Annotated in this window: 49 protein-coding genes and 1 tRNA gene (2 of these 50 only partly in view); 24 read left to right on the top strand and 26 right to left on the bottom strand. The window is 70.3% G+C overall.

From position 1 onward, the window contains the following. Positions 1-1,206: the 3' portion of a phosphodiester glycosidase family protein gene (locus tag GF068_RS46810; RefSeq protein ID WP_153817421.1), read on the top strand. It extends 12 nt beyond the left edge of the window; the window shows 1,206 of its 1,218 coding nt (coding positions 13-1,218); the start codon falls outside the window, past its left edge; it ends in the stop codon at positions 1,204-1,206. A gap of 66 nt (positions 1,207-1,272) precedes the next feature. Here the strand turns inward: GF068_RS46810 and GF068_RS01015 are convergent, their stop codons facing one another. Further along, the gene (locus GF068_RS01015) at positions 1,273-3,798 is read right to left on the bottom strand and encodes a hypothetical protein (protein WP_153817420.1); all 2,526 of its coding nucleotides are present in this window, start codon (positions 3,796-3,798) and stop codon (positions 1,273-1,275) included. Between the two features lie 207 nt (positions 3,799-4,005). Here GF068_RS01015 and GF068_RS01010 point away from each other — a divergent pair, with 207 nt between their 5' ends. After that, positions 4,006-5,535 (top strand): serine/threonine protein kinase, encoded by a 1,530-nt coding sequence (locus GF068_RS01010; RefSeq protein WP_153817419.1) that lies wholly within the window; start codon positions 4,006-4,008, stop codon positions 5,533-5,535. Between the two features lie 54 nt (positions 5,536-5,589). On the opposite strand, the gene GF068_RS01005 is transcribed toward GF068_RS01010, so the two are convergent. After that, complete coding sequence (locus GF068_RS01005) at positions 5,590-6,621, bottom strand: peptidase associated/transthyretin-like domain-containing protein (protein ID WP_153817418.1); 1,032 nt, start codon at positions 6,619-6,621, stop codon at positions 5,590-5,592. A 125-nt stretch (positions 6,622-6,746) separates the two neighbouring features. Here GF068_RS01005 and GF068_RS01000 point away from each other — a divergent pair, with 125 nt between their 5' ends. The 3 genes from GF068_RS01000 (at position 6,747) to GF068_RS00990 (ending at position 9,067) form a co-directional block, all read left to right on the top strand. Then, positions 6,747-8,195 (top strand): alpha,alpha-trehalose-phosphate synthase (UDP-forming), encoded by a 1,449-nt coding sequence (locus tag GF068_RS01000; RefSeq protein WP_153817417.1) that lies wholly within the window; start codon positions 6,747-6,749, stop codon positions 8,193-8,195. 149 nt (positions 8,196-8,344) lie between these two features. Next, positions 8,345-8,665 carry a hypothetical protein gene (locus GF068_RS00995; RefSeq protein WP_206079374.1) on the top strand — a complete coding sequence of 107 codons (321 nt, stop codon included), beginning with the start codon at positions 8,345-8,347 and terminating at the stop codon, positions 8,663-8,665. 144 nt (positions 8,666-8,809) lie between these two features. Further along, positions 8,810-9,067, top strand: a complete 258-nt coding sequence (locus tag GF068_RS00990; RefSeq protein WP_153817416.1) for a GlsB/YeaQ/YmgE family stress response membrane protein — start codon at positions 8,810-8,812, stop codon at positions 9,065-9,067. A 65-nt stretch (positions 9,068-9,132) separates the two neighbouring features. Here the strand turns inward: GF068_RS00990 and GF068_RS00985 are convergent, their stop codons facing one another. The 3 genes from GF068_RS00985 to GF068_RS00975 form a co-directional block, all read right to left on the bottom strand. Beyond that, the gene (locus tag GF068_RS00985) at positions 9,133-10,548 is read right to left on the bottom strand and encodes a serine/threonine-protein kinase (protein WP_170319239.1); all 1,416 of its coding nucleotides are present in this window, start codon (positions 10,546-10,548) and stop codon (positions 9,133-9,135) included. 265 nt (positions 10,549-10,813) lie between these two features. Further along, positions 10,814-12,223: an oligosaccharide flippase family protein gene (locus GF068_RS00980; protein ID WP_240806558.1), complete on the bottom strand. Its 1,410-nt coding sequence runs from the start codon at positions 12,221-12,223 to the stop codon at positions 10,814-10,816. Between the two features lie 209 nt (positions 12,224-12,432). Then, positions 12,433-12,508, bottom strand: a tRNA-Gly gene (locus tag GF068_RS00975). Between the two features lie 137 nt (positions 12,509-12,645). On the opposite strand from GF068_RS00975, the gene GF068_RS00970 reads away from it, so the two are divergent. After that, the gene (locus tag GF068_RS00970) at positions 12,646-14,001 is read left to right on the top strand and encodes a hypothetical protein (protein WP_153817413.1); all 1,356 of its coding nucleotides are present in this window, start codon (positions 12,646-12,648) and stop codon (positions 13,999-14,001) included. On the opposite strand, the gene GF068_RS00965 is transcribed toward GF068_RS00970, so the two are convergent. Then, positions 13,998-14,465, bottom strand: a complete 468-nt coding sequence (locus GF068_RS00965) for a hypothetical protein (protein WP_153817412.1) — start codon at positions 14,463-14,465, stop codon at positions 13,998-14,000. The two genes, GF068_RS00970 and GF068_RS00965, sit on opposite strands and share 4 nt — an antisense overlap. 179 nt (positions 14,466-14,644) lie before the next feature. Here GF068_RS00965 and GF068_RS00960 point away from each other — a divergent pair, with 179 nt between their 5' ends. Further along, positions 14,645-14,890, top strand: coding sequence for a hypothetical protein (locus GF068_RS00960; protein ID WP_153817411.1), 246 nt, complete (start codon positions 14,645-14,647; stop codon positions 14,888-14,890). Here GF068_RS00960 and GF068_RS00955 read toward each other — a convergent pair. The 6 genes from GF068_RS00955 to GF068_RS00930 all read right to left on the bottom strand — a co-directional run bounded on the left by GF068_RS00955 (position 14,887) and on the right by GF068_RS00930 (position 20,716). Next, a complete protein-coding gene (locus GF068_RS00955) occupies positions 14,887-15,219 on the bottom strand; it encodes a hypothetical protein (RefSeq protein WP_153817410.1) in 333 nt (110 codons plus the stop codon). The two genes, GF068_RS00960 and GF068_RS00955, sit on opposite strands and share 4 nt — an antisense overlap. Positions 15,220-15,285: 66 nt before the next feature. Beyond that, positions 15,286-15,858, bottom strand: a complete 573-nt coding sequence (locus GF068_RS00950; RefSeq protein WP_240806557.1) for a sterol desaturase family protein — start codon at positions 15,856-15,858, stop codon at positions 15,286-15,288. A gap of 159 nt (positions 15,859-16,017) precedes the next feature. After that, positions 16,018-17,160 (bottom strand): iron-containing alcohol dehydrogenase, encoded by a 1,143-nt coding sequence (locus tag GF068_RS00945; protein ID WP_153817408.1) that lies wholly within the window; start codon positions 17,158-17,160, stop codon positions 16,018-16,020. A gap of 22 nt (positions 17,161-17,182) precedes the next feature. Then, the gene (locus GF068_RS00940; RefSeq protein ID WP_153817407.1) at positions 17,183-18,544 is read right to left on the bottom strand and encodes a glutamine synthetase family protein; all 1,362 of its coding nucleotides are present in this window, start codon (positions 18,542-18,544) and stop codon (positions 17,183-17,185) included. A gap of 55 nt (positions 18,545-18,599) precedes the next feature. Then, entirely contained in the window at positions 18,600-19,562 is a 963-nt protein-coding gene (locus GF068_RS00935) for a GGDEF domain-containing protein (protein ID WP_153817406.1), read from the bottom strand. Between the two features lie 56 nt (positions 19,563-19,618). Further along, a complete protein-coding gene (locus tag GF068_RS00930) occupies positions 19,619-20,716 on the bottom strand; it encodes an alpha/beta hydrolase family protein (RefSeq protein WP_153817405.1) in 1,098 nt (365 codons plus the stop codon). A gap of 253 nt (positions 20,717-20,969) precedes the next feature. On the opposite strand from GF068_RS00930, the gene GF068_RS00925 reads away from it, so the two are divergent. Genes GF068_RS00925 through GF068_RS00910 form a run of 4 tightly spaced genes read left to right on the top strand, consistent with a single transcriptional unit; the run spans position 20,970 to position 22,481 of the window. Beyond that, entirely contained in the window at positions 20,970-21,314 is a 345-nt protein-coding gene (locus tag GF068_RS00925) for a basic helix-loop-helix domain-containing protein (protein ID WP_153817404.1), read from the top strand. Further along, positions 21,311-21,634, top strand: a complete 324-nt coding sequence (locus tag GF068_RS00920) for a hypothetical protein (RefSeq protein WP_153817403.1) — start codon at positions 21,311-21,313, stop codon at positions 21,632-21,634. Before GF068_RS00925 ends, GF068_RS00920 begins: the two co-directional genes overlap by 4 nt. Beyond that, positions 21,631-21,897 carry a hypothetical protein gene (locus tag GF068_RS00915; RefSeq protein ID WP_153817402.1) on the top strand — a complete coding sequence of 89 codons (267 nt, stop codon included), beginning with the start codon at positions 21,631-21,633 and terminating at the stop codon, positions 21,895-21,897. Before GF068_RS00920 ends, GF068_RS00915 begins: the two co-directional genes overlap by 4 nt. After that, positions 21,894-22,481, top strand: a complete 588-nt coding sequence (locus GF068_RS00910; RefSeq protein WP_153817401.1) for an RNA polymerase sigma factor — start codon at positions 21,894-21,896, stop codon at positions 22,479-22,481. The genes GF068_RS00915 and GF068_RS00910 overlap by 4 nt, the downstream gene beginning before the upstream one ends. Positions 22,482-23,212: 731 nt before the next feature. Here GF068_RS00910 and GF068_RS00905 read toward each other — a convergent pair. The 3 genes from GF068_RS00905 to GF068_RS00895 all read right to left on the bottom strand — a co-directional run bounded on the left by GF068_RS00905 (position 23,213) and on the right by GF068_RS00895 (position 26,812). Next, positions 23,213-24,337, bottom strand: coding sequence for a transposase (locus tag GF068_RS00905; protein ID WP_153817400.1), 1,125 nt, complete (start codon positions 24,335-24,337; stop codon positions 23,213-23,215). Between the two features lie 633 nt (positions 24,338-24,970). Continuing rightward, on the bottom strand, positions 24,971-25,495 hold the full coding sequence (locus tag GF068_RS00900; protein WP_153817399.1) for a hypothetical protein: 525 nt from the start codon (positions 25,493-25,495) through the stop codon (positions 24,971-24,973). A gap of 3 nt (positions 25,496-25,498) precedes the next feature. After that, positions 25,499-26,812, bottom strand: coding sequence for an AAA family ATPase (locus GF068_RS00895; RefSeq protein WP_153817398.1), 1,314 nt, complete (start codon positions 26,810-26,812; stop codon positions 25,499-25,501). Between the two features lie 125 nt (positions 26,813-26,937). Here GF068_RS00895 and GF068_RS00890 point away from each other — a divergent pair, with 125 nt between their 5' ends. From GF068_RS00890 to GF068_RS00880, 3 genes are all read left to right on the top strand, one after another. Continuing rightward, positions 26,938-27,162: a hypothetical protein gene (locus tag GF068_RS00890; RefSeq protein ID WP_153817397.1), complete on the top strand. Its 225-nt coding sequence runs from the start codon at positions 26,938-26,940 to the stop codon at positions 27,160-27,162. A gap of 122 nt (positions 27,163-27,284) precedes the next feature. Then, complete coding sequence (locus GF068_RS00885; RefSeq protein WP_153817396.1) at positions 27,285-28,850, top strand: serine/threonine-protein kinase; 1,566 nt, start codon at positions 27,285-27,287, stop codon at positions 28,848-28,850. Between the two features lie 34 nt (positions 28,851-28,884). Continuing rightward, complete coding sequence (locus GF068_RS00880) at positions 28,885-29,634, top strand: ABC transporter ATP-binding protein (RefSeq protein ID WP_153817395.1); 750 nt, start codon at positions 28,885-28,887, stop codon at positions 29,632-29,634. Position 29,635: 1 nt separating this feature from the next. On the opposite strand, the gene GF068_RS00875 is transcribed toward GF068_RS00880, so the two are convergent. Then, positions 29,636-30,529, bottom strand: coding sequence for a lysophospholipid acyltransferase family protein (locus tag GF068_RS00875; RefSeq protein ID WP_170319238.1), 894 nt, complete (start codon positions 30,527-30,529; stop codon positions 29,636-29,638). 306 nt (positions 30,530-30,835) lie between these two features. Between GF068_RS00875 and GF068_RS00870 the strand changes: the two genes are divergently transcribed. After that, a complete protein-coding gene (locus GF068_RS00870) occupies positions 30,836-31,471 on the top strand; it encodes a response regulator (protein WP_153817394.1) in 636 nt (211 codons plus the stop codon). Between the two features lie 55 nt (positions 31,472-31,526). On the opposite strand, the gene GF068_RS00865 is transcribed toward GF068_RS00870, so the two are convergent. The 3 genes from GF068_RS00865 to GF068_RS00855 all read right to left on the bottom strand — a co-directional run bounded on the left by GF068_RS00865 (position 31,527) and on the right by GF068_RS00855 (position 36,947). Then, complete coding sequence (locus GF068_RS00865) at positions 31,527-32,693, bottom strand: hypothetical protein (RefSeq protein ID WP_153817393.1); 1,167 nt, start codon at positions 32,691-32,693, stop codon at positions 31,527-31,529. Beyond that, entirely contained in the window at positions 32,690-35,401 is a 2,712-nt protein-coding gene (locus tag GF068_RS00860; RefSeq protein ID WP_153817392.1) for a hypothetical protein, read from the bottom strand. Before GF068_RS00860 ends, GF068_RS00865 begins: the two co-directional genes overlap by 4 nt. A gap of 91 nt (positions 35,402-35,492) precedes the next feature. Further along, a complete protein-coding gene (locus GF068_RS00855; RefSeq protein ID WP_153817391.1) occupies positions 35,493-36,947 on the bottom strand; it encodes an O-antigen ligase family protein in 1,455 nt (484 codons plus the stop codon). Between the two features lie 129 nt (positions 36,948-37,076). Between GF068_RS00855 and GF068_RS00850 the strand changes: the two genes are divergently transcribed. Then, entirely contained in the window at positions 37,077-37,709 is a 633-nt protein-coding gene (locus GF068_RS00850) for a polysaccharide biosynthesis/export family protein (RefSeq protein WP_153817390.1), read from the top strand. Between the two features lie 240 nt (positions 37,710-37,949). Beyond that, entirely contained in the window at positions 37,950-39,785 is a 1,836-nt protein-coding gene (locus GF068_RS00845; RefSeq protein ID WP_153817389.1) for a M4 family metallopeptidase, read from the top strand. 66 nt (positions 39,786-39,851) lie between these two features. On the opposite strand, the gene def is transcribed toward GF068_RS00845, so the two are convergent. Both def and GF068_RS00835 read right to left on the bottom strand, forming a co-directional pair. After that, positions 39,852-40,442 carry a peptide deformylase gene (def, locus tag GF068_RS00840; protein ID WP_153817388.1) on the bottom strand — a complete coding sequence of 197 codons (591 nt, stop codon included), beginning with the start codon at positions 40,440-40,442 and terminating at the stop codon, positions 39,852-39,854. Between the two features lie 20 nt (positions 40,443-40,462). Beyond that, a complete protein-coding gene (locus GF068_RS00835) occupies positions 40,463-41,455 on the bottom strand; it encodes a hypothetical protein (protein ID WP_153817387.1) in 993 nt (330 codons plus the stop codon). Between the two features lie 50 nt (positions 41,456-41,505). Here GF068_RS00835 and GF068_RS00830 point away from each other — a divergent pair, with 50 nt between their 5' ends. Beyond that, positions 41,506-42,585, top strand: coding sequence for an MJ1255/VC2487 family glycosyltransferase (locus GF068_RS00830; protein WP_153817386.1), 1,080 nt, complete (start codon positions 41,506-41,508; stop codon positions 42,583-42,585). Here the strand turns inward: GF068_RS00830 and GF068_RS00825 are convergent, their stop codons facing one another. Continuing rightward, a complete protein-coding gene (locus tag GF068_RS00825) occupies positions 42,586-43,716 on the bottom strand; it encodes a hypothetical protein (RefSeq protein WP_153817385.1) in 1,131 nt (376 codons plus the stop codon). Continuing rightward, on the bottom strand, positions 43,713-43,976 hold the full coding sequence (locus GF068_RS00820) for a hypothetical protein (RefSeq protein ID WP_153817384.1): 264 nt from the start codon (positions 43,974-43,976) through the stop codon (positions 43,713-43,715). The genes GF068_RS00825 and GF068_RS00820 overlap by 4 nt, the downstream gene beginning before the upstream one ends. A gap of 373 nt (positions 43,977-44,349) precedes the next feature. Here GF068_RS00820 and GF068_RS00815 point away from each other — a divergent pair, with 373 nt between their 5' ends. Further along, entirely contained in the window at positions 44,350-46,773 is a 2,424-nt protein-coding gene (locus GF068_RS00815) for a DUF2169 family type VI secretion system accessory protein (protein WP_153817383.1), read from the top strand. A gap of 79 nt (positions 46,774-46,852) precedes the next feature. Beyond that, positions 46,853-47,026, top strand: coding sequence for a hypothetical protein (locus GF068_RS00810; protein WP_153817382.1), 174 nt, complete (start codon positions 46,853-46,855; stop codon positions 47,024-47,026). Here the strand turns inward: GF068_RS00810 and GF068_RS00805 are convergent. Further along, entirely contained in the window at positions 47,023-47,766 is a 744-nt protein-coding gene (locus GF068_RS00805) for a Stp1/IreP family PP2C-type Ser/Thr phosphatase (RefSeq protein ID WP_338046145.1), read from the bottom strand. The two genes, GF068_RS00810 and GF068_RS00805, sit on opposite strands and share 4 nt — an antisense overlap. A gap of 91 nt (positions 47,767-47,857) precedes the next feature. On the opposite strand from GF068_RS00805, the gene GF068_RS00800 reads away from it, so the two are divergent. Then, a complete protein-coding gene (locus GF068_RS00800) occupies positions 47,858-49,240 on the top strand; it encodes an aldehyde dehydrogenase family protein (protein WP_153817380.1) in 1,383 nt (460 codons plus the stop codon). A gap of 21 nt (positions 49,241-49,261) precedes the next feature. Here the strand turns inward: GF068_RS00800 and GF068_RS00795 are convergent, their stop codons facing one another. Together GF068_RS00795 and GF068_RS00790 are read right to left on the bottom strand one after the other, a co-directional pair. Further along, positions 49,262-50,071: a metallophosphoesterase family protein gene (locus GF068_RS00795; RefSeq protein ID WP_153817379.1), complete on the bottom strand. Its 810-nt coding sequence runs from the start codon at positions 50,069-50,071 to the stop codon at positions 49,262-49,264. Between the two features lie 5 nt (positions 50,072-50,076). Further along, a complete protein-coding gene (locus GF068_RS00790; protein WP_338046144.1) occupies positions 50,077-50,400 on the bottom strand; it encodes a BolA family protein in 324 nt (107 codons plus the stop codon). 56 nt (positions 50,401-50,456) lie between these two features. Between GF068_RS00790 and GF068_RS00785 the strand changes: the two genes are divergently transcribed. The 3 genes in view from GF068_RS00785 to malQ are tightly spaced (at most 43 nt apart) and all read left to right on the top strand, a layout consistent with a single transcriptional unit that may run on beyond the window. After that, complete coding sequence (locus GF068_RS00785; RefSeq protein ID WP_153817378.1) at positions 50,457-50,942, top strand: hypothetical protein; 486 nt, start codon at positions 50,457-50,459, stop codon at positions 50,940-50,942. After that, a complete protein-coding gene (locus GF068_RS00780; protein ID WP_153817377.1) occupies positions 50,942-55,237 on the top strand; it encodes a hypothetical protein in 4,296 nt (1,431 codons plus the stop codon). The genes GF068_RS00785 and GF068_RS00780 overlap by 1 nt, the downstream gene beginning before the upstream one ends. A gap of 43 nt (positions 55,238-55,280) precedes the next feature. Beyond that, positions 55,281-56,526 carry the 5' portion of a 4-alpha-glucanotransferase gene (gene malQ / locus GF068_RS00775; RefSeq protein WP_153817376.1) on the top strand. Its footprint extends 281 nt past the window's final position, so the window shows 1,246 of its 1,527 coding nt (coding positions 1-1,246); the start codon lies at positions 55,281-55,283; the stop codon falls past the right edge of the window.

The following is a 56,526-nucleotide window of genomic DNA, read 5'->3' as shown; positions in this document are numbered from 1 at the left end:
GAGACAGACAAGAAAAAGAAGCCGCGACGCTGGCGAAGGCGCCTGGGCATCGGCCTCGGCGTCACGCTCGTCGCAGGGGGCGCGACGTGGTGGGCGATCCACAACGTGCCCGGCTTCGGCCCCGCCCTCGCCGACGGCGTGCGCGCGGTGCTCGGGCCCTCCGTGGTCGCGTGGATCGAGGACACGGCCTACGGCGTCGCGGACCGCGTCAACGTCTGGCGCCACGGCGACGAGGCGCCGACGACGTTCTGGGAGACCCCGGCCGCCCTGCCCGCCGCGCCGGCGCCCGAGCTCGTGCCTGCGAAGGTCGACGGCGCGCCCGACGCGTCCGCGCCCGATGCACCGGGTTTTCCCCCGCCGCGCTTCGATCCGCCCTTCGCCAACGTCGCGGCGAAGGGCGACGGCACGTGGCTCGTGATGGCCGAGGGCAGCCGCGAGGGCGAACCGCCGAGCATGGCCAAGGCCGTGGTCCACCCCGATCGGAAGCGCGGTTTCGCCGCGGTCGCCGTGGTCGCGATGGACCTGCAACGCGTCACGATCCGCCTCGTCGCGGGCACGACCGAGCCCGTCTCGGAAAACGTGCCGCTCTCCGCGCGACCCGGCCTCATCCCGCGCGCCGAGCATCCGGATCTCGTCGCGGCCTTCAACGGCGGGTTCAAGGCGCTGCACGGGCAGTACGGCATGATGATCGAGGGCAAGACCTTCCTGCCCCCGCGCAAATTCGCCTGCACCGTGGGCCTCTACCGCGACGGCTCGGTCCGCATCGGCACCTGGCCCGCGCTCGCGCCGACCGAGCCCGAGATGGCGGCGTACCGGCAGACACCTGCGTGCCTCGTCGAAGGCGGCGAGCTCAACAAGAAGCTCACCGAGTACAACAGGAACTGGGGCGCGACGGTCAGCGGCGAGACGGTGATCCGCAGGTCCGCGATCGGCGTCGACGCGACGGGGCGCACGCTCTTTTACGCGCTCGGCGAGGCCGTCACGGCGCAATCGCTGGCGCGCGCGATAAAGGCCGCCGGCGCGCACGCCGCGGCGCAGCTCGACGTCAACTACGCCTTTCCGCGCTTCCTGCTCTTCGATCACCCGCCCGGCGCCGAGCGCAGCCTCGCCGCGTCGCTCGTGCCGAAGATCGACTACCGCGAGACCGACTACGTGAAGGACCCGTCGCCGCGCGACTTTTTCTACGTTGCGCGGCGCCATCCATAATCGTTGGAACTCCAATGAAAAAGGGTGCGCCCATGACGAGCGCACCCTTCCCTCGAGAGAACGAAGCTACGCCTTGGGCCGGGCGAGGTTCTCCTTCAGATCGATCCACCACACCGGCGCGCCCGCGGCAGGCTCGCCGCCGGGAGGACCGACGCTGACCTCGACGCGGATCGGGCCGACCGCGCGCATGTAGATCCGCTGCCCGACGGCCGTCGCGCCGAGCTTGCAGATCGACACCTCCACGCGCGGATCGTCGGCGGCGACCTCGCCGTCGTCCTCGGCGCGCATGTAGAGCACCTCGACGTTCGGCTTCGTGCACGCGCCGACCTCGCGCCACACGTCGTACTCGACCGCGGGATCGAGCACGTCGGCGAGCTGGCCGTGGCGGTTCCGCCCCACGCGATACTTGAAGGCGTCCCGCTTCTCGGCGCGCACGTTCGCGCCGATGCGCTCGAACTTCATCGCGAGGGCGCCGAGCGCGCACGCCGTCTTCACGGTCGGCGCGCCGAGGTTCAGCCGATCGGGCTCGATGAAGCGGTGAATCTTCACGTTCTTCGGCAAGGTCGCCGTGAGCTTGTCGAGCAGCGCCGGGTGCATGCTCATGCGGCCGCCGAGCATCACGCGCAGACCATCGTACGGATCCGGATCGCGCCCGATCTTCTCGAGCGCCTTCTCCAGGCCCACGCGCACCTCCTCGACCGCCTCGGAGAACCAGCCGTCGATCTCCGCGGCGATCGATTGCCGATCCACCTCGAGCGGGAAATCGAAGAACGGCCCGTCGAGCGTCGCGAGCTTGATCGACTTGGGCATGCGCGCGTCGCCGCCCTCGAGCAGCGGCCGGATCGCGTCCTTCAAGGCCTCGGCGTTCGCGCGCCCCTCCGGGCTCGCGATGAGCAGGTGCTCGAGCGCGCCCACGGGCGTCTCCTCGCTCGGACGATCGAAGGGCACGCGCGCCGCGCCCACGCTCGCCTCCGCGGCCACGTAGAGCCGATACGCGAGCCTGTGCAGGAGCCGCTCGCCGCCGAACCACGGGATGCTCGTCGGGTCGAGGTACTCGATCATCCGCTCGTAGCCGCCCTCCATCTGCTCGTCGGGCTTGGCGTTGCGGAACAGGCCGTAGACCACGCCCGTCTCGCTCGCGCCCGCGTCGATCGCCACGAAGGGCACCGGATCGGGCTTCGGCTGCACGGCGAACGCGCGGAACGCGAAGGCGGCGAAGGGGATCGCCGCGGGGCCCGCGTCGACCACGTTCAGCATGTCCATGTCGTGGAACTCGAGCATGCCGGCGGGCAAGCTGCGGAAGATGCCGCGACGAACGGCGACGAGCGCGCTCTTGCGCCGGTCGTCGCTCCAGCCCGAGGGCATCGCCACGAGGTAACGCGTGTGGATGCCGCGCGTCCTGTGGTTGACGTGCAGGCCGATGTAATAGGCGTAGAGCTCGATCGGATCGAAGGGATCGTGCGCGCCGATCCCGTCCTCGTCGATGATCGGCGGCGCCGGCTTCTTGAGCGTCTCCTGCGTCTCGGGATCACCGCGGCCGCGGAGCGAGATCTTCTCCTTGCGATCCACGCGCTCGCGGAGCATCGGCAGGTGCGTGAGCGTCGCCGCGCTGATCGCGATCGTCTCCTCGCCGCCGCGCTTGCGTGCGGCCCGCGCCGCGTGCCCGATCGAGACCTCGCCCCAGCGCGTCATCGGCAGGATCACGCGATCGCGCCATGCCTTCAGCGTGCGCCCGAGCTGCTCGAACGAGATCTCGCTCGGGTTCTCGTAGTCGGCCGAGACCACGGGCGCGCTCGTCGCGCCGATACGCACGAGCTCCGGCGCGCTGCGATCGCCGCGCAGGGCGACGACCGTCGTGCTCGATCCGAGATCGATCGACACCCACTCCTTGAGCACGTCGAGCTTCGGATCACGCCGCTTGATCTCCGGCGGCACCGCGTCCTTGTCCGTGCGCCCGATCCGCCGGTGGATGCCGACGACCTTGCCCTGGCGCAGGATCGCGATCGCCGTTTGCCCCACGTACCGCGCGCCGTTCCAGAGGCCGGCCGAGGGATCGGTGAGCAGGTGCCCCTTCACGCAGGGCAGGTTCGCCACCACCGTCGGGAACAGATCGGCGAGGTGATCACTCGACGCGGTCCCGTCGTACCGCTCCACCTTGATCGCGGGGCTGTAATAGTCCTGCGCGCCTGCGCCGTAGATGCGCGGCGTCGTCTGGATCAGCTTGAGGTACGGGACGGGCGAGGTGTGTTCGTCGAGCCGGTACTCCTGGTACTGCTTCGTCCACCCGATCTGGTTCTCCATCTCGGGCCCGATGCGGGGCACGCTCGAGTTCATCTCCGTGCCGAAGTAGAGGAACTTCGTCGGCGCGCCGCCCACATACGCGGCGATCCTCACCTCGATGAACTGCTGCGAGGCGGGCAGCGGAGGCAGGGGGATCGTGTAGTCGAGCACCAGCGTGGTGGACCAGGGCTGATCGAACAGGCGCGACTCCCACCGTGTCACCAGCGTCGGAAAGCCCCTCCCCTCGAGCGATGTGAGCCTCTCGGCCTCGCGAAGGTGGGCGTCGTCGATCGACAGCTCGTAGAGCGACATACGGGGGCGACCTTAACACGAACATGCGCGGTCCCGGCAAAGGCGCTTTGTCGACCCGAGGCCCCGGTGAGAGCGGGCCCCGGGGCGCCCCGGGTCGATGCGGCCTTTCGTGCCCGGATCCCCTCGCGCCTCCTGGGCTCGCGCCCGGCACCCGTGGTAAGCTCGATACGTGTTGGATTCCTTCCGCTTCTCGCGAGCGACGGCCAGATGACCCTCACCCCCGGCCAAGTCATCGACGACAAGTACCGCATCGTCCGTCTCCTCGGCACGGGAGGGATGGGCGCGGTCTTCGAGGGCGAGAACACGCGGATCAAGCGCCGCGTCGCCATCAAGGTCCTGCACGCGAGCGTCTCCGGCTCGGGTGAGACCGTCGCGCGCTTCGAACGCGAGGCGCAGGCCGCAGGGAGGATCGGCTCGGAGCACATCTGCGAGGTGCTCGACCTCGGCGTCCTGTCCGACGGGGCGCGTTACATGGTCATGGAGTACCTCGACGGCGAGACCTTGAGCGCCCGGATCAAGCGATCCGGCCGCCTCGCGCCGCCGCAGAGCATCCCGATCATGGCGCAGGTGCTCGACGCGCTCGCCGCCGCGCACGCCGCGGGGATCATCCATCGCGATCTCAAGCCCGACAACATCTTCATCCTGCCGAACAAGGCGGGCCGCGCCGACTTCGTGAAGATCCTCGACTTCGGCGTCTCCAAGTTCTCGCAGCTCAGCGGCGACGGCGAGGAGATGAACGTCACGCGGGCCGGCTCGGTCGTGGGCACACCGTATTACATGTCCCCCGAGCAGGCGCGTGGCATGGCCGTCGTCGACGCGCGCAGCGACATCTACGCGCTCGGCGTCGTGCTCTACCAGGCGACGACGGGCCAGGTCCCCTTCCGCGCCGAGACGTTCAACGAGCTGCTCTTCAAGATCGCGCTCGAGCTGCCGCCGCCCCCGCAGCAGTTCGTCCCGGACCTCGATCCCGAGTTCTGCATGATCATCCAGCGCGCGATGGCGCGCGAGCAGGCGAACCGCTTCCAGTCCTGCGCCGAGTTCAAGGAGGCGCTGTTCGCGTGGCAAGCCGCGCGCGGCGGAGGCCCGCCCATGATCGTCCCCGGCGCGCGTCCTCCCACGATGCCGCCGGGTTTGCTCGTCGCCCCGGGCCCGATGGCGCACACGCCGCTGCCCGGCATGATCCCCGGCGTCGGCATGGCGACACCTCCGCCCGGCGTGATCCCCGGCATGCACGTGACGGGACAAACCGGGCACTCGCTCGACGGCTCGCAAGGCACGGCGAACGCGTGGGGTCACACCTCGGGCGCCGCCGCGCCGAAGCCATCACGCGCGGGCGCCGTCGTGGGTGGGCTCGTCGGGGTCGTCCTGATCGCGGGGCTCGGCGTCGCGGGTTACCTGATGCTCGGCAAAAAAGACTCGGCGCAGGCCGGCGGATCGATCCCGACCGCCACCACGAGCGCCGCTCCGCCCATCGCGACGAGCGTCGCCGCGCCCGTCGAAACGCCCGCAGCCACGCCCCCCACCGCGGAGCCGACCGCGAGCGCCATCGACCTCGACGACCCGACGCCGCCCGAGGCGACGACCACGGATCCCGTCGCGAGCGGGGCGCCGACGACGAGCAGCGCGGCACCACTCGGGACGCCGTCCACCAAGCTCTGGGGCACGCTCCCCAAGCCCTCCGCCACGGCGACGACCAAGCCAAACAAGGGCGGTACGACCGGCGACTTCGGGTATTGACCGGCTCCCTCACCTCATCCCGTCTCTTCCTCGGGATGAGGCGTGAGGCCCACGTCAGAACCGCCCGACGAACCCCAGGCTGTTCGGCGCGACGTACGGCACCACCAGCGCGCTCGCGGGTTTGTCCTGCTTCTTACTCCCGATCAGGAACAACGCGACGCCTGCGCCGGCCAGCGCGGCGCCGGCCGCGAAGCCCACGATCGCGCCCGTCCCGCGCGAGGCCGCGGCGTTGTCGAGCTCGTCGATCTTCGCCTTCTCGGCGTCGGGGCACGGCCTGGGGCAGGCCGCGAACGCTTCGTCCGCCTCGTTCGACTTGCTCACGAACATCGCCGTGAACACGGCGCCCGTGATGATCCCCGCGCCGCCGAGGCCCATCCCGGCGATGCCCACGTACTTGAGCGGGCTCGACTTCTGCGGTTTTTCCGGGCCCGTCGGGCCGACCCCCCCGCCGGTTTGTCCGTCGGGCGGCGCGTTCGCCGCGGGCGCCTCGACCTCGAGCGACACTTCTTTTTTCTCGCCGTCGCCGAGCGTGACCTCCTGCGTGACCGGGCTACGCCCGGCCGCCGTCGCGGTCACCACGTGTTTCCCCGGATCGATCGGGCGGTGCACACCGATGAGCGCGGACGTGACGCCTTGCTCGTCGAGCTTGACCGTCACCTTCGAGGGATCCGCCGCGCCTGGCCCCGTGAGCACGATCCGCAACGAGCCGATGCGGGGCTCGATCGCCGAGAGCTCGGTCTGCGCGTCCTCCTGGGCTCGCTTGAACGCGGCGGGCGCGTTCGCGGGCAGCTCCTCGCGGATGATCTTGAGGAACGTCTCGCGCGCGGCGACCAGCTTGCCGAGACCCACCTGCCCGCGCCCGATCAAGAGCAGGTGCGGCGGCGCGTGGATGATCGCCTCGGCCCGGCTGAGCAGGTCGATCGCCTCGCTGTAGTTCTTGTTCTGCAGGGCTTCGGCGCCTTGCTGCGCCAGGGAGCGCGCGGCCGCCTTCTCCTCGGCCGTCTGCGACGAAGCAGGGCGAGAGGACAGGAGGGCGAGCGCGACGGCGGCGACGGTGGCGATCGGGGCGAAGCGATGCAGGCGCACGGGACGTTGTCTCCTCGATCTCCGACCCTACCACACGAGCAGGCGCGTCGAGCAAATCCCGCGCCGGGCATCCCCTCGTACGCGAGACCGCCCACGACGGCATCGCTTTCGCATGGCCGTCCCCCATGAAGACTCGATCCCCGCGCCGCCTCGTCATCGTGAGCGCGCGCGCGCCGTTCGTGAGCACGCCGAACGGCATCGTCCGCGCGCCGGGCGGCCTCATCTCTGCGCTGTTACCGCTCATGCGGAGGGCGCGCGGCACCTGGATCGCGACGGGCGCCGATCACGACGCTTGCGACACGAGCGAGCTGCCCTTCCGCGTTCGTGCCCTCTCCATCCCTTCGTCCATGCGCGCGGCCTGGTACGCAGGCGCCTCGAACGGCGCGCTCTGGCCGCTCGCGCACGGCTTCGTCGAGGTCTGCCGTTTCCAGGCCGAGCAAACGCGCGCGTATCTCGACGTCTGCCGCGCGGCCGCGGACGCGGCCGCCGAGAACGCCCCGCCGGGCGCGATCGTGTGGATCCACGACTACCAGCTCGCGCTCGTCCCTGCCCTGCTCCGCGCGCGAAGGCCCGACCTCACGATCGGCTTCTTCTGGCACATCCCCTGGCCCGCCGCCGAGAGCCTCCGGGTGTTGCCCTGGGCCTCCGAGCTCATCGAGGGCCTGCTCGGCGCGGACCTCGTGGGCCTGCACGTGCCGCGGTACGTGCGCGCCTTCCGCGACGCGCTCGACGAGCTCGGCATCACGCACACGAGCGACGGAGGATCGATCGTCGTGCCGCGGGGCTCGCGCGCCGCGCGGATCGAGGCGTGGCCGATCGGCATCGACGTCGAGGGGTGGGCGAAGCTCGGGCGCGACGAGGACGTGGCCGCAGAGGCCGCGCGGATCCGGGCCGATCTCGGCGGCGGGCGTGTGCTTCTCGCGGTGGATCGTATGGACTACGCGAAGGGCATCGCCGAGCGGCTCGAGGCCTTCGAGCGCCTGCTCGAGCAGAGCGCCGAGGCCCGCGAGCGCGTCACCTTCGTGCAGATCGGCGTGCCGAGCCGCGAGACGGTGCCGGCGTATCGTGAGCTCCGGCAGCGGATCGAGGCCGCGGTCGGCCGCATCCAGGGCCGCTTCGGCGCGCTGCGCAGGAAGCCCGTGCACCTCTTCGCGCGGAGCTTCGAGTCGACCGAGCTCGCCGCGTATTACCTCGCGGCCGACGCCGCGCTCGTCACGCCCAGGCGCGACGGCATGAACCTCGTCGCCTTCGAGTACGTCGCCACGCGGCCCAGGCCGAACGGTCGGCTCCTGCTCAGCACGACCGCGGGCGCGGCGGACGTGATGCCCGAGGCGCACCTCGTCAACCCCTACGACGACGAGGGGCTCGTCTCGGCGATCGAGCACGTCGCGCTCGCTCCCGAGACGCCCGGCGACGCCGCGCGGATGGACGCGCTGAAGGCCAGGGTCTCCCGGCTCTCCGTGGAAGGCTGGGCCTCGGACTTCCTCGCGCGGCTCTCGCAGGTGACGGACGAGCGGGTCGCTTCCCGAGCGACGCGCCTCGCTGCGTCCGCACGTATCACCGGCACACGGTGACGAGGGATGGCACCGGACGTGCTGAACCTTCAGGCCTCATGTCCAGCACTACACGCAGAGCGATTCCAGGCTCGGAGGGAACGTCCCCCGCGCGAAGCGCCTCGCCTCGATCCGTCGTCGAGGCCGCGGCGAGCCCGACCTCGGGGCAGGTGTTCCGTTGCTCCGAGTGCAGCCGCCTTTTCCTCGTGGTCGCCGCCGAGGGCGCGACGGCGGCGCCGCGATGCGCGTGCGGCGCCGAGCTCGTCGCCGGCACGTTGCCCGCCGGCGCGCACGAGATCCAGATGCGCCCGCACGCCAAGCGCCGAGGTGTCTCGCGCCGCGCGCGCCCACGTGGCGAGGAGCGCGATCAAGGGTACGGCTCGTCGCACGGCTACGGCCCTGGGCATGGCGGACCGACGAGCCCTGGCGACGCGCCCGCGTGTGGCGTCGAGGGCAAACCTCCTTGTCCTGAAGAACAGGAAAAACCGTGACGTTCGTGCTGCCTGGGGGTGCACGCTCTGCCCGGCACGCAGGCTGCATCGACGACATGCGGGCGGACGTCCTCGCGGCGTAACCCCGCCTGCGCGGCACGACGTGTGCGCCGCGCGTGCCGCGCGAGAGGGAGGTTGACGAGCATGTACATTCTGCTCTGGATTCTGTTTGGTCTCGTCGTTGGCGTGATCGCGAAGCTGTTGACGCCGGGACGTGATCCCGGAGGGTTCATCATCACGGTGCTGCTCGGCATCGGCGGCGCGCTGCTCGGCGGCTTCCTCGGACGCGTGCTCGGCATCTACCCGTCGTACCAGTCGACCGGCGGCTTCATCATGTCGATCATCGGCGCGATCCTGATCCTCGCGATCTACAACATCGCGACGAGCCGTCGAACCGCCTAGGACCGCGTCCCGATCGTGGTTCGAAGGCGTGCCCCGCGGCGGGCTGGTCCCGCGCGGGGCGCTTTTTATTTTGAGCTCGAACGGTCCGTCGCGTCGGCGGACGCGTCACGCGCCGGACCGAGGGGCCGCGTGCTGCCGCGCGCGGCGGCCGCGACGAGCACGCCCATCACGAACGCGACCACGAGCGGCACGAAGCGCGGAGAGAAGGTGAAGCGCCTCTGCGGAGGCGGAGCCGCGATCATCGTGTCGGGCTCGTCGACCCGCGGCGGCACGTCCGGCCGCGTCGCGTCGCACCGGACGTTCGTCTCCGCGGCGATCTCCGCGGGCGCGCCCGTCACCACCCGCGCTCGCCGGAACCCTTCGGGCCGCGTGTCCTCCGCCGCGGGATCGTCCGTCGGCGCCGACATTGCGGGCGACGTCGTTCGTCGTGGCGAGTTCGGCTCCGGCCACGTGTCCGGCGCGTGGCCGGCCTCGTGGACCTCGCGCGCGAGCTCCGCGAGCGAGAGGGACCCGCTCTCGTCCGCGAGCTCCGCGTCCACCACGCGGAGCGCCTGCTCCATCGCCGCCGCGCTCTCGAATCGGTCCCGCGGATCTTGCGCCAGCGCGCGCCGCACGACGGCCTCGAGCGTGGCGGGACAGTCCGGCCGGAGCGACGTGAGCGGCGGGATCTCCGCGTCGAGCGCCTGCCGGATCATCTCCTCGTCCCCGCCGCGCCGGAAGAGCGGGCGGCCCGTCAGCATCTCGAAGAGCACCACGCCGAGCGCGTAGACGTCCCCGCGCGCGTCGAGCGGCTGTCCTCGCAGATGTTCCGGCGCGATGTACCCCATTTTCCCCTTCACCAGGCCCGGCACCGTGTCGCGCGGGACGTGCGCGCTCGTCGTCTTCGCCACGCCGAAATCGATGAGCTTGATCTCGCCGTCCACGGACACGAGGATGTTCTGCGGGCTCACGTCGCGGTGGACGAGGCCGATCGGCACGCCGTCGTCGTCCTCGAGCGCGTGGGCGTGCGCGAGCGCGCGCGCGGCCGCGGCGCCGACCTCGATCACCGCGCGGAACGGGAGTGATCGCCCGCTCGCGTGCAGCGCGCGGCAGAGCGTCGCGAGGTCCGGGCCGCGCACGTGCTCGAGCACGAGGTGATCGCGCCCGCGGTGCGAGACGAAGTCGTAGAACCGCGCGATGTTCGGGTGGCAGAGGCGCGCCGAGATCCACGCCTCCCAGGCGAACATCTTCACCACCGACGGCGCGGCGCGGAACTCGTCGCGCAGCCGCTTCACCACCACCATGTGCTCGATGGCGTAGAGCCCTCGCCTTCGCGCGAGGAAGACCTCCGCCATCCCGCCGCAGCCGAGCTGCTCGAGGAGCTCGTAGCCTCCTGCGCCCATCGGCAGACGCTCCGGCAGCGCGCCGCGCGACGCCGGCTTCGATGCGGGGAAGGGCCACCTCGCCGACGTCGCCGTCGCCGTGCGTGATCGCCTGTCCATCGGGCGCGCTCGGCTCGGACCGCGATCGCGCCTCCGCCTTGGTCGCACCTTGAAATCACCCCCCTCCGCCACGAGATCATCATGGCGCAAGCTCCCTCGCTCGCCAGCGTCATTCGTAGGCTCGCTTGCTCGATCCACGCGCGAGAAAGAGGCCGGACGGCGCGTGATGTTCGGGCTGACGAGCGCGCCGTCCGCGTGCCCTCCTCTGCGTTTCGCGGGGCCTCGTTCCGCGCGAACGAACCTCATCCGTCCGCGCCTTCGGGGCTCACGTCACCGCGGCCTCGTGACCCTTCTCCGGCTTGCGTCGCGCGAGCGCGCGGACCTCCGCGAGCGTCACCACGCGCAGCGCGAGCAGCAGCGCCGCGTGCGTGATCGCGCCCGCGAGCACCGCGGCCCAGAGCCCCACCGCGCGTAGCGCCGCGAGCGCCACCAGCGTCATGATCACCGTCGCCAGCGTGGCTCGACCGAGCCGCCCGAGCGGCGCCTCTCGCATGAAGCGCAGCGCGAGCAACCCCGTCGCGACGAACATCCCCGCCGAGGCCACGAGCGCGGCGAACGCGGCGCCGAGCGCGCCGTGCTCCGGCACGAGCCAGATGTCGAGCGCCACGTTCGCGACGAGCGCGGGCGCGAGCACCGCGGCGAGGTGCCTCTCGCGCTTCGACGCGAGCAGCGGCAGCGCGGCCACCTGGAACGCGAACGTCGCCGGCACGTGCCACGCGAGCACCCGCAAGACGTCCGACGTGCCCGCGAAGTCGCGGCCCTCGTACACGAGCGCGACCACGTCCGGCGCCACGAGGCTCACCCCCGCCGCGAGCGGCAGCCCGAGCGCCGCCGCCACCACGAGCGCCGTCCGGAAGAGCTTCACGAAGCCTGGTTGATCGTGCGCGTAGAGCCGCATCCCGGCCGCGAACGCCGCGCCGAGCACGAGATCGGAGATCAGCTCGAGCTGCTCGACCAGCACCCACGCCGCGCTGAACACGCCGACCGCCGCTTCCCCGTCGAGCCAGCGCAGGATCACGCGATCGGCCTGCCGGATGACGCCGAGCAGCGCGCCGATGAGCCCGAGCGGGATGCTCTTCTTCGCGATGGCCACGAGCTCGTCGAGGCCCACCTCGAGCCGCGGCTGATAGAGCCGCTTTCGCAGGAAGTGATACGTGAGCAGGAGCTCGAGCGCGTTGCCGAGCGCGAGCGCTCCTGCGGCCGCGAGCACGCCCAGGCCCGACGCGACGAGCGCGACGGACAGCGCGATGACGAAGAGCCGCGCGCCGAGCTCCACGTACAGGATGTACTGGAAGCGCTCGTGCGCCTCGAAGCTCAGCCACATCGTCGTGTAGAGGATCGTGGCGAGCTGCGACGCGGCCGCGATCACCACGAGCCACGCGCCTTCGCCCGACCGCGTCGCCGCCGTGAACGCCGTCGCGCAGAGCAGCGTCGTCGCGCCCATCGCGCCGCGCACGACGAGCGCCGACCCCAGGTGCCTCGGCCCGAGCTCCGGCGTCACCGCGATCTCGCGCGCCAGATATCCGCGCACCCCGAGGCCCGCGACCACGGCGGCCATCGACGTGATCGCCAGCGACGCCTGCAGCTCCCCCCACGCGGAGACGCCCAGCCGACGCGCCAGGTAGCCCACGTAGACGACGCTCAGGACGGCCATGATGGCCTGCTTTGCGATCATCAAGGCGGCGTTCCACGCCACCCTTTGTCCCTGGTGCATCCTGCGCGCCCCCGCTCCGCGAACGCGGACAGGCGCTTCGATGCTCGAGCCCGCCTCGGCGCGTCGTGACGCTTCCAGGCGGCCTTCGGGAGCACAAAAGCAACGTGGCGGCCGTAGCCGCCACGTTCTCTGCGTGCGCTGCGTTTTCCCGGAACGCGGCGTCTTCTACCTGGAGCGGGACACGAGGCTCGAACTCGCGACCCTCAGCTTGGGAAGCTGATGCTCTACCAACTGAGCTAGTCCCGCGAACTGCGAACGCATGTTTAGCCAATCCCGCGGAGCTTGGCAAGACCCTCGGACACCTCGAATTTCCGCCCCGGCCGACGACGCGGACCCGAGCTCTCTCCCCGCACGTGGCCCGACCTGTATTACCTTCGCTCTCCGTGCCTCCCGCTCGTCCCAGATTTCTCGCGGCAGCGCTCTTCTTCCCTTGCCTCGCCCTCGCGACCGCGACCGCGACCACGAGCGGCTGCGGCGGCGCTCAGACCTCGGCCGGCGGCGCGTCCGCGCAGAGCCCCGAGATCGAGTGCCCGGAGCCGGTCGGCACGATCCCTCGGGAGAGCTGCGCCGAGATCGCCGACGACTTCGGCTCCTTCGACGTGTCGAGCTCCCTCAAGATCGCCGGCGCGAGCCGCGGCGCCGAGCAACGCATCGAGGCGATCCGCGCCGCCGCCGATCTCGCCGCCAAGCTGAAGGGAGAGCGCGTCACGCTCTGCGAGTCCTACAACACGTGCAAGACGAAGCCCGCCGAGCACGCCGCCGAGGATCAGCGCCTCGCGGGCCTCATGAAGGAGCTCATCGATCTCTGGGACGCGCGCAAGTTCGTCGAGGCGCAAGACGTCGCTCGCTTCCGTGAAGGCGTCGCCAAGATCGCCGCCAAGCTCGACGGGGCGAACGCGGCCCCGGGCGCGGACGGCGCGGCCCCGGCGCCGAGCAGGCCCACGAAGAAGAGCAAACGCGGCGAGGCGCTCGCGCGGATCGAAGGCGCGGGCGTCACCGTCACCACGTCCGACGGCAACGTCACCATCAAGTCGACGGCCGCAGGCACGCACGACGCGCTCCGTGTGCCCGCCGAGGAGCTCCGCTCCCTGGGGGGCCGCACGCGCGTGCGTGTCCTCGGCTCGTACACGCCGTCGCCGTCGCCGCTCATCGCCGCCGGCGACGAGCTCACCATTCGTTTCAAGTACCGCGCCGCGCAGGCGGGCGAGCTCCAGGTCGCGCTCCGCTCGATCGAGGACCCGGAGGCCGTCGAGAGCACGGTCGTGTTCCGCGTCGCCGCGGGCGCCGGCACGCAGACGACGACGCTCACGGCCACGCCTGGATCGAGCGGGTTTTACGTGGGGATCGGCGCGCGTGGCGCAGGCACGGTCGAGTTCGACGACGTGGAGGTCGTGCAGAACAACGCCGTGATCCTCGCGGCGCGCGCCGAGGCGGCGAGCGAGCCGCACCTCGCGTCGACCTGCAGCACGAGCAAGACGAAGGCGCTCGCGGGCAAGGCCTCGTTCCGCTGCGAGTCGGGCGAGGGCGACAAACTCGTCCTCGGAAAACCCGCGAGCCACCTCTACCTCGCGCTCCGCGCCGCCGCGGGCGAACGATCGAGGATCCGCACGCTCTCGCTCGAAGGTGGCCGCAGCCTGGATGTGACGGGGAAGGAAGACGTCGAGCTCGTGATCGGCCTCGAAGGGCCGGGCTCGGCGACGATCCGCTTCATCGAGGTCCTGCCGGTCGGCTCGGACTAACGCTCGTTCGCGGCGGGCAGCTCGCGCGGAGGCAACGTCTTCGCGCGACCACGCGTCTGCGAGGCCGCGGGCGCCGCGTCCTTCTGCAGGAACGGGAGCACGCTCGTCGGATCCGCCTCGGGCACGATCCACGGCAGGGCCCGGAGCTCCAGGTCATCGGCCGGCAACCATCGCAGGCTGCGCGTGATCAAGACGACGCGCTGGTTGCGCGCGCAGAGCTCCTTGGCGAGCCTCGCCGCGCCCCGCGGCGCCGGCGGCAAATCCAGACAAACCAGGCAGAGATCGAAGGGACCTCCCCTCGCCCAGGAGCGCGCCGCCTCCACGGAGTACGCCTCGACCAGCTCGACATCCTCGATCAGCGGCTCGAGCCCCTGGACGAGCGCATCACACGTCGAGAGGCGCGAATCCCTGGCCACCAGGATCCGGCGGCCTCGCGCCTCGACGTCCGTTCGTGTTTCGATCATCGCCGCTCGGAACCCCCCACGCGCCCCCATATTCCCTTCCCTCCCGACAAGCGACAGAAGCCAGGGCGAGGTTAACCCCCTTGAGCCTGATCACTCCACGCTTTATAAGCGGCGCGGTCGAATCACCGGCGAAGCCGAGGCCCCGATCGTCCGGGGCGGCTCGCCCATGCGGGAGATCCATGAGCCAGTTCAGCGTGCAGAGCCGATGCGAGTGCCAGGCGATCCTGACTGCCACGCTCGACGAGAAGCATCACGTCGTCTCGGGGACGGCGTCGCGGGGGCGGACGCGTGAGGTCGCGCCCGCGCACAGCATCGGGGCCTCGGACGAGCGCTTCGACATCGGGTGGGCCTGCCCCTTCTGCGGCCGCAACACCCTGCGCACCATCCACGTAGGCGCCCTGCGCCCCGTCCGCGCCGCGTCCTAACGCGCCGCCAGCTCCGCTTCGAGCAGCCGCGCCGTCACCGCCGCGCGTCGCCCCTCCCCGGCTCGTTGCCGCAGCCAGCGCGCGTGTGTCAACGCCATCACCGCCTCGTCGTGGCGACCGTCCTCCGACAAGAGCGCCCCGAGCAACGTGAACGTCCGCGCGCGCCACTCATCCTGCGAGCAAGCCTGCCGCAGCAGCACGATCGCGCCCCGCGTATCCCCTCGCCGACGCAGCTTTCGCGCCCGGTAGATCAACCCCTCGACCTGATCGAGCTCCCCGTCCGGCCGATGAACCGTCCGCACTTCCCGCACGCCAGCATTGGCGCGCACACTCCGCCCACCCTTCCGGCTCATGCCGGGCGCTCAGCAGGGCCCGTTCCAGCCGGCGGGCGCTGTTCAGGACGATTTCATCGTCCGGAACACGTAGTCCCAGAGCGGCGACGAGACGCCCCAGCGCGCGTGCTGGCCCGTATGGTGGTGGATCATGTGGTGGCGCTTGATCCACTTGCCCCAGCGCGAGCTCATCCGGAAGTGGTGAATCGCGTAGTGCGTGCCATCGTAGACGAGATAGCCGAACCCGAAGCCCGCAAAGAGCGGATCCACCAGCACGGGGCCCACGATCGCGCGGAAGAGCAGATAAAACGTGATCCCCAAGGGGATACTCGCGCCGAGCGGGAACACCAGGCGATCGGCATCCTGGGGGAAGTCGTGGTGGACGCCGTGCAGGACGAAATGCACCCGGCGCTGCCAGAGCCGCGGCCCCACATAGTGGAAGACCCAGCGGTGCAGCACGTACTCGGCCAGCGTCCACGCGAAGAGGCCGAGGAACCCAAGCCCGAGGCCAGCCCCGAGCCCCACGCCGTTCTCGTACCCGCGGAACGCGAGGTAGCTGTAGACCGGTATCCAGAACACGAACGGCGTCGCCGGATGGATGCGGGAAAACCGCTCGATGAGCGGAGTTTCGAACATCCGGCAAGTCGCCGGCTTCGACGATTCGACGCGACCCGGAGCCGTGGCAGAAGCCATCGCCCCGACACCTAACGCATTCCGAGGAAATCCGCCAGCAGTCGAAAGGAGCCTCGCGCTGGGGCAAAGCCCCAGCGCAGCGCCTCCCAGAAAAAAAACCGCTCAGAAACAAACCTCGTAGAGCGCGCGGAGGTCATCCCGGGTGCAGAGGCGTGGGTTCGACGCGTGGCAGGCGTCCTGGAAGGCGAGATCGGCGAGCCTCTCGAGGTTCGAGCGCGGCACACCTGCCTGCGTGAGGGTTGGCGGCAAGCCGATCCGATCGCGCAGCCGGCGCAGGGCCTCGACGCAGCCGGAGGGGCTTGGATTGCCGCCGAGCAGGACCGAGATTTCGGCGAGGCGCGCGCCGACGACCTCTCCGTTGAACGCGCAGACTGCGGGCAGGCAGATCGCGTTTGCGAGGCCGTGGTGCGTCCCGTGCTCGCTCGACAAGGGGTGCGCCAGCGAGTGGCACGCGCCGAGCCCCTTCTGGAACGCGACCGCGCCCATCATCGCTGCCTTCATCATGCCGCCGCGCGCCTCGAGGTCGTCGCCGTTCTTCACGGCCCGCTCGAGGCAGCGCCCGACGTGACGGATCCCTTCGAGCGCGATGCCGTCTGCCATCGGGTGATCCCCCTTCGCCACGTACGCCTCCAGGCAATGCGTGAGCGCGTCCATCCCCGTCGCGGCCGTGAGGAACGCTGGCATCGAGCGCGTGAGCTCGGGATCGAGGAGCGCCACGTTCGCGAGCAGGTGCGGCGAGAAGATCACGGTCTTTCGATGCGTGGCGTCGAGCGTCACCACGCCTGATCGACCCACCTCGCTCCCCGTCCCCGCGGTCGTGGGCAGCGCGAGCATCGGCGGCACGTTCGCTGTGATGTGCCGATCGCCGCCGATCGCGTCGTCGTACTCGGCGAGCGGGCGGTTGTGGTGGACGCCGAGGCGCACGAGCTTGCCCACGTCGAGCGGCGATCCACCTCCGACCGCGACCACGAGATCGGCGCCGCATTCACGGAACACGCGCACGCCGTCGTGTACGTTTGCCTCGACGGGGTTGCCGAGCACGCCGTCGAAGACCGTCCACGTGATCCCTGCCTCGCGCAGCGACGCCTCGATCGGCGCGAGCAGCCCCGCACCGACGACCCCCTTGTCCGTCACGACGAGCGCGTGCTTGCACCCGAGCTGCGTGGCCTCGGCGCCCGCCTGCTTCGTGGCCCCTGCCCCGAACACGATACGCGTCGGAAAGCTCCACGTCGAAAGTTGTCCCATGCGTCTCCCCCGCCTTCGTCCTTCAGATGGCCTCGAAATATCGCGCGAGCTCCCAGTCCGTCACCGCGCGCTCGTACTGGCGTACCTCCCACTGACGGGTGCGCACGTAGTGATCGACGAACGCCTCGCCGAGGATCTTCCGCATGCGCCCGCTCTCCGCGAGCAACGCCGTGGCCTCGGCCAGCGTACGCGGCAGCCGCTCGCGCCCTTCACCACCCTCGCCCGCGTCGCCCGTGATCGGCGCGCCCGGCTCGATCGTGTTCTCCATGCCGTAGAGCCCTGCGCCGAGCGTCGCCGCCATCGCGATGTGCGGGTTGATGTCCGCCGCCGCCTGCCGCACCTCGACCCGCGCGGCCTTCGTCCCGGCGCCCACGACCCGGAGCGCCGTCGTGCGGTTCTCGAAGCCCCACGTCGCCGTGAGCGGCGCCCACACGCCGGGCACGTACCGCTTGTACGCGTTGATCGTCGGCGACACGAGCGCCGTCAGCTCCCGCATGCACGCGAGCTGCCCGCCGATGTAGTGGCGCAGGTGCTTCGAGATCCCGCCCTCCGATGCGGGCCCCGAGAACACGTTCTCGCCGTCCTTCCACAGGCTCTGGTGCAGGTGCCCGGACGAGCCCGGCAGGCTCGCGTTCCACTTCGCCATGAAGGTCACGCTGAGCCCGTGCTCGTGGGCGATCTGCTTCATCGCGACCTTGAAGAGCGCCGCCTTGTCGGCCGCGCGCAAGGCGTCGTCGTACCGGATCGCCGCCTCGTACACGCCCGGCCCCGTCTCCGTGTGTAGCCCCTCGAGCTCGATGTCGAAGGCGCGCATCCCCTCGAAGATCGCGGTCATCAGGTCCTTGTTCTGGCCCTCGCGCACCCACGAGTAGCCGAACATCCCCGGCGAGAGCGGCTCGAGCTTCTGGAAGCGTTTTTCGTGGAGCGACGCCGGCGACTCCTTGAACAGGAAGAACTCGTACTCGCAGGCGAGCTTCGGGTGGTAGCCGAGCGACTCCGCGTGCGTGATCACGCGCTTCAGCGCCCCGCGCGGGCACGCCGGGTGCGGGCCGCCGCCCTCGTCGCGGAAGTCCGCGAGCATCGCCACCGTGTCCGGCTCCCACGGCATGATCCGCCGCGTCGATGGATCGAGCACGGCGTGCGCGTCGGGATAGCCCGTGTGCCAGCCGGTCACGCGCGTGTTGTCGTAGAGGACGTCGCCGATGTCCCAGCCGAAGATGACGTCGCAGAACCCGAAGCCGCTCGACAGCGCCGAGCGCAGCTTCTCCAGCGACACGTACTTGCCTCGAAGCACGCCATCGACGTCGAACCCGCCGATCTTCGCCCTTCGAACGCCTCGCCCTTCGAGCTCGCCGAGGAGCTCGTCACAGGATCCCCCACCCATGCGGCGAGTCGTACCACACAGCTCCGCAAGAGGCGCGCGGAGGCCCCGGCGCTCGTTACTCGATCCGCTCGGGAGGTTCGTCCGCGACGTGCTCGAGGTCGCTCTTGATGTTCGTCCCGCCGAGATCGACGAGGATCGCGCCCGCGCCGCGGCGCTTCGCGGCGTCGAGGGCGGCCGTCGCGCGGCCGAGCACGTCCGCGCTGCCATCGGCCGACGGCGGCCTCCACACGGCGACGCCGACGCTCAAGGTGATCACGAAGCCCGCGTCCTTCGCCGCCGCGACCATCTGCGCCGCCGCGCGTGACAGCACGCTCTCCACGGCGCCGTGATCCACGCAGGGCAAGAGCACCACGAACTCGTCGTCCCCCCACCGCGCGACCACGTCGTACTGCCTTCGTGACGCGCGCAGCGCCGCGCCGAGCAGCCGGAGCAGCGCGTCTCCCTCGTCCCGCCCGCGCGCCTCGTTCACCGCCCGCATGCCGTCGACGTCCACGCGCGCCACGGCGTACGAGTCCCACACGCGTTGCGCGCGCCGATGCTCGCGCTCGCACTCCTCCTCGAAGCGACGCCGGTTCGCGAGCCCCGTCAGCGTGTCGACCCGCGACACCTCGTCGAGCTTGTGCGCCATCGCCGCGGACGCGCTCTGATCACGCACCACGTCGATCCGCCCCACCACCACGCCGTCCTTCACGACGGGCGCGCTCGTCCACACGAACGAGCGCGACGGCGGCCCCGCGACCTCCAGCGGATCGATCTCCACGCGCTCGGCCGCGCGCGTGGAGACATCGAGCGCCGCGAGTTGCCCTGCGATCTCCGGCGCGCCCTCGCCGACCCGCCCGAGCAAGCTCGCGCGCCCCTGCCCCACGCACGAGCTCGGGTCGAGCCCGAGCAGCGCCGCCACGCGTCGCCCCGCGGCGCGGCAGACGAGCCCTTCATCGAAGACGAGCGCCGCCTCGTCGAGGACGTCGAGCAGCGTTTCGAGCGCGAGGTCCGAGGTGTAGGTCGGTCGCAACGACATCGCGTTCGAAGGGTACCACCCGGGGCTCGATCCGAGCCAATTTCGAGGCTCCTCGATCAGGGCGCGACGGAGAGCGTGTGGCGCGACAGGGACCGGAGCAGGTCCGCCTCGCGCCCCTTGGGCCAGCGGCGGTGGAGGGCCGTCCCGACGATCTTCGTGCATTTCTTGTCGATCGCGCACGAGGGCTCCTCGGCGTTCGCGGCGCCGAGCCGGAGGCCCGTGGTCTCGGCCGCGAGCGCGTCGCGCGAGCGCAGCCAGCGCTCGACCGAGGCGCAAGGCGAGATCTGATCGCAGGCCCGGTACATCACGAACGCGGGCGGCGGCGGACCTGGGCAGGACCACGCGGCGCGTGGCGCGTCGCTGCCGTACGTGGCGAACGCGGCGACGCGATCGGCGCGCATCATCGCGTAGGTCGCGGCCATGTGCCCGCCGTGCCCGGCGCCGACGGCGTAGATCCGGCGTCGATCGACGTGTCCGCGCGTCGTGAGCACGGAGATGAAGTGGTCGGTCGTGGCGACGTCGACGTTGTCCTCGCCGGTGTAGTCGATGTCGAACATGGCGCCCTCGCGGTTGCCGTGCAGGGCGCGGCCTTGCGGGGAGAGGACGATGAACCCTGCGTGCGCGGGGTCGCCTGTGAGGTCGAAGCGAGCGCCGAGCTTGCGCAGGGAGGTCTCCTTGTCGACGCTGCGCGGGTTGTCGCCGGCGTCGTGGAAGAAGACGAGCAGCGGCAAGGGAGCACGTGTCTCGATGCCCTTGGGCGTGATGACGCAGGCGTAACGCGGCGCGCCTGCGGCGTCCTTCCACTCGAGGACCTCGGCGCCGGGGCAAGGTGGCCGTCCGAGGGTGCGCTTGATGTCCTTGTCCGGCAGCCCGTCGACCGCGACGCAGCTCCCTTCGGTCGGGGGACGCGTGACCGGCTTGGCGACGGCCGACGCCGGCAGGGCGGGCGTGGCTCCGCCGTCCTTCCGGCCTGCGTCCTTCCGGCCTGCGTCGCTCGCCGCGGCGTCGGCGGCTGCGGCGTCTCGATCGAAGACGCCGCGCAGATCCCCGCCGTCGACATCGGAGGAAGGCAGGTCGCAGCCCGCGCCGAGCAAGGTTGCGAGGGCGAGCGGCGCGGCGAGGGCGAGCGCGCAGGCGAGGATCCGGAGCCGCACGGGCGACACTCTAGCCAAGAAGGCGGGGCCGCGAAGGCGGAACGCGCCCGGAAGCGGAGCCATCGAGGTTGCGACGTGTGGGAATCGTCCCGGATCCGGCTGGTAGTGGCCGGTTTTGATTGAAAGTGGCCGGGTTCGGCCACAACGCGATCGCGATGCCGTACGGTGAGTGGGCCTGAAAAGGCGCCGCCTCGGAGGACTCCTACATCCCCCGAGGCGGCTCGACCGCAACCTCTCACCGGAGGTCACGATCGTGACGCTCACCCTAGTTCGTCCCTCGCGCGAGGGGCAAGACGGCGGACGTCCGTCCCGTCGTCGCCCGAAGAAGAACCCCAAGCTTTCCCTGTCTTCCGCCGAACGCGCCCGCCTCCGCGCGGCGATCCGGAATCTCCGGCGCGCGTTCGGTTCGTACCCGTGCTTCGCCGCCGCGACGGGCCTCTCGCTCTCCACGGTCGAGAAGGCCGGGAGCACCGGGCGCGTCTCGCTCGGCTTCGTGCTCGCCGTCGCCCGATCGGTGGGCTCGACGGTCGAACGACTGATCGGCCCGCCCGTCGTCGCCGACGCGTGTCCCCTCTGCGGGAAGGGGGCGGCGCGATGACGACCTCGAAGTACCGCGTCCGTCCCCTCCGCGGCTCGGACCTGATCGAGATCCAGCGCTCGAACCTCCGCGCCCTCCTGCGCCACCTTCACCGCGAGCACGGGACGTGGACGAAGGTCGCTCACCTCGTGAGCTTCCGCCGGTCGTTCGTGCTTGCGTTCTGCGACGGGATCGAGCCCGGCAACATCGCTCTCGCCCGGAGCATCGCCCGCGCGGTCGGTCTGTCGCTCGAAGACGCGCTCGTCGGGAAGGCTCCCCCGCGGAAGGCGCCCGCGCTCGTCCTCGTGTCCTCCCCTCGTCGGAAGGGAGGCGCGTCATGAGCGAGCAAGATCGGGAGCCGATGAGCGTCCCCGCGACGCTCACGGAGGAGCAGAACGAACGCGTCCGCGCGAGGCTCGAACGCTTCGCCCGCGGAACGAGCGTCCGCATCGCCGCGCGCTCGCTCGGCTACTCGCGCCGGTACATGCGCGCGGTCGTCGCGGGCGAGATCCGCGCGTCGGTTCACTTCGCCGCGCAGGTGGCGCGCGTGACGCGGATCGATCTGGCGGTCCTTCTCGGGCTCGTTTGCGGAGGTGGGCCGTGATCCGGTACCGCCACGATCCCGAGCGCCCCGGCGAGCCCGTCGTCGAAGCGACGCCGCGCGATCTCGACGCCTACCGCGGCTTCGCCCGCTCCTACCTCCGCGCGAAGTGGCCCGTGCTCGGCGAGGCGGACGCCGACGAGGTGACGCAGGACGCGCTCTACGTTCTCTGGCAGATGGTCGATGAGGGGCGCGTGCGCGGCGCGTACACCGACCCGCCCGACGTCGTGATCCGTTCGCTCCTCGTCAACATCGCGTGGCGCGTCGCGGGCAACCAGGCCGCCCGGCTGCGCCGCAAGGACGCCCGGCACGTCCCGATCGGCGAGGAGCACGAGCGCGACCTTTCCGATCCCGCGGCGCGTCCGGAGGACATCGCGGAGGCGCGGCGCGTGCTCCGTCACCTCGCACGGTCGAAGGCACGGCCGATGCGCGTCCTTCTGCTCGTCGTGCAGGGCGAGAGCGCGGAGGACATCGCCGCGCGGCTCGGAATCGAACTGCACACGGTCTACAACGCGACCATGACCGCCCGACGGCAGCTCGCCGCGAGGTACGGTCGGCCCCGCTGGTCGCGGAAGCAGAAGCGCTGAAAAGGCGTCGGGCGCCCAGGCCGAAGCCCAGACGCCCGACGCTCCCCCTCTACCCGCCCGCTACCGGTTGCCGCGGGCTTTCTTCGGCGTCCTCACCTTCGCCGGAGGACGCGGCGGTCGGGGCGCTTCGACGAACATCTCCATCCCAGGAAGCACAAGTTGCTCGGACGGAGCCGGTTCGATGCGCTTTTTACGCCTCGAACCTCTCGGAATCGGGAATGGATGCCCGGGCCGGGCGTAGACTCGCTTCCCGGTGCGGTGGTGGATGTACGACGTGCGGAAGTTGATGTTCTTGGGGTTGGTACTCTGCTTAGCCACCTACTGCGTTGTCCGGACCTTCCCAGACGCGCCGCAGCCGTTGGACAAAACGACCCCTTGACGAAGTTAGCCTTCGTGCTACCTGCCTACCATCCGGGTCCAATCGGGTGATAGGCGAGTTGTGGGGATGTTTACGTCTCTGCTGCTCGCCTTTCTTTTTGGTTCCGGCCTCCGTGGGTCGTTCGCCGCGTCGCCGGTCAACAACTTTTAAGTTGCGACTAATCTCAAGTTGAGACAATCTGCCAAAGTCTAGAGAACATCCCTGGACGAAGGCGACCGTCTGTACGGCAAGCGACCACGACCACGGCTTAGTCCATGGTTCGAGGGCTGTCCAGTGTGTTCGTGCTGTGGCCTGGTCTTCGAATTCACACTCATGTAAGGAGTGTTCGAATTCGAACCAACTTTCGAGAGCGCTACTCGTCGTCCGGCTCGTCGTCGAAGAACGACAGTTGCCGCTCCCGCGCACGCCACGCGAGGAGATCCATCTGCTCCCAGTGCGCCTCGTGATCGTCCACGTGCGGCGTCGCGTAGCGGACCGGAGCGGGAGGCCGGGGAGGCTGGGGAGGCTTCGGCGCCTCGTTCGCCTTGCCCTTCCCGCCGTCGACGACGCGGAGGAAGCCGCGCCCGCCGGGGAGCTCTCGCGCCGTCCCTTCGGGCGTCCGCGGGCGTAGCTCCCGCTTCGTGGGCGCCTCGCACGGCGTCTCGTCGAGCAACGCCGCCATGAACTCCTCCAGCGACCAGACGTGATCCGTGACTCCGGCGGCCATGGCGGGCGTCACGCGGAGGGTCTTCACGATCGTTCCTAGGTTATACCAGGCGTAGTTCAGGGCGACCGCGGCGCGGTGATTGGCGAGCTTCTTCGAGAACGCCAAGCAGAGGCGACGCATGCGGCCGATGTGGTGGCGCATCGTGGCGTTGTTGCGCTCGACGTAGGCCGTGCTCGCCGCGTCCAGGTTCGGCGCCCCGTAGACGACCTTCTTCGTGATGAAGGGATCGCGGGGCGGCTCGTACCGATGATCCGGCCCTCCCTCGCGCCGTCCGCGCTTCGTGTAGTTCTTGACGGTCTGCGCATAGTCGATGCTCGGACCGAAGGACGCGCCGATCGCGCTGATATACGGGGCGAAGCCGTCCGAGGTCATGGCGGGCATGACGACGAGCCGGGCGCGGACGTCGTTCATGAAGATGTCCGTCGACGCCTGGTCGCGCTTCCCCACGTGCCACGCGATGACGAAGCGGCTCGACGCGTCGAGCGCCACGAAGGTGTACGCCTCGCCGACGTCCGATGAATCGTCGATGGTTACGCGGGCTTGCTTCTTCTTCACGAACGACCACTGCTCGTCGACGGTCACGAGCGAGCACGCGAGATCGCGGGCGACGCGGTTGTGCAGCCGGATCGCGCCCTCGCCGAACATGAGCGAGAGGCGCCCGACGGTCTCGCGGTTGACGCCCGTCATGCGCTCGACCGCGCGCTCGCTGTTGCCCTCTACCAGGGCGGCAAGCACGCGCAGACGCTTCTCCGGATCCAGGACGTTCGCCATGGTCCCCTCGCCAGCGCTCCGGCGTCGCGCGTCTCTCGCGGCGACTCATCGGAGCGGTTCAAGTGATGAAGGGACAATAGCACGGATCGCCCGCGTTTTGCGGTGTTTCGCGCTCGGCTAGGACAGTGAATGTCTCATCTTGAGAGGTTCGTCCGGGTACGCGTCGACGCGGAATCGAGCCGAAGCGAAGGTCAAGCGCGACGTGCGAGGATCGGACGCGAACGGTCCGCGGCGGGCGTTCGGGAGTAGAGCGGGCGTGTGCCGGGCGCCGGTTCAAACCCGGCCACTTTTCAGGACTGGCCGGATCCAGCCACTACCATCCGGCTCTGGGAGCGTTGCGACGTGTGGGAATCGTCTGGGATCCGGATCTGGAGGTCGTTGCGACGCGGGGGAACCGTCCCGGATCCGGCTCTGGGAGCGTTGCGACGTGTGGGAATCGTCCCGGATCCGGATCTGGGAGCGTTGCGACGCGTGGGAACCGTCCGGGATCCGGATCTGGGGGTCGTTGCGACGTGTGGGAATCGCCCCGGAACCGGATCCGGGAGCGTTGCGACGCGTGGGAATCGCTCTGGAACCGGCTCTGGGAGCGTTGCGACGGAGGGGAACGTCGATTGTGCGGACTGGCCTACAGGCTCAGGCGGGGGGAAGGCCTTCGAGCCACGTGATCGCCTCGTTCCAGGAGAGGACACGCTTGGCTTCACGGAGCGCGCGCCACTCTTCGCCGTCGTCGTGCGTGACGATCCGCGCGGTGGGGTCGCTCTCCACGAGGAGGGAGACGAGCCAGTCCGTGGTCATGGGCATGTCGCCGGGAGGGACCTCGAAGCCCTTGCGGAGCTCACCGCCGAGCGATTTTTGCTTGGCGCCTTCCCACGCTTCAGCGGTCGGATACCGATCGTAGAGCGTGTCTGCCCAGGCCGCGGCGAGCGACTGAGCGAGTTCGAGCTTGGAGACCTCAATACCCAGCTGTTTCACGACGAGGTCGTCGAACACTTGCGACGAGAAGGCATCACCCTTCTCCACGCGCATCTGGCGCCGCCGCTCGAGATAGACCTGCGGGTGGATGACGACCGTAACCCCCTTCTCTCGCGCGAGCGGCTGGAGCTTCCGGAGCCTCGGCGCGCTCCGCGCGCAGTTCGTATCGAGCCATAGACGGAACATGGACTAGTCCTCTGCGTCGTCGCCAGGCAGGCCGAGGGCGTCGTCGATCTCCTCGGTCTTCCAGGCTTCCCAGCGTCCCCCAGGTGTGGATCGTGCGAACCAGAGGTAACCACCGGCTTGTAGCCCGAGGTTGTCGAGCATGACCTTCGGCAGCTTCGTGTACCCGTCGGGTGTCACCCACTGATCCTCGGCGCCGCTCTTACGAGCACGTTGTCGAAGCGCGTCGTGCGCGTCGGAGGGCTGCCGTACGACGGACGTCACGCCCTCGGGGGATCGGCTGAAGCGGATGACCTCGGGGCCATCGAAGATAGGGACGTGGCTCTCCAGGATGATTTGGTCGACGAGGCCGCTTCGCACTTGCTCGCGCAGCACGTCGCGAAGGAGCTCCTGGTAGTCCGGGTGCAGGCTGATCTCTGGCTCCTCGATCGCCACGATGGCCGCGCGCGACGTGAGCACGGCGGCGCAGAGGGCGACGACTTGCTGTTCGCCCGAGCTGAGCTCCGAGACGCGGAGGATCTGCTTGCCGCGGATCTCGAAGCGGAGATCGGCGCTGCCGTCGGGGAGGCGCAGGATGTTGACCTCGCGACCCGCGAGCGTCTTGAAGCGCGAGACGAGCTGCGTAAAGGCGCGCCAGCGCTCGGTGTCGAGGGGTTCGAGAGAGGTCGCGAGATCGAGGAGGCGTGTGGCTAGTTCGCGAGACAGAGGGCTATCGGGGGCGCTCGTCTTCTGGGGACCAAGCTGCTGATTGAGGCTGCTGTAAAAGCGCGACTCCCGGCGACGCGCATCCAGTCGAAGGAGTGGTTGGCTGCCGGCTCCCAGGGGTGACTCCAGTTTCGTGCGGAGCGGCGCGAGATATGGGTCTCGTAGAAGACCGACACTCAAGTTGCCGCCTAGGTGGGCGACGCCGTCCACGATGAGGTTGCAATCGCTACCCGCCTGGATGAGGTCCACCGCGAGCGTCTGATCATTCCCCTCGAAGTGAACTTCGATCCGCATGGGCTCGCGGATCCCGGGCGGCCAATCCCGATGGGAGAGGAACAAGATTGACGTCGCTTCCGCGCTGTCCCAGCCGAGCGTGAGCGTCTCAGACTTCAGGTTGGCACGCCTGCGAAGCCACAGGAGCGCCCCCCTGAAGAACAACTCCAGCGCCGCCAGCGCGTTCGACTTCCCGCTCCCGTTCCCCCCGTGGAACACCGCGACCTCGTCCGCGACGCCTTCCGACGACGCGAGCGGGATCTCGGTCGGGCCGTGGAACGTGCGGAAGTTCTGAACGACCAGCCGGGAGATGCGGAGCGACGGCGTGGCGCGGGAGGTCATGCGCGAAGATGAGCAACGGCCGGAAACCGGGTCAAGGTGGTAACCTCCTCCCGCCCCCCGCCCCGAAAATCGCCCGCCCCCCTCCTTGAAAGCCCAGCCTGGCTGGCTAGGTTCCCCCCACTCCCATGGACCTCTTCGACGGCATCCTCGGCGCTCTTCTCCTCGCTCTCGTGACTTTCCAGGCCTGGCTCACCGTCCGCGTCTGGAAGAGCCGCCTCTTCGAGCGCAAGCAGAAGATCCTCCAGTCGCAGCTCATCTGGCTCTTGCCCATCCTCGGCGCCGGGCTCGTCTTCACGATCCTCATCGAAGAGGAGCGCTCCAACAAGACGCCTCCCTCCCAGCTCTCCTAGTCCTTCGTCCTGAGCTGGAAAGCCCGGCGACCAGCCTCCTTTCCTCGCGATTTCCCCTCTCCGTCCCGATCCCCCGCGCCGCATGTTGAGTGCGGGCCACCTTCGGAGATAAGGTGGCGCCGATGTCCATCACGCCCGGTACACTCCGAGCCGAGATGGAGGCGCGTCGAGCCTCCGGACGGACCTTCGATCTGAAAGAGTCGCTCTCCGTCCTCGTGCCGCTCTGCACCGAGATCGGGGAGCTGCATCGCGAGGGCAAAGCCCTCTTCGTCCACCCCTCCGCCATCCTCTACACGGGCACCGCCGTCAGCCTGCTCGAGGACAAGGCCGAGGCGCTCCCCGAGCTCCCCGCCGATCGCGCTTGCATCGCGCCCGAGTGTCGCAAAGGCACGCCCGGCGACGCACGCGCGAGCGTCTTCAGCATCGGCGCCATCCTCTACGAGATGCTCACGAGCGGCAGCGTCGGTCCGGGCATGAAGCGGCCCACGGACGTCGTGCCCGACCTGCCCGCCTCGCTCGAGATGATCCTCGGCAAGGCCCTCGTCGCCGACGCCAAGCACCGCCCCGCCGACCTCGGCGCCCTCGCGCAGGCCCTCCACAACGTCGCCCCCGGCGCCTCCGTCGCGCCGCCGCCCACGGACGCGGGCCTCGACGACGGCGTCGAGATCGACGTCGCCATGTCCCTCATCCCGCCCGCCGCGGCCGGCGGAGGTGTCGCCATCCCCGCCGCGCCCAAGGCGCCGAACATCGGCGGCGCGCCCGTCTCGCAGGCGCGGCCCGCGGCGCCCGTGCACGATGGCCCCTTCCCCATCGCCGTCGTCCAGGCGCCCCAGGTCCGCAACGCCAACGATCCCACCCAGCGCCTCGCCGACCTCAAGGCCGCGCTCGAGTCCGATCCCCGCCCGCGTTACGTCGTCATCAAGGACGGCATGGATCACGGCCCGTTCAGCGCGGTCGAGGTCCTGCAGCAGATCGCCACGGGCAACTTCACCGGGGACAACCCCCTGCGCGACTCCATCCTCAACGAGGAGCGGTTCATCAAGGACTGGGAGCAGTTCGCCCCGTACGCCGAGCAGGCGAAGCTGAACCGCGACATCAAGCAGGAGAAGAAGAACCTCGAGGCCGTCGTCGTCGCCGAGCGCAAGGGCACGCAGTACAAGGCGCTCATCGGCCTCGCCGTCATCGGCGTCCTCGGCGCGGGCTTCGCCGGCTGGTTGCTCAGCAAGCGCGGCAGCAAGGACGACAGCAAAGAGGTCCAGGGCGACAGCGTCGTCGCGGTCGAGGTCGACGCCGGGCTCGGCAAGGGCAAGTCGGGCCCCGCAGGCGGCGGCGGCGTGGTCGGTGGCGGCGGCGGCAAGTACCCCACGCTCGGCGGCGGCATGAGCTGCGAGGGCGCGCAGGCCAGGTACGTCGAGGACTACAGCAAGGACGCGCCGCCCGATCTCACCGCCGGCGCGTACGGCAACGTGCTCAACCGTGGCACCTACCTCAACGCGTGCAGCGTGCCGCCGTCGGTCTCGGTCAACGTCTGCGCGGCCGTGCAGAATGGCCGCGCGGTCGGCGTGACCGTCACGACGAACCCCTCGAACCCGGGGCTCAACTCCTGCATCGCCGGCCAGGTGCGCGGCTTGTCCTTCCCGTCGCACCCGCGCCTCGACGTCTCCCGCACGTCGTTCGCGGCCCAGTGAAGGCGGCGCGGCTCGGGGCTCGTCACCACGTCCCATGACCGAGCCGCTCATCCAGATCGAGGACCTCACGAAGAGCTTTGGCGCGCGCACCGTGCTGCGTGGCGTGAACCTCTGCATCCCGCGTGGCTGCCTGTACGGCCTCATCGGGCCGGGCGCGTCGGGCAAGAGCGTGTTGCTCAAGCTCATCACCGGGCTCTATCGGCCCGACGCGGGGCGCATCCTCGTCGAGGGGCAGGACGTGCACAAGATGAGCGATCTCGAGCTGCAGCAGTTCCGCTTGCGGTTCGGCATGTTGTTCCAGAACAACGCGCTCTTCGACTACATGACCGTCGGCGAGAACATCGCCTTCCCGCTGCGCCGGCTCTTCAACTACGCCGAGGAAGAGATCGCCGAGCGGGTCTCCGAGCGTCTTCGTGTCGTGTCGCTGCCCGGCTTCGAGGACCGCTTGCCAGCAGGGCTCTCGGGCGGGCAGAAGAAGCGCGTCGGCGTGGCACGAGCGACGATCACGAAGGCGGAGATCGTGCTGTACGACGAGCCCGCGGCCGGCCTCGATCCCGTGACGTCGCAGCGCATCTTCGAGCTGCTCCGCGACGAGCAACGCGCCGCGGGGGCGACGGTGGTGATGGTGTCGAGCGACCTCGACCGGCTGCTCACCGTGACCGATCGTGTCGGCATGCTCTACCGCGGCCGGCTCGTCTTCGATGGCACCACGGAGGAGGCGAAGACGAGCGAAGATCCCTACGTCCGGCAGTTCGTCCACGGGCTGACGGAAGGCCCGCTGTAGCTCACACGAAGTGAAACCACTGCGTGGGGTTGTCCCGCAGGAACGCGCCGAGATCGTCCATCAGGCGCTGCGCGGCCGCGTCGAGGTCGCTCGCGCTCGGGCGGCGGGGCACGCGGATCGGCGGCAGGATCTTGGCTTCGTAGTGCATGAAGCCGACGCGACGCGTGAAGACCGGCAGGATCGGCGCCCCGCTCAGCGCCGCGAGCATCAGCGGGCCCTCGGGGACCTGGAACGGCGCGCCGCAGAGCGCGACCGAGCGCGCGCGCATCCCGGGGGGCACGCGGTCGATCTGCATCGCCACGATCTCGTCTTGCTTGAGGTGCCGGAGGAGCGGCAGCGCGTCGAAGGCCGTCTCGCCGATGTGCACGATCTTGACGCCCGAGCGCTCGCGCAGCTCGTCCTGCATCGCGCGGGCCTGCGCGTCGCGCTCGCGCGCCATCACCACGACCACGTTCTTCGCGCGGACCCTGCGCAGCGCCGGGCCGAAGACCTCCCAGCCGCCGAGGTGCGCCGTGGCCACGAGGATGCCCTTCCCTTCGGCCGCGCACGCCTCGTAGTTCGCGCCGCCGGTCGTGTTCGAGACGAGCCCGACCTCGCGGCCGCGGGGCGTGCCGAGCAGCATCGCCTCGGTCAGGCAGCTCCCGTAGTTCGCGAAGACGGCCCCGAGGTCCCGGAGCTCCACGAGCGCGGGGCGCGGGCCGAGGACGCGGCGGAGGTTGCGGCGGACGCTCTCGCGTTTGTCGCGCAGGGCGGCGCCGAAGGCGGGGCCGAAGACGAGCGGGCCGTACCGGAGCAGCGCCTCGGGGCCGTTCGTCACGGCCCGGACCATCAGCCGACGGAGGAACGCGGAGTCGGGGCGGAGCTCCTCCGCGATGTGCCGGATGTCGCTCTGCATGGGGAGCTCGCCCTCTGCACTAGCAGCTCGTCGTGAGATGTCAGGAAGAACGGAGCACGCGCGGCAGCGGGAGCGGACGCCGGGGGATGGAGGCGGAACGCGGAGCCGGGGTGAGCGCGGGGGCGGCGCATGTGTACAGGTGAAACCCGCACAGGTGTACAGCAAAAAGGTTTGCCCGATGGTTCGTCCGGGCGTTCCGTCACGCCCGGATACGGGTTTTTCCCCCCTGACGGGGCAAACCCGACATGAAAAGCGGGTTCATTTCGAGGGGGTTCTCACGGTAATGCTGGGGCGAGGGGGAAAACCATGAAGCTCTTGCTGGTCGATGATCAGAATGTCGTACGGGAATCGCTGGCCAAGGCCCTGCGGGACGAGCCCGATGTCACGCTCGTCGTGGAGGCGGAGAGCGCGCGCGAGGCGCTCTCGCAGAAGAACCGGCAGCCCTTCGACGTCGTCGTGATCGAGCTGTCGCTCGCGGACCGTTGCGGGACCGAGCTCATCCGGCAGCTCAAGTCGTTCGGCGAGACACGCGTGCTCGTTCTCTCGACCTTCCGCGACGAGTTCCGCGTGGGAGAGGCGATGCGCGCGGGCGCCGACGGGTATCTGTCGAAGCGATGCCGCATGAAGGAGCTCGTCGACGCGATACGCACGGTCGCGAAGGGCCGCACGGCGGTCTCACCCGACGTGAGCGCGGCCATGGTGCGCGCGCTCCAGCGCCGCGACGCCGCCCGCGGCGACGTGCTCGCGTCGCTCTCGGAGCGCGAGCGGCAGGTGCTGCGGCTGCTCGCGATGGGCAGCAGCGCGAAGGAGGTGGCCGCGCACCTCGCCATCAGCGTGAAGACGGTCGAGACGCACCGCGCGCGCCTGTGCGCGAAGGTCGCGACCCACAGCGTCGCCGACCTGACCCGGCTCGCCGTCCGCGCCGGGCTCATCGACATCTGAACACGCGTGAAGGAGAAGGCCCCCTCCCTCGCCGCCGCGCGGAGAGGGAGGGTGATCAGGCCTGACAGGCCCGCGCCGCCGGGGGGACCTCGTAATCGCGGTGCTCGAACGGATCCCCGAGCCGGCCATCCATCGCCGCGCGGGCGATGTTGTACATCTCCCGCGCCGTCACGTAATGCACCCGGAAGCCCTCCTGCCTCCCGAGGTACACGAGCGCCTCGTGGAACCTTCGCTGCGGGGCGCCGAGCAGGCTCTCCGCCTCGCGCTCGGGCGCGCCGTGCGTCGATAACTTCACGAACACCCACTCGGGCTTGCCCCGCACCGAGACGCCCTGATCGATCCAGCTCCGCAGGCGCCGCAAGCTGGCCGGATCCTTCGCCGTCAACGCGCCCGCGTCGATCCGCAGCGGCAGCCCCGGGCCCTTCCGGAGCGACAGCGCGAGCGGCCCCTGCATGCAGAGCACCCGCTCCATGCGCCCGTCGCCCACGCTCGCCGGCCGCCCCCGCTCGTGCGCCTTGCGGCGCTTCACGTCGCCGGATGGATAATAAATGCTGTTCACGATGCGCGGCTGCGTCCGGTCCGGCGCCGACGGGAACGTGAAATCGGCGTAACAGCCGAGCTCGTGCAAGAGGTCGAGCTCGTCGTCGACGCCGCAATGGGCGCCGTCGGCGCGCGCGTTCGCCAGGCACCAGTTGCCGTGGATGAACGCCCATCGATCCGCGCCCCGCACCCGCGGCACGAGGCCGTGACGGCCGAGCGAGGCGAGCGTCGCCTCGAACTTCTCGCGCAGCGTGCTCCGCGTGTCGCGATCGTGGTGCAGGTGCACCTCCACCTCGCCGAGGCCCATCGCGACGAGCTCGGCGATCGGCTCGACGAGCGCGGGATCGTACTGGTCCCCCGGATAAAAAAACGTGTGCCGCGGGGGCCTGCCGTTCGAATCGCGGAGCGACGCGGCGAGCGCGGGATAACCACGCCGCCACGCCTGCACCCGGGTGAGCCCGCGCGAGAGCGGCGCCGCGCCCGGGGCCTTCGGGTCGCCGCTCCAGAGCGGCTCGAAATGGTCGCAGATCGCCACGAGCACGTGCTTCGGCCGCGTCACCTCGCCGAAGACGAGCCGCTCGACGCCGCGCACGAGCCGCGCCTCGGCCCAGCTCCCCATCCACGGCGCGATCTTCTCGGCCCAGGGCGCGATCCCGCCCTTTTGCGTGGAGATCCCCTTCATGCGCCGATCCTCCCGGGCGGCTCCTTGCCGTCCTCGCGCACGTCGTTCAGCACGACCCCGAACATGCGCCGATCGCCGAGCTGTTTTGCGGCGCGCGAGAGCTCGCTGCCCTTCGTCATGCCCACGCGGGCGAGCAGCACGCAGACGTCGCTCACGTCCTCGAGCACGTTCGCGTCCCCCGAGCCGAGCACCGCGCAGCCGTCGATGACCACGTAATCGTAGCTCTCGCGCAGCGCGCGCACGGCCCCCTCGAACCACGTCGAATGCAGCGCCGTCGGGAACGCCGCCTCCGCCTCCGGCTCGGCGAGCACGTAGAGCGAGGCGCCGATCCGGAGCACGCTCCACGGCTCCCAGCGGCCGCTCATGTGGCGGCGGAGCTGCGCCGAGAAGCCCATCTCCTCGGGCACGCGCACGCCGAGCATCGAGGCGAGCCGCGGCCGCCCGAGGTTGCCCTCGACCAGCACGACCCGCGCCCGCTCCGCCTCGGCCAGGGTCATCGCGAGCCGCGCCGCGACCGCGCTCTTGCCCTCGCCGATCCCCGGGCTGAGCACGCTCACCACGAGCGGCCCCTCGCCCCGCTTCTGCTCGAGCCGATGTCGCAAGACGCGCAACGCGCCGAGCACCGCGGGGGGCGCGCCGCGCACGAGCGAGAGCGCGCCTTCGTTCTCGGGGTCGAAGGGCGTCCCGACGACCTCGACCTCGGGCGCGATCATGACCGCGCCCGCATTCGGGTTCCGCAGGGAGAGCGCGGCGGGCTCGCTCGGCGGCGGCTCGTCCGCGTCGCCCGCCGGCGCGACCTCGAGCTCCTCGGCCTCGGGCTCCTCGGGCGGCGGCGGCGCTTCGTTTTGCGCCTTCGCGAGGTAATCCGCGAGCGTCGCGCCGTACGGCAGCGTTTGCATGCGGATCCGCTTCGGCGGGAGCGGATCGTCCTCCAGCTCCGCGGCGGGCGGCGGCGGCGCGCCGAGCGGAATGACGCGGGGTTCGTCCGTGAGGTCCGCCGGGGCCTCCTCGAATCGAATCTCGATCGAGCCGCTCTCGGGCGGCCGGCTCTTCGGCCCGCCCTCGTCGCCCTTTTCGGGCGGCGGCTGGGAACGAGGACCCTGCGAATCTCGCGTGACGAGCGCAGCGCTCGTCTTCGGCTCCGGGATGTGCGGCACGGAGACGAGAAGCTGCGGCCCGCCGAGCGCCTCGACGTCGCCCTCGTCGAGGATCGTCTCGCAGAGCAGGACACGCGAGCCTGCATAGCCGAGCGCGAGGAACAACGCGACGAACGATCCGGCGAAGAACACGCGTCCACGACCGCGATCCGGCCTCACCGGCAGATAGGCCGGATCCGCCACGACGAGCGCCTCCTGGGCCTCCTGCTCGGCGGCCGTCGCCGTCATGTTCGCGCCGCGCTCCTTGTCCTGGACCTTGCGGAAATGGTCGCGCGCGCGCTCCAGGTCGAGCCGCAGTTTGTGCCACTCGGTCTCGAGCTCCACGATTTCGGGATCCGTCGGCGTATTCGTCGCTGCGTCCGCCGCCGGCGCGGGGGCCGGGGTCGTGACGGAGCCCGCCCGGCTTCGCGACGCGGTCGCCCTGCGCGCCGAGATTTGCGCCGTGATTTGCCGGCGCTCCTCTTCGAGGGCGGCCCGGCGGCCCGGGTCGATCCTTTCGGCATCGACGGGCGGCGGCCCGACGGCGCCCGTGCGCAAGACCTCCAGCGTCTTGTCGGCCGCGGCGAGCGCGCTCCGGGCCCGCGCCACCTTCGATTGCGCGGAGATCGCGTCCGGGTGCACGGCCGTGACCCTTTGCAGCTTGGTCGCGAGATCCGCCTCCGCCGCTTGCAGCGCCGCCGCCGCCGCGTCCCTTTGCTTCTGGGCGTCCGTCAGGTTGACCGGCGGCACCGGCGGCGCGCCCGGCCTGGCGGAATGGCCGGCGAGCTCCGCGTCGATCTGCCCGAGCCGGCGCAAGAGCCGGCCGAGCACCGGATCCGCGGGGGGTTTTTCCCGGCTCGCCTGCGGCGCGCGATTCGCCGGGTTCGGGCGCGGGGCCGCGGCCGCCGCGCTCGGCTGCGGCGCCGTCGGGGCGTACGGCGAGTCGTTGATGCCCCAGGTGAACTGCGGGTGTTTGGCGAGGAACCGCGCGAGGGCCCGGCTCGCGTCCTCGACCGCGCGATTGGCCTCGTCGAGCTCGCGCCGCAAGACGTCGTGGTTCAGCGCGGCCGTCGTGAGGTTGTCCTTGGTGTAGTCCTCGATCATCACCTCGGCGAGCCGCTTCGTGACGGCCTGCGCCGTGGCCGGATCGTGGTGCGAGAACGAGAGCGCGAACGTGTCCTGGGTGCGGGCGCGGAAGGAGACGTTTTTCTGCATCTCCGCGATGGCCTCGAGGATCGATTTCTCCGCGAGCTCCGGATACAGGTTGAACTCCTCGATGATCGAGGAGAGGTTGTTCCGCGCGAGCACGATCTCCTTCAATCGTGGCCCGAGCCGCGCCGCGCGTTGCGCCGGGCTCTCGCCCTCGCGGCCGGCGCGCACGACCTCGCGGTAGACGACCGTCGTCTCGCTCCGGTAGATGCGTTTCGTGGAAAGCGCGAGCAAGAGCGAAGCGAGGACGAGCGTCGCGGCGATGGCGACCGTGCTCCGCGCATACCTGCGCGTTCGTTTCATGAGGACGACGATCCGCGCGAGTCGCTCGCGCGGTGTGCTCTCGGTGCTCAGGCGGACCATCTGCTCCCTCCGCGCTCGGGCGCGAGGAGCCGTCCGGCAATGACCATGCTCGGTCCCCCATCGGCGCAATGGTTTGTCGTCAACATACGATTCAGCCAACCACGTGCAGCACGATCCACACGATCGGGAAGAGCAAGAGACAGAGCCCGCAGACGGTCAGGGCCTCGCGCAGGTCGATGCGCACCGAGAAGCGCGCGTCCTCTGCGCGCGCGGCCTGGTAAAGCGCCGCGGAGGCGCCGAGCTGCATGTAAAGGAACTCCTTGTACGACCACGACAGGAAAAAGATGCCGACGTACGCCCCCACGAGCGAGATGGCGAGCGCAGGCGCGAGGCGACGGAGCTCGGCGTCCACGTCGTACGACCCGAACCAGAGCTTCAGCGGGATCTTGAGGGCGCCGTAGAGCACGAGCGAGAAGAGGCAAGCCCCGATGATCCCCGTCTCCGCCGCGGCGAGGAGGTAGCTGTTGTGCGCCGTGAGCCCGAGGGTGGATTCGTCGGCGAACTGGCCGACCCCGAAGCCGATCCCCTTGGATCGCTTGATCATCATGAGCGCCTCGGCCACGAGATCGAGCCGCTCGTCCGCGGACGCCTCGGCCTCCGCCCCGCTCCGCCCGCCGAGCAAGAGCAGGGGCGGAAACGCGAGGCAGCCGATGACGACGCCGAACACGCCCGCGCGCCGGATGAACGCGAGCCCCATCACGACGAGGAAGACGAGGACGCCCATACGCGACTGCGAGAGGATGATCATCACCGCGAACGCAAAGGCGACGAGGAGCGCCGGGACGACGCGGAACATCGATTCAATTTTGGAGAGCAAGGTATCGGTGAGCAGGAGCGGGAGCCGTAAAGACGCGGCGGTCGGCTGCTGCTTCGGATCACGCTGCGCGCGCCTTCGTTCGGCGAACGCGAGCGCGAACGGCAAGGCCATCACGGCGGCGAGCGAGAGCTCGTTCGGATCGGCGAGCGTGCCGCGATACCGCACGCGACCCCCGATCGTGGCCGTGCCGAACGGCCCGACGCGCTCACAACGGTAATTGACGTCCGGGAGCCCGTCCCTCCGGCAATCGAGGACGGTCTCGCAGCCCCGGCCGTCATGCTGCAATTCCCCTTTGCCCTCCCAGTCGTTCTTGTCGGCGATCATGCAGCCCCAGGGGCCGCGCGATTGGACGATCGCCACCGTCGTCGCGAAGATCATGCAGAGGAGCAGCGTCCAGCAGAACCTCCGGAGCGCCTTCGTGTTGCCCAGGCCGAGCGAGATCACGCCGAAGATGCAGAACACGATGGCGAGGTCGAGCCCCTCCGTCTGCAGGCGCGCGGGCCTGCGCACGAGCGTGACGAGCGCCCCCCACAGGAAAAAAGCGAGGACGAAGCTCAGGTGCGGCGGGAGATCGACCCGGGCGCGGCCGCGCAGGACGTCCGCGACGAATGCCACGGTGAAGAGGCCGAACACGAGGTAAAGGAGCGGCAGCCCCGAGAGGGCCGGGACGAACTCCTGGGGCTTCAAGACGACGAGCGCGCAGAGCACGCACACGATGAACGAGGTCATGTCCCCCGACGGCGCGCGTTCGAGAGGGCTCTCCGCCGCGCGCGCGGCCTCTTTCGTAGCAGGGGATGGAGGTCCGGGCATTCGGGATCACCGTTTGCCATGGGTGACCTTGCTCGTCGGAGGAATGCCATGGATGTGCACCAAAAGAAGAGAATCGCCCGGGGCGCTCCGGGACGGCTCGCGCGCGGATGCCTGGTCGTCCTGGGGCTTTCGTTCTCGGCGAGCTGCGGCGGAGCGCGGCCGAGCTACGATTACACGACGGAGCTGCGCGTCATGCGGACGTACACCGTCGGCGCCGGGGACGTGCTCGAGGTGCGCGTCTGGCACAACGATCAGCTCAGCCGCAGGGTCACCGTGCGTCCCGACGGATTCGTGACCTTGCCGCTCGTCGGGGACGTCGCCTGCGGCGGAAAAACCGTCGAGCAGATCGCCAAGGAGATCACCACGAAGGGACAGCAGTTCTACACGGAGCCGCTCGTCGTCTCGGTCGAGGTCGCGGAGCTCCACAGCTATCGCATTTACGTGCTCGGCGAGGTGACGCGGCCGGGCGAATTCACGCCGTCGGGGCAAGTGACGGTGCTGCAGGCGATCGCGCTCGCCGGCGGATTCACGCGGTTCGCCGCGTCGAACGAGATCGTCATCGTGCGCAAGGATCAGCACGGGGAGCGGCGGATCCCGTTCGCCTTCTCGGCCGTGGTGAAGGGCGGCGATCTGCGCGAGAATTTGCCGCTCCTGACGAATGACACGGTGGTCGTCCCGTAGGGCACCTGGTCAGCCCAGCGTGCACCCTCCGCGTTCCAGTGTAGGTGCACCGTTCCGACGAAGGCAGCCAACGCAACGTCGTTGCATTTAAATCGTAGTGGGATTCACCCATTACAGATATTTTTCGGCTGCGACACAGATCGGCGTTGACACCAATCGAGAAATTAACGAAGGTCCGCATTCTCCGGACTTCCGGATCCGTCCGCTCCGACCTTCTTTTTTTCGTCGAGGTGTCAGCCCATGCGTAATCGTCGCCTTGTCACGCTCGCTCCCCTGACGCTCCTCCTCGCCGCCTGCGCCGTGGACGGCCAGGACGTCGAGAATCAGGCCGCTCCGCAGGATGAAAATGACCGCGTCTTCGTCGGCCATGACGCGCAAGCGGAGAAGGTCGCCGCGGACCTCGCGATCCAGAAGATCGCGGCCGAGCGGCCCGAGGTCGTGCGCGGGGCCGGGGACCTGGCCGTCCGGCGCGTGCGTATCAACGATCAGGGCGACGCGGTGAGCCGCTTCACGCAGTCGATCGAAGGCGTCCCGGTCTTCGGCGGCGAGGCGGTCGTGCGCCTCGACAAGCGCGGCCGGCTCCAGAACGTGCGCGACTACCTGCACCGGAACCTCAAGGTCGAGACGAAGCCGACCCTCGCCGCGGTCGACGCGCGCACGGTCGCCTTCGGCGCGGTCGACGGCGTGGTCTCGCGCGAGATCGGCACGGATCTGCAGATCGTGCCCCGCCCGATGCTCGGCGCGGCGCTCACGTACCGCGTGCAGCTCGAGGGGACGCTGAACGACGGCACGCCCACGATGCCCGTGGTCTTCGTCGACGCGCAGACGGGCGAGATCGTCGACCAGTACGACAACCTGCAGACGGCCCGCAACCGGCAGACGTACACGGCGAACACCGGCACGTCGCTGCCCGGCACGCTCGTGCGTTCGGAGAGCCAGGCTGCGGTCTCCGACGCCATCGTCAACATGGCGCACGACAACGCAGGTCGCACGTACGACTACTACTTCAACAACTTCGGCCGCGACAGCTACACGGGCTCGGGCACGGCGATCAGGTCGACCGTCCACTACAGCAAGAACTACGTCAACGCGTTCTGGAACGGCAGCCAGATGGTGTACGGCGACGGCGACGGCGTGAATTCGTCGGCGCTCACGGTGCTCGACGTCGTGGCCCACGAGCTCACGCACGCGGTCACGTCGTACGAGTCGAACCTGACCTACAGCTACGAGTCCGGCGCGCTGAACGAGGCGATGAGCGACATCTTCGGCGCGGCGATCGAGGCGGCACGCGACGGCTCGGTCTCGGCGAACACGTGGAAGATCGGCGAGGAGTGCTGGACGCCGGGCACGTCGGGCGACGCGCTCCGCTACATGAACGACCCGAAGCTGGCGGGCGACTACGACTACTACCCCGAGCGTTACCAGGGCTCGCAGGACAACGGCGGCGTGCACTGGAACTCGGGCATCGCGAACCTCGCGTTCTACCTCGCGGTCATGGGCGGCACGCACCCGCGCGGCGAGACGTCGAACCAGGTCCCCGCGCTCAGCTCGAACGCGATGACCAGCATCCAGATGGGCGCGGCGATCTTCTACGACGCGAACACGAACTGCCTCGGCGCGAGCTCGAACTTCGCGGCGGCCCGCACCTGCACCGTCGACGCGGCGAACGAGCTCTACGGCGCGGACGCGGCGACGTCGATCAGCGAGGCGTGGGCGGCCGTCGGCGTGGGCAGCAGCGGCGGCGGCGGCGGCGGCGGTGGCGGCTCCGAGTGGACCTCGCTCGGCGAAGTGACCGGCATCTCGCTCGGCGCGAAGAAGTGGAGCACGACGTGGACCGTCAGCAAGTCGTCCGCGGCCTCGAAGGTCCGGATCCTGATCACGGGCGGCACGGGCGACGCGGATCTCTACGTGCGGTACGGCAGCGCGCCGACCGCGTCGGCCTACTCCTGCCGGCCGTACCTCACGGGCAACGAAGAGGTCTGCGAGTTCAACCCGGCGCAGAGCGGCACGTACTACATCAAGATCTACGGCTACAAGTCTTCGTCCGGCGTCACGCTCCGGGCCGAAGAGCAGTGATCTGAGGAGCTCGTAGGCGACACGCGCCGCTCGTCCGGTCGAACCCGGCGCGGCGCGTGTCGCTTTTCAGGCGCCGAAGACCTTCTTCACCTCCGCGACGGGCTCCGAGAGCCAGCGCGCGCCCATCTCGTCGTTGCACGAGAGCGTCCGCGAGAGCATCCGATCCACGTAGAGCACGCCGCGCAGGTGATCCACCTCGTGCTGCAGGATCCGCGCGGGCCATCCCTTCGCCTCCCAGCGCAGCGGCTCCCCTCTCTCGTCGAGCCCCGTCACCTCGACGGAGACGTCTCGCTCGACGAGCGCCATGTACCCCGCGACGGACAAACACCCTTCGAAGTAGGTCGCTTTTTCCTCGCCGATCGTGCGCAGCTCGGGGTTGAAGATCACGGTCAGGGGGAACGGCGCGCGGCCGCGCTCTTCGCGTTGCTCTTGCGTGAGGCGCGCCATGCGGGAGGGGTCGTCCTCGAGCACGATCACCTGCAAGCTCACGCCGATCTGCGGGGCGGCGAGGCCCACGCCGGGCGCCTGGCGCATCACCTCGACCATCTTTTTCACGAGCGCGCGGGTCTCCCGGCTCGTGATCTGATCCCTCGTGACGGGCGCGGCGGCGGCGCGGAGGACGGGGCTACCGGCTTGTACGATCCTGGGCTTCGACATCGGGGCGCTGGATCGTGCCCTCACCCGCGCTCTCGGCGCAAGGAACCGGCCGCGCCGAGCAAACGGGCCGCCCCGCGGACGAGGTTCTTCGTCGCGCGGCTCCTCCACGTCGCCTCGGGCAAACATGGCGCCGGCGCGGTGAAGGCGAACGCGTCGAGCCACGCCTCCATCGGCGGGCGCCCGAGCACGCCGCCGAGGTCGAAGAGCGTGAGAGCTTCGACGCCCGCCGCGCGCGCGATGGCCACGTCGTCGGCGAGCTCGCGCGGCGAGCGGTACGTCGCCTCGTCGCCGAGCGCCCCCTTCCCCACGGCCCCGAGCGAGACGCCCGCCCGCGCGCCGAAGCGCGCCGCCGTGAAGAGGCACGAGGACGCGAGCAGCGGCCGCACATCGTCGCGACGCAAGAGACCTCGCGAATACCCTTCGATCAGCGAGGTGTAGACCATCACGCTCGCGTGATCCCAGCCGATGGATCCGACGGGCGTGCCGAGCCACCGCTCGAACCCGGCGGCTTCGTCGTCGAAGAGCACGAGCGGGATCACCGCGGCGGAGACGCGGATCGGCGTGGGGACACGGGAGCGCAGATCCCGCACGAGGGCCCGGAGGCTCGCCCCGCCGTCCGCGGGGTGAGGCGCGCGCGGGGCCGACCGATCGAGGGCCAGCATGCCGCGGAGCCGGTTGATCGGCGGCTCCAGATCGATCGCGATTTCCTCGGGCAGCGCCCCTTCCCGGTCGAGTTCGTCCACGAGCGCGCGCACGTATGCGGAGAACCTCTCCGCGTTGTCGACGCTCGCCCAGCGGCCTGCCGTGTCCGCGAGCATCGGCCAGACCGCAAACGAGAGCCCCCTGTCCTTCGCGGATCGGGCGAGCCGCACGAGATCGGCGCGTGGGCCCGGCAGCGCCGCCACGACGAGCCCGATCCTCCGCTCGGCGAGCGCCGCGAGCACGGAGGGCGCCGCGATGTCCGCGTGCGCCACCATCTCGCACCAGATACGAAGGCCTCGCACGGCGGTCACGCCCTCCGGATCCTCGACCCTCGCCGTCGGGATCGATACACTCCGCCATCATGAAGATCCTCTACGGGGTGGTCGGCGAGGGCATGGGGCACGCGATGCGGTCGCGCGTGGTGCTCGAGCACCTGGTCGGCCAGGGGCACGAGATCGAGATCATGGCCTCCGGGCGGGCCGCCGAGTTTCTGACGAAGCGCTTCGAGGGCGTGAATAAAATTCACGGCTTGCACATGATCTACGAGGAGAACCGGGTTCGTCGGGGCAAGACGTTTTTCTCGAACGTCACCCAGGGCGCGGCGGGGCTGCCGAAGAACATCGCGGCCTACTTCGAGCTCATCCGCGCGTTCCGTCCCGAGGTCGTGATCAGCGATTTCGAGTCGTGGACGTACCTGTTCGCCAAGACGCATGGATTGCCCATCCTGTCCATCGACAACATGCAGATCATCAACCGGTGCACGCACGGGCCCGACATCATCCGCGGGGACGAGGCGGACTTTACCGTGACGCGCCTGTTCATCAAGGGAAAGCTCCCGTTCTGCGACCATTACCTCGTCACGAGTTTCTTCCGCCCGCCGATCCGCAAGCCCCGCACGACCCTCTACCCGCCCATCCTGCGCCCCGAGATCCTCCGCGCGGACCGGCGCGAGGGGGATCACCTGCTCGTCTACCAGACCGCCGAGGGCAATGACGCGCTCGCCGATACGCTCCAGAAGACCGGGCTCGAGTGCCGCATGTACGGCATGCGCCGCGGCATCACGGAGGAGCAGGTCGAGGGCAACCTCCGGTACAGGCCCTTCAGCGAGGAGGGGTTCATCGACGATCTCGCCTCGGCCCGCGCCGTCATCGCGGGCGGCGGCTTCACGCTCATGGGCGAGGCGGTGTATCTCCGCAAACCCATGCTCGCCGTGCCCATTCGCCATCAGTTCGAGCAGGTCCTGAACGCGCGGTACCTCGAGAAGGAAGGGTATGGCCGCGCGGCGCAGTCGCTCGCCGATCCGGCCACGATCCTCGACTTCGTGAAGGTCGTCCCCGAATGCGCGGAGAGGCTCGCGCGGTACTCCCAGGATGGAAACCAGGAATTGTTCAATGGCATCGACGAGCTGCTCGATCGCGCCGCCGCGGGCGTCCTCTCCTGATCAGAAGAAATAACGAAGGGCGATCCTCCCGCCGAGGGTACGCACGGGCGGGCCGGGGATCGTGGTGGATCCGGCGATCCGCCGCTCCTGCGTGTGCCCGTACGTCCCGACGAACCCGAGCGTGAGCGCCTCGCGCCCCGTGTAATACACGCCTGCCGCGACGCGCTCGGCCGTGTAGGCGACGGGCGCGCCGCCGACGAGCTCCGCGCTCGGGCGATCGAGCCCCCTGTTCTCGCCGCGCTCGAGCCCGGCTTCGAGCATTGCCCCGAGAGGCGCGAACGGCGCGAGGTCGAGCGAGGCCGCGAGGGCCCCCGAATATGCGATCGGCGAGGTGCGTGACTCGAGGCCCGGGCCGCCGCGTAGCCTCGTATCGAGCGCCTCGGCGCCGAACGAGGCCTGGATACCGACGTGCCGGCCGAACGACTTGGCGGCGCTCGCCGAGGCGTGAATGCCGAACGTGCGCTCGTCGACGCGCATCGCGCCCGCCCCGTCGAAGCCGTCGAACGCGCAGCCGAGATCCCCGGTGAGCAGGCAACGGATCCGGGGCGGATCCCGCATCGCCGCGTCCGCCTCGCGCAGGATCCCGTCCACGAGCCCGGAGGGCCGCGCGCGCACCCCTTCGGCCATCACCAAGCCCGCGCGCAGGCCGATCGAGACGCCGAGATCGTCGCTCCGCAGCAGCTCGAAAGCGACGTGCGGGCGGACGTCGTAGCCGGTACGGGCCCCGTAATGATAACTCGACGAGGCATTCGCGCCGAGGCCCATCTGGAATGCGCCACGCGCCCCGATCTCCACCCCGGGCGCCGGTGAGATGCCAATGGCGAGCCGCTCCTCGAAGAGGAAGATCTCCTGGCCGCCCCGGGCGGGCAGCGGCAGGCGCATCGGCCCCGCGGGCGGCGCGCCCGCGCCGTCCCGGACGCGGAGGCCGAGCGTGGTGTCGATTCCCATGTGGGTGGTCGTGAAGGGGCCGTCGAGCAGGACGGGCGGCTGGAACGTGTGGCCTTCGAGGGTGCGCGCCGCGGGCGCGCCGCCGTGCCCCTCGTCCTCGCCCTCGCTCTCGCTCTCGCTCTCGTACGCGCGCGCGGGAGAGGCGGCGAGGATCGCGGCGAGGGCCGCGGCGCAGCCGATCACTTGATACGGCAGGCCTTGACGCTGGTGCCCGTCACGCCGTTGCAGCTCTCGCTGCTGCCACAATCCGCGTCCTGCGTGCAGATTTTGAGGCACTCGGGCGTCTCCGAGGTATCGCTCGGCTTTCCGCAGATCGCCTCCTCGACGCATTCGTCCGCCGATCCCTCCGTCTCGCATGGCTCGCCCACCTCTCCGCCGGAACATGCGAGCAGAACCGTGGTGAAGGAAGCGAGGGCGAGCGCGACGAGGCTATTTTTCAACATGAATGTCTCCTTCGTCAGGGGCGACAGATTATCATCACAGCCCCGGCGGATGCTCTCTCGTTTCGTGACGGGGCGCGGCGAACGGGCGCGCGGGAGGGTCGGGAGAAACGGACGCGCCAGCAGCACGGACGGACCGGCCCTTGCGCCAATGGATTGTCGCGCGCGGGCCGCCGGTCGGTCGCGGCCGAATTCACTCCGACGCACCGCAGCGTCCGGGCGCACGAACTCCAGGGATCGGGCAAATCCCTACTCTATCCGTGGTTGTTAAATTTCGCACAATCTATGGAGCGAAGGAGCGGGAGCGCAGGAAAGATTCAGGGATCCCCCGAGGAAATCTTTCCCAACCTGCGCGCGTTAAGCTACCCTCCCCGCATTGGAGATCGTCCGACTCTGCCCATTCAGCGTCGCCACCGTCGTGTGGGAAGAGAGCCCCGGCGGCTATCGCCTCACGATCGGGGTGAAGGCAACGTTCACCCTGGTTCACGGCGAGACGGCGATGCTGGCGGCCAGGCAGGACACGGCCCACGGCGATATCTCCTGGGATCACAACCCGCAAGCGGCGCTCTTCGCGCCGAGTGACTTCGTCCCGTACAAGCCGAAGATCGACGTCGCGTTCTCGGGCCGCGCGTTCGCCCCCGGCGGCGTGCCGACCGAGATCCTCGTGCCGCGGCTCCGCGTGGGTCATTTCGAGAAGTCGCTGCGCGTCTGCGGGCCGCGCGTGTGGATGCCCGGCCATACGGGCAGCCTGCGTCCGAGCGCGCCGGAGCGCTTCTCCGCCATCCCGCTCCGCTACGAGCTCGCCGCGATGCAAGGCGAGAACATGAGCGGCATCCCCTCGGGCGCGGGGAGCGCGGGCTGGCCCTTGCCGCGGATCGAGGTCGAAGGATCGTGCCTCCCGAACGCGACGCCCGGCTTCGGCCCGCTGCCGATCCGCTGGCGCGCCGAGCACCGCGGCGCCCCGGACGAGGCCGTCATGTTCGCGCGCCGCATCCGCTCCGAGCACGCGGCCGCCCCCGAGTCGCTCCCCTTCTCGCTCTTCAACTGCGCCCCGATCGAGCAGCAGATCGACGAGCTCGAGCCCGCGCCCCCCATCATCCTCGAGCACCTGACCCGCAGGGCCCCGCGCTTCGAGTCGCGCCTGCCGAACATCCGACCGCGCGTGTTTTACGCGCACCGGAGCTCGGCGCGCCCCTTCGAGGTGGACCTGCGGCTCGACACGATCTGGATCGACGGCGTGCGCCTCGTGGCCGTGGTGTCCTGGCGCGGATCGACGCCGATCACCGAGCCCGACGAGCACGCCCTCGGCCGGATCGTCGTGGCCTCCGAGAGCCCCGAGATGACCGTGAGCCTCGAGGACGTGGAGTCACCCCCGGTCGCGCCCGAGGACTCGAGCCCGCGGCCGATCCTGCCGCGCCCCTTCGAGGGCGAGATCGCCGAGGACGAGGGGTACACGCTGCTGCCGACGACGCCCGTGCAACACTCGCCGGAGGAAACGCCGGCTCCGCTGCCCGTCGAGCCGCTCGCCCTCGCCGCGCACGCGGGCGCCGTCCCGGCGCGGCCCCGCGACAGCTCCGTGCCGATCCCACCCTCGGGCGAGCGCCTCATCGAGGATCGCGCGTCGTCGAGGTTCGTCGTGGACGCGGCCTTCCCCGGGCCGAGCCAGCTCGTCGAGCGCGCGGCGCACGCGCAGGTCGAGGACGAGAGGCCGGCGCACGCGGCGTCCGGGTGGGCGACCGACGATTGGCCGGGAGACTCGGCCGCAGTGGCGATCCCGCCGCCCCCGGCGCCGGCGAGCGCGTCCCACGACACGCTCGTGCCGGGCCCGCCGATCGAGGAAGACGATCCGGCCGACCAAGCGCCCGCGACCGCGCGCACGGGCACGACGAGCCCGCCGCCGGCGGACACGTTCGGCGTCTCCGTATCCTCATCGATGGAGCGCGAGTCGGTCCCGCCGCCGCCCACGCTGGTGCCGAGCACGCGCAAGACGGGGGCGACGCTCGCGCCGCCTGCCACGTTGCCCGGATCGGCGCTCAGCAGCGGTCGTCTGCTCGACGTCCCGCCCACGACCCAGCGCGCGCCAGGGCCCGTGCCGTGGTCCGAGCCGAAGGGGTTCGCGTCCGCGTCCGCGACTCCGGTGACCGCAGCGCCCGTCTCGCCGGTGGAGAGCGCGGCGTTTTTCGCGACGTCCTCGTCCTCGTCGGTGTCCAAAGCTTCGGTCGTCGCGGTCGAGACCCCGCGCCAGGCGGGCGAGCGTCGTCGGTCCTCGACGTCGGCCATGGCGACGCCGCTGCTGATGGCCGCGGACCTGCCCCTCGAGCTCTGCGCAGCCGTGGCCGCTCGCATCGATCGTTGCCCCGAGGAGCGCGCGCGGATCCTCTCGGAGATGGGTTTGTCCGAGCAGCGCTGGGTGACGACTGAGCGGACGTGGGTGAGCGCGATCCGCGGCGAGACCGAGCAGGGCCGTTGTGAGCTCCGGCTCGCCTACGATCGGGCCTACGTGGGTCAGCTCGAGATCGAGCGGGGCGCGCTGGAGATCGCCGACTATGCGCGGCTGATGTTCGCGGTGGAGCACAGCGACGGCGACCAGGTGCTCGTGGAGCTCGGCCTCGCGCGCGCCTGCCTGGTGCGGATCGAGCGCGTCTGGCAGGAGCGCATGGAGGCCGATCCGGCCTTCCGCGCGCGCGTGCGGGAGGCGCTGGCGACGGCGCGCCGAGCGTACGCGCGGGTGCATCCGGACGGCCGCGCGACGTACGCCGAGGCCGCCACGCCCTCGCGGCCACGGTCGAGTGATCGATGACGCGGGCGACGTGACGACACGCGTCACGTGAACATTGACGCCTCTCCCGCCGGCCCAACGTGAGCGGTGGGAGGCGAAGATGAACGCACCGACTGCGATCCTCGCCGCCGCGAACGTCTTCGCGGCGCAGGTGATGGAGGAGGCTCGGGATCCCACGACCCGATCTCCGTGGTTCTGGGTGGTCTTGCTGGTGCTCGCCGTGCTCGCGCTCGCCTGGTACTTGCGGGCGGGGACGATCGGGCGGAGGCCCTAGCGGTAGTAACTCGGGCGACGGCCGGCCCAGGGCGGATCGTCGGGCTCGATGCGGACGAGCACGACCGTGATGTTGTCGCGTCCGCCGTTCGCGTTGGCGGCCTCGATGAGGCGCGCGCATGCCTCGGTGAGGATCACGTTGTCACGCACGATGCCGGCGATCTCCTCGTCGGTGACGAGGCCGTGCAGGCCGTCGGAGCAGAGGACGAAGACGTCGTGAGGTTCGACGCGCTCGGCGCGCAGATCGACGTCGACCGTGGGGCTGATGCCGAGCGCGCGCGTGATGACGTTCTTCGGCAGGTACTTGAGATCGAGCTCGGTGAGATCGGGGCGCTCGAGCAGCGCGTCCGAGATGAGCGAGTGGTCACGCGTGAGCTGCTTGATCTCGTCGCCGCGTAGCCGGTAGCAGCGGCTGTCGCCCGCGTGCGCGACGAAGAACGTGCGATCGTCCGGCGCGTACGCGCCCGCGACGACCGTGGTGCCCATGCCGCGGTGCAGGCGCGAGTCGTCGGCGCGCGCGTAGATCTTCGCGTTCGCCTCGAGCACCGCGGCGCGCAGGCGTTGCCCGACGGTGATGTCGGGCTTGCCTTCGTTGCGGAAGTACTTGGCGATGGAACTCGCGGCCATGCGGCTCGCCACCTCGCCCGACTGATGTCCACCCATGCCGTCCGCGACGACGAACACGTTGAACTCGGGCAAAAGGATGAAGCGATCCTCGTTGTGGTGCCGCTGTCTGCCCACGTCGGATAGGCCTGCCGCGACGGCTCGCATTCGCCGGCTATTGTACGAACATTTCCTGGCCGACGAACAGGGCCTAAGTCCAAGCTTCCCCATGCTGGAGCTCGTCGTCGACAACCCCTACACCCTCGACGTGGCCGTGAGGCGCCCCCTCGCGGAATCCGGGGAGGTGGACCGGGCCCTCGGCGCCGCCCGCGCGGCGGCGCGGGCCTTCGCGGCGGCGGCCGTGAAGGACCGCGTGGCCCTCTGCCTCGCGGCTGTTTCCCGGATGGAGGAGCGGGCCGAGGCCATCGCGGCCGACATCACGGCCATGATGGGCAAGCCCCTCCGGCAGGCGCGTGGCGAGGTCGGCGGGATGGCCAAGCGCGCCCGGTACATGGCGAGCATCGCCGAGGCGGCGCTCGTGGACACGGCCCTGCCACCCCAGGAGGGCTTCGAGCGGCGGATCACGCGGGCCCCGCTGGGGGTCGTGTTCAACCTGCCTGCCTGGAATTATCCGCTGCTGACGGCGGTGAACGTGGTGATCCCGGCGGTCCTCGCGGGGAACGCGGTGATCCTGAAGCACTCGCCCCGGTCGCCGCTCTGCGGGGAGCACTTCGCCGACGCGCTGCGTGACGCGGGGGCGCCGGCCGGGCTCGTCCAGGCGCTGCACTGCGATCACGAGATGGCGGGGAAGATCATGGTCGATCCGCGGGTGGATCACGTGGCCTTCACGGGCTCGGTCGCGGGCGGGCACAAGGTCTACGCGCAGACGGCGGCGGCGCGCTTCATCGACGTGGGGCTCGAGCTCGGCGGCAAGGACGCGGCGTACGTGGCGGCCGACGCCGATCTGGAGAAGGCGATCGAGAACATCGTCGACGGCGCCTGTTACAACGCGGGCCAGAGCTGCTGCGCGGTCGAGCGCGCCTACGTGCACCGCAGCCTGTACGAGAAGTTCGTCGAGGGCTGCGTGGCGCTCATGAAGGCGTACCGGATGGGGGATCCGACGGCGGCCGAGACGAACATGGGCCCGATCGCGCAGCCCCACCACCCAGCGTTCATCCAGGGTCAGATCGACCGCGCGGTCCTCGCAGGCGCGCGCGTCGTCCTGGGAGGCAAACGAACACAGGTGGACGGGCGCGGCCGGTTCTTCGAGCCCACCGTGCTCGTGGACGTCGATCAACGCATGGACGTGATGCGAACCGAGACCTTCGGCCCGGTGCTGCCGATCCTGCCCGTCGACTCGGACGAGCAAGCCGTGGCGCTGGCGAACGACAGCGATCTCGGCCTGACGGCGAGCATCTGGACGCGCGACCGGGAGCGAGCCGAGCGACTCGCGAGGCAGCTCGATGTTGGTACTGTCTACATGAACCAGTGCGACACGCTCGATCCGGCGCTGCCGTGGACCGGCGTCAAGGACAGCGGCAAGGGTTCGACCCTGTCCGCGCTCGGCTTCTTGCACCTCACGCGGCCGAGAGCGCTGAATTTCAAGCTCTGATCGCTGCCGCGAAGCCCGGCGTCACGCCTCGAACTGGTACGTCGCGCGTTCGGCGCCTTCGACCTTCACGACCACGCGGCTCGGCTCGAGGTGCACGACGGCGTGCGCGGCGGCGGGGCGGCCGGGGGCGTCGTCGTCGAGGTTCTCGATGAGGCTCTGCAGCGTGACGAACGGGATGCCGTCGATGACGTCGAGGTGGTTCCAGTGCAGGTGCCCGTTGAAGACGACGCGCACGCGGCCGCTCTCGCGCAGGATCGTGCGGAGCGCGCGGCGCTCCTCGACGAGGCAGATGTGCGGCGAGCCCTCGAACCAGCGGTTGCCGCGGAGGTCTTGATCGGCCGCGCTGTGGTGCATGAGGACCACGGTCGGGGCGCTCGCGCGGGCGAGGTCCTCGCGTAACCAGCGGAGCTGCTCGTCGCCGACGGTGACGTCGTGGTCCTTGCGCTCGCGCGTGTGGAGCACGACGAAGTGGAACCCTCCACGATCGAACGAGTGGTAGAGCCGATCGAGGTCCGGCCGCTGCCAGACGGAGAGGAGCTCGGCGGGCGCGAGGTGCGCGGTGTCGTGGTTGCCTGCGACGTTCACGAGCTCGGCGCGCGCGCCGCGGAGGAGTTTTACGCAAGCGTCGTAGCGGGCGAGATCGGCGTCGTGGCTCTCGTCTTCGATGTCGTCGCCGAGGTTCACGACGAGGTCCGGGTGGACGACATCGTTCATGCGCGCGACGAAGGCCTTGGCGAGGCCGGGAGCGCTCCGGGTGAGCTTGCGCAGCTTGCCCGCGAAGCCTGCCTCGGGGCCGAAGTGCAGATCCGTGATCAGGCCGAGCGTGAGCATGCGTCTTACTTTTTGTCGTGCTTCGAGCCGCCGAGGCACGGCGGGGACTGGAAGCCCGCGGCGCCTTCGGCCTCGTACTGCGCCGGCGTGAGCGCGCGGATCGTCAGCGCGTGCAGGCCCGAGCGCATCTCGTCCGCGAGCGCGGTGTGCACCTTGCGGTGCCGATCGAGGGTGCCGAGGCCCTCGAAGGCGGAGCTGACGACGAGCACCTTGAAGTGGGTCTGGGACCCTGGGGGCACGTTGTGGTTCTTGCTCTCGTTCTCGACGGTGAGGACCACGGGGGCGAGAGCGGCGGAGAGCTTCTGCTCGATTCTCTCTTGGCGCGACACGCGGCGAGCTTAGCGCATCCCTCCCATCCTGCTCGGGGCTGGGTTAGAAAGGCGCGATGACCCGCTCGCCCCATGCTTTCTTCGCGCGAGGCCTCCTCGTCCTCTGCGCGGCTCTGCTCGCCGGCTGCGCCGAGGAGAGCACGGAGACCACCACCGAGGCGACCGAGACCGAGCCGCCCGAGCTCTCCATCAAGAGCCCCGCCGAAGGTGCGTGCGTCTCGATCGGCGAGGCGCCGGACGCGCGGATTCCCTTCCTCCTCGAGGTGAAGGCGCTCTACCTGCGGCCCCCGGGGTACTGCGGCGACGTGAAGAACTGCGGACACCTCGAGCTCTCGGCGAACGGGAAGGTGGTGAGCCGCGGATCGGGCACGGTGCTCGAGTTTCCGCTGATCGGCGTTGCGGATCGTTACGACACGTTCGGGGTGGAGATCGTGGTCGTGGACGACGAAGGCGAGCCGCTCCAGGGCGGCGAAGGCAGCGCGCTCCGCGCGACGCGGACGATCTCCACGGCGCCGTCGTGCGAGGCGGGCGGAGGCGCGTGATGGCGAAGCGGATCGAGGATCGAAGGCGCCGCGCGGCGCGCGCCGTCTTCTCCGCGGCGGCCTTGATCCTGGCCACGGGGAGCTGCGGATCAGGGGCGAACACGCTTCCGAAGTCGTCCGCGGACGCGGCGTTTCCTTGCGAGGCGAGCGCGCTCGACGTCTGCGAGCGGGCGATCGTCGCGGCCTCGAACGAGGGGCGCGAGGCGCGCGCGCTGAAGGACGCGTTCGAGGCGTACGCCGAGGCGCGCGCGAAGCGAGATCCGAACGATCCATGGGCCGCGCTCTTCCGGAGCGCGCTGCAGAAAGGAGGCGCGAAGGTCGCGCTCCTGCTCGAAGCCGGGGCCGAGCTGCCGAAGGGCGCGGCGCTGCCGCCTTCGTTCGTCGCGCGTACGGCTGCGTTGCCCGCGCCCGCGTCGGTCGACGCGCCGCGCCTGCTCGCCGTGTTTGGTGAGGCCATCGGGTGGGAGACGATCGTCCGCGTGCGCGGCACGCCGGCCGAGGTGACGTACGTCTTCCCGCAGGATCCGCTGCGGCCCTTGATGGTCGGGCTCCCGCCCGTGGTGCGTGACGACGCCTCGCTCGCGCGGCTCCAGGCGAACCTCGAGCTCGCGGCCTCGGTCCGGCGCGCTGCCGATCATGCCTCCGCGTTCCGCTACGTCGACGCCGCGCGCGAAGCGGAAAGACTCGCCGAGCTCGTGCGCGCCGCGCCGGTCGACGCCGAGCCGCGGCTCCGCGCGCGGTACCTGCTCACGATCCTGGAGGGCGCCGGCATCGCGCTGCTCCCACCGCCGAGCGCGGAGGAAAACGCGCGCTCGGAAGATTTTCCCGCGCCGACGCCGACGCCGCACGGCACGCCCTACGGCGACCTCCTGCGCGTGCGGGCGGCGAAAGACGAGGACGCGGCCTGGAAGGCGCTCGGCGAGCGCATCCTCGCGGCCGCGCCGGACGACAAACGCGAAGGCTTGCGCGCGCTCCTCGGCCCGGACGAGGCTTGCCTCGTGGCCCCGCCGCCGGTCTTCAAGGGTCCCGACGATCTGGCCTTCGCGTTCACGATCGGCCGCTCCCTCGCGCCCTCGCTTGCGCCCGCGTCGACCCGGAAGAACCTCCTGCCGCTCGCCGAGTGGCTGCCGCGGTACGACGCGTTCGTCCGCGCCGTGGACGAGGCCCGCACGACGTGGATCCACGCCTTCGTGCTCGCGCAGCAGCGCGGCGAGCTCGCGGGCATCTCGCTCGCGCAGACGCCGACGTACCGGCGCGTCTCCACGCTCGTCTCGGCCCACCTCGCCGCGCTCTCGCAGCTCCACCAGGCCTACCCGGATCGGCTCCGCTCGATGAGCGTGGTCACGCTCGCGTACGCCCCCGGCCTCATCTCCGACGCGCCGCTCAGGGACGCGCTCGTCGAGCTCTTGCGCAAGACCGTCGAGGACCAGCTCGCGCGCGCGAAGGATCCCTCGGAGGTGTTCGAGGCCGCCTTCACCGGCGTGATGGCGGCGACGGCGTATCCGCAGGCGATCCAGGGCGCGTTCTACACGGGCCTGCTCGGCGCCTTTCGCAAGAAGCTCGACGGCGACATGTCACGACAGAGCGGCTGGGGCGCGGCAGGCCTCTTCACGACCGACGTGCTCGTGCGTTTGCTCTTCGGCGAGCGCCCCGATCTCGACGCCGCCGCGGCGCAGATCGGGCGCGCACTCGGAGACCCATCCGTCTCGCGCCGCCCGCTCGCGCGCCTCGCCTCGAGCGTGGCCCGGTACCTCGCGCTCGGCAGCGAAAAGAAGCTCGACCCCGAGGCCGCCGATCCCGCCCGCTTCCCCGCAGAGCGCAAGGCCGCGCGTGACGCGCTCCGCGAGGCGATCATGGGCCTCGGCGAGGGCGCCGAGCCCCTGCCCGCGGGCCTGCTCGACGACATCACGACCCTTGGAGATCAAACGATCACCGCGATCGCCACGATCCTCCTCGACAAACCCTCCGGATCCGGCCCGAAATGCAGCGGCGCGAAGGGCGGGCAGAGCCCCGCGGCGCGCCGGGTGCTCGCGCGCGTGGGCGACGTCCGGAGGCGCATCCTCGCGAGCCCTTCGTACAAAAACGGGGACGGCGCTGCGATCCGCCGGGCGCGGTTCGTCGTGACCATCCTCTCGGACGCGATCGACATCACGTCGCGCAGGAACAAGGCCGATCCGTTCACCTTCGTGATCCCGGCCGCGGACGCCGAGCGCGCCGTGCAAGCCGGGCTCGCCGAGTGGGACGAGCGCGCGTTCGCCGACGCGACCGCGGCGATCTACGGCATGACCCGGACCTACCTCGCCGGGCCCAAGACCTCGTCGATCGACCCCGCCCGCGTGCAGAGCCTGCTCCGCGCGCTCGCCGCGATCTTCCGCGACGATCGCGCCGGCACGTCCGTCGGCCTCCTCGAGGAGCTCGCCCGCGCCGCCGCGGCAGAGCAGACGCACGGCGAGCTCGACACGCTCCTGGTCTCGCTCTCCAGGACGTTGCGCGCGAACGGCAAACCCGATCAGGCCGATCTCTGCCTGCTCGGCGGCGTGCTCGTCTCGGTCGCCACGGACAAACCGCCGCCGGACGCGGCGATCGCCGCTTCCTCGGCGCAGTCGTCCGAGCTCGGCTGGGCCATGCGCTTCGCGCGCGAAATCTTCCGGGCGCGGAATGGCCAGACGCCGAACACGAACGAGTACGCGGACGGGATGCGCGGCGCCGTCACCCGCGCCTGCGAGGATCCCGGGGCCGCGGACGCGGTGCTCGCCGTGATGGACGCGATCCGCCTCGCGAACGCCGGCGAGCGCACGCAGGCGCGCGAGAAGCTCGACGCGTTCCTCACGAAGGCCGAGTCGAGCGGGCTCGTGATGCCGCGCATGTCGTACCGCTACGAGGAGAAGACCGTCTCCAAGGTCTTCAACGTGAGCTTCGACGTCTCGTTCGGCGCCGGCCTGCTCGAAGGCTCGTCGACGTTCCAGATGGGCCTCGGCGTGCGCTCGCCCGGCAAACCCGAGGGGTCGTTCGTCGCGCGCCTCGCGCCCATCGCGGGCGCCGAGCGCGACGCCGAGGCCGCGCGTTACTACGTGCACGCCGCCGCGATCGCCGCGGCCTACCACTTCCTCGACGGCGACACCGAGCGCGGCGCCGCCGCCGCTTCCCGCGCGGTCGACGCCGCCGTCTTCGGCACCCGCCTCGGCGGCCGATCGCTCGGCCGACCCGACCCGAAGACCATCGCCGCCGATGGACGCGCGGTCCTCGCCGTCACGGCCGTGCTCGCCGCCGACGCCGGCATGCCCTTGCTCGCCGGTGACATCTGGTCGCTCGTCCGCGCCACGCTCGCCGACGACGCGGACGACGCCGCGCTCCGCGACGTCCTCGCCACGACGCCCGTCGCCTTCGCCCGCATGCCCCAGGTCAAGCCCACGCTCGATCGCGCCGCGCGTGCGCTCGCCGTGCTCGGCGAGCCCCTCGCATGCACGGAGGAGAAGGTCGAGATCGGCGGCTTCGAGGCTCCTTCCTGTGACGCCTACGCCCTCGCCCTCTCGCTCCGCGCGGGCGGCGCGCTCCGCAAGCTCCCGCGGATCCGGCGCGGCGACGGCGGCAAGGCGTGCGCGGGTCCCCTGCCCGCCCTCGACACGTTCCTCGGCTCCCTGGAGCAGAAGAACTACGACCCCGACGCGTTCAACCGCGCCACGCTCGAGCTCGCCTCGGCGGGTCGCGTCTACGACGCCGCCATCCTCCTCGCCCGCCAGCGCCAGCCGAGCCACTGCAACCCGAGCCTCGTCGGCGCGGCCCGCTCGATCGGCCGCTCCAAGCTCCTCGGACCGAGCCTGCGCGCCGACGTGCTCAGCGTCGCCGTCAACTGCGCCACCCTCGACGACGCCGCGCTCGAGGATCTCGCCGCGATCGACGCGGACACCACGTCCCTCGCCGATCGCAACCTCGCCTTGCTCGTCTTCGCCGCCGAGCTCGGCCTCACGCGCAACCGATGGGACGTCCTGGCCAAGCTCGCGAAGAGCCCCACGTTCGTGTCTCGATGGCTCGACACCACACCGGAGGCCTCGCTCCTCGCCCTGGTCCTCGCGCACGCCGCGGCCATCCTCGTGAAGGATCCTTCCCTCGCCGCCGAGCCCGCGTCGCGCTCGTACGATCTCTTCTGCGTGACGCTCCCGCCCGCCGACGAGGCCGCATGCGAGGCGGTCCGGGCCATGCGTCAGCCGGAGACGGATCCCGAGGCCCGCGCCAAACTCGCGCGCGAGGCCGTCTCGGCCGCGCTGCAAAGGATCACCCGCAAGCCGCGGCGATGATATCGTCCGCTCGCTTTCTGGCCCGCCCCGAGGAGACGCTCGCATGACCCAGGCCCAAGACAAACCCCGCCGCGAGGCGGGGATCCTCCTGCACCCGACCTCCCTGCCCGGCACGTACGGCATGGGGGATCTCGGCGCCTCTGCGCGGCGCTTCCTCGACTGGCTCGGCATGGCCGGCCTCGGCCTCTGGCAGGTCTTGCCCCTCAACCCGACCAGCAACAACTGCCCTTACGTCTGCTGGTCGGCCTTCGCCGGCAACCCGCTGCTCGTCGACCTCGTCCGGCTCCACGAGCACGGCCTGCTCGACGCGACCGAGCTCGCGCACGACTTCAACCCCGCGAGCCTCGTCGACTTCGACGCCGTGCGCGCCTTCAAGGAGCCGCGCCTCGATCGCGCTGCCGAGCGCCTCCTCGCGCGCCCCGAGCACCCGCTCCGCGCGCCGCTCGCCGCCTTCCGCGAGGCCGAGGCCTCGTGGCTCGAGGACAGCGCGCTCTTCTGGCTCCTCTCGCGCAAGAACGGCGGCAAGGCCTGGTGGGACTGGGAGCCCGCGCTGCGCGACCGCGATCCGGCGGCGATCACGAAGGCCCGCGCCGAGCACGCGAAGGAGATCGAGCGCGAGATCGCCATCCTGTTTTTCTTCGAGCACCAGTGGAGCGAGCTCCGCGCCTACGCCCACGCCCGCGGCGTGCGTATCGTCGGCGACCTGCCGATCTACGTCGATCGCAACAGCGTCGACGTCTGGGCACACCGAAACCTCTTCCACCTCGACGAGCTCGGCACCCCGAAGACCGTGTCGGGCGTGCCGCCGGACTACTTCAGCGAGACCGGCCAGCTCTGGGGCAACCCCATCTACAACTGGGCCCGCATGGCCGAGGACGACTTCGCCTGGTGGCGCGCGCGCCTCCGCCGCATCCTCGCCCACACCGACATCGCCCGCATCGATCACTTCCGCGCCTTCGCCGCGTACTGGGAGATCCCCTTCGGCGCGCCCGACGCGCGCGGCGGAAAGTGGGTCACGGGCCCCGGGCTCGCGTTCTTCCAGGCGCTCGAGCGTCACGGCAAGATGCCGCTCGTCGCCGAGGATCTCGGCATGATCGACGAAGCCGTCCACGAGCTGCGCCGCGCCGCGGGCCTGCCGGGCATGCGTGTCCTCCAGTTCGCCTTCGGCGGCGACGCGGACAACACGCACCTGCCCCACAACCACGAGCCCGACAACGTCGTCTACCCGGGCACCCACGACAACGACACCACCGTGGGCTTCTGGAGCGCGGCCCCGCCGCACGTGCGCC

Origin of the sequence: Polyangium spumosum, from assembly GCF_009649845.1 — a bacterium.
In the GTDB taxonomy this organism is placed as follows: domain Bacteria; phylum Myxococcota_A; class Polyangia; order Polyangiales; family Polyangiaceae; genus Polyangium; species Polyangium spumosum.
The sequence above is the reverse complement of the archived record's forward strand: the minus strand, read 5'-3'. Positions and strand labels throughout refer to the sequence as shown.

What these genes read in the sequence shown, in the direction of transcription:
- GF068_RS00870 (WP_153817394.1), top strand. Translation starts at nt 30,836, where the DNA reads ATGAAGCTCTTGCTGGTCGATGATCAGAATGTCGTACGGGAATCGCTG.
- GF068_RS00965 (WP_153817412.1), bottom strand. Translation starts at nt 14,465, where the DNA reads ATGATCGAAACACGAACGGACGTCGAGGCGCGAGGCCGCCGGATCCTG.
- GF068_RS00935 (WP_153817406.1), bottom strand. Translation starts at nt 19,562, where the DNA reads ATGTCGTTGCGACCGACCTACACCTCGGACCTCGCGCTCGAAACGCTG.
- GF068_RS00785 (WP_153817378.1), top strand. Translation starts at nt 50,457, where the DNA reads ATGACCCGCTCGCCCCATGCTTTCTTCGCGCGAGGCCTCCTCGTCCTC.
- GF068_RS00915 (WP_153817402.1), top strand. Translation starts at nt 21,631, where the DNA reads ATGAGCGAGCAAGATCGGGAGCCGATGAGCGTCCCCGCGACGCTCACG.
- GF068_RS00795 (WP_153817379.1), bottom strand. Translation starts at nt 50,071, where the DNA reads ATGCTCACGCTCGGCCTGATCACGGATCTGCACTTCGGCCCCGAGGCA.
- GF068_RS00780 (WP_153817377.1), top strand. Translation starts at nt 50,942, where the DNA reads ATGGCGAAGCGGATCGAGGATCGAAGGCGCCGCGCGGCGCGCGCCGTC.
- GF068_RS00890 (WP_153817397.1), top strand. Translation starts at nt 26,938, where the DNA reads ATGGACCTCTTCGACGGCATCCTCGGCGCTCTTCTCCTCGCTCTCGTG.
- GF068_RS00860 (WP_153817392.1), bottom strand. Translation starts at nt 35,401, where the DNA reads ATGGTCCGCCTGAGCACCGAGAGCACACCGCGCGAGCGACTCGCGCGG.
- GF068_RS00950 (WP_240806557.1), bottom strand. Translation starts at nt 15,858, where the DNA reads ATGTTCGAAACTCCGCTCATCGAGCGGTTTTCCCGCATCCATCCGGCG.
- GF068_RS00830 (WP_153817386.1), top strand. Translation starts at nt 41,506, where the DNA reads ATGAAGATCCTCTACGGGGTGGTCGGCGAGGGCATGGGGCACGCGATG.
- GF068_RS00810 (WP_153817382.1), top strand. Translation starts at nt 46,853, where the DNA reads ATGAACGCACCGACTGCGATCCTCGCCGCCGCGAACGTCTTCGCGGCG.
- GF068_RS00820 (WP_153817384.1), bottom strand. Translation starts at nt 43,976, where the DNA reads ATGTTGAAAAATAGCCTCGTCGCGCTCGCCCTCGCTTCCTTCACCACG.
- GF068_RS00895 (WP_153817398.1), bottom strand. Translation starts at nt 26,812, where the DNA reads ATGACCTCCCGCGCCACGCCGTCGCTCCGCATCTCCCGGCTGGTCGTT.
- GF068_RS00900 (WP_153817399.1), bottom strand. Translation starts at nt 25,495, where the DNA reads ATGTTCCGTCTATGGCTCGATACGAACTGCGCGCGGAGCGCGCCGAGG.
- GF068_RS00905 (WP_153817400.1), bottom strand. Translation starts at nt 24,337, where the DNA reads ATGGCGAACGTCCTGGATCCGGAGAAGCGTCTGCGCGTGCTTGCCGCC.
- GF068_RS00880 (WP_153817395.1), top strand. Translation starts at nt 28,885, where the DNA reads ATGACCGAGCCGCTCATCCAGATCGAGGACCTCACGAAGAGCTTTGGC.
- def (WP_153817388.1), bottom strand. Translation starts at nt 40,442, where the DNA reads ATGTCGAAGCCCAGGATCGTACAAGCCGGTAGCCCCGTCCTCCGCGCC.
- GF068_RS01000 (WP_153817417.1), top strand. Translation starts at nt 6,747, where the DNA reads ATGAAGACTCGATCCCCGCGCCGCCTCGTCATCGTGAGCGCGCGCGCG.
- GF068_RS01010 (WP_153817419.1), top strand. Translation starts at nt 4,006, where the DNA reads ATGACCCTCACCCCCGGCCAAGTCATCGACGACAAGTACCGCATCGTC.
- GF068_RS00865 (WP_153817393.1), bottom strand. Translation starts at nt 32,693, where the DNA reads ATGAAGGGGATCTCCACGCAAAAGGGCGGGATCGCGCCCTGGGCCGAG.
- GF068_RS00940 (WP_153817407.1), bottom strand. Translation starts at nt 18,544, where the DNA reads ATGGGTGGGGGATCCTGTGACGAGCTCCTCGGCGAGCTCGAAGGGCGA.
- GF068_RS01015 (WP_153817420.1), bottom strand. Translation starts at nt 3,798, where the DNA reads ATGTCGCTCTACGAGCTGTCGATCGACGACGCCCACCTTCGCGAGGCC.
- GF068_RS00875 (WP_170319238.1), bottom strand. Translation starts at nt 30,529, where the DNA reads ATGCAGAGCGACATCCGGCACATCGCGGAGGAGCTCCGCCCCGACTCC.
- GF068_RS00800 (WP_153817380.1), top strand. Translation starts at nt 47,858, where the DNA reads ATGCTGGAGCTCGTCGTCGACAACCCCTACACCCTCGACGTGGCCGTG.
- GF068_RS00985 (WP_170319239.1), bottom strand. Translation starts at nt 10,548, where the DNA reads ATGGACAGGCGATCACGCACGGCGACGGCGACGTCGGCGAGGTGGCCC.
- GF068_RS00990 (WP_153817416.1), top strand. Translation starts at nt 8,810, where the DNA reads ATGTACATTCTGCTCTGGATTCTGTTTGGTCTCGTCGTTGGCGTGATC.
- GF068_RS00980 (WP_240806558.1), bottom strand. Translation starts at nt 12,223, where the DNA reads ATGATCGCAAAGCAGGCCATCATGGCCGTCCTGAGCGTCGTCTACGTG.
- GF068_RS00850 (WP_153817390.1), top strand. Translation starts at nt 37,077, where the DNA reads ATGGATGTGCACCAAAAGAAGAGAATCGCCCGGGGCGCTCCGGGACGG.
- GF068_RS00920 (WP_153817403.1), top strand. Translation starts at nt 21,311, where the DNA reads ATGACGACCTCGAAGTACCGCGTCCGTCCCCTCCGCGGCTCGGACCTG.
- GF068_RS00945 (WP_153817408.1), bottom strand. Translation starts at nt 17,160, where the DNA reads ATGGGACAACTTTCGACGTGGAGCTTTCCGACGCGTATCGTGTTCGGG.
- GF068_RS00845 (WP_153817389.1), top strand. Translation starts at nt 37,950, where the DNA reads ATGCGTAATCGTCGCCTTGTCACGCTCGCTCCCCTGACGCTCCTCCTC.
- GF068_RS00855 (WP_153817391.1), bottom strand. Translation starts at nt 36,947, where the DNA reads ATGACCTCGTTCATCGTGTGCGTGCTCTGCGCGCTCGTCGTCTTGAAG.
- GF068_RS00885 (WP_153817396.1), top strand. Translation starts at nt 27,285, where the DNA reads ATGTCCATCACGCCCGGTACACTCCGAGCCGAGATGGAGGCGCGTCGA.
- GF068_RS00960 (WP_153817411.1), top strand. Translation starts at nt 14,645, where the DNA reads ATGAGCCAGTTCAGCGTGCAGAGCCGATGCGAGTGCCAGGCGATCCTG.